This window comes from Pararhodospirillum oryzae, assembly GCF_007992075.1.
Classification (GTDB): domain Bacteria; phylum Pseudomonadota; class Alphaproteobacteria; order Rhodospirillales; family Rhodospirillaceae; genus Pararhodospirillum; species Pararhodospirillum oryzae.
The window spans coordinates 1-46,553 of sequence record NZ_BJZO01000032.1 but is presented as its reverse complement, the minus strand read 5'-3'; the positions used below and the strand labels follow the sequence as shown (position 1 = coordinate 46,553).

35 protein-coding genes are annotated in these 46,553 nt (G+C 66.6%); 28 read left to right on the top strand and 7 right to left on the bottom strand.

The window, feature by feature from the left end; translation table 11 throughout:
• Positions 1-101 precede the first annotated feature (101 nt).
• The 20 genes from ROR02_RS07170 (at position 102) to ROR02_RS07075 (ending at position 24,902) form a co-directional block, all read left to right on the top strand.
• A complete protein-coding gene (locus ROR02_RS07170; protein ID WP_147163338.1) occupies positions 102-2,327 on the top strand; it encodes an esterase-like activity of phytase family protein in 2,226 nt (741 codons plus the stop codon).
• Positions 2,328-2,526: 199 nt separating this feature from the next.
• On the top strand, positions 2,527-3,624 hold the full coding sequence (locus ROR02_RS07165; protein ID WP_147163337.1) for a glycerol dehydrogenase: 1,098 nt from the start codon (positions 2,527-2,529) through the stop codon (positions 3,622-3,624).
• A 663-nt stretch (positions 3,625-4,287) separates the two neighbouring features.
• Positions 4,288-5,115 carry a type 1 glutamine amidotransferase domain-containing protein gene (locus tag ROR02_RS07160; protein WP_147163336.1) on the top strand — a complete coding sequence of 276 codons (828 nt, stop codon included), beginning with the start codon at positions 4,288-4,290 and terminating at the stop codon, positions 5,113-5,115.
• A gap of 85 nt (positions 5,116-5,200) precedes the next feature.
• Positions 5,201-6,397, top strand: coding sequence for an ankyrin repeat domain-containing protein (locus tag ROR02_RS07155; RefSeq protein WP_170245009.1), 1,197 nt, complete (start codon positions 5,201-5,203; stop codon positions 6,395-6,397).
• A 37-nt stretch (positions 6,398-6,434) separates the two neighbouring features.
• Positions 6,435-7,220 (top strand): HpcH/HpaI aldolase family protein, encoded by a 786-nt coding sequence (locus tag ROR02_RS07150; protein ID WP_147163334.1) that lies wholly within the window; start codon positions 6,435-6,437, stop codon positions 7,218-7,220.
• A gap of 100 nt (positions 7,221-7,320) precedes the next feature.
• A complete protein-coding gene (locus tag ROR02_RS07145; protein ID WP_147163333.1) occupies positions 7,321-7,881 on the top strand; it encodes a DJ-1/PfpI family protein in 561 nt (186 codons plus the stop codon).
• An 11-nt stretch (positions 7,882-7,892) separates the two neighbouring features.
• Positions 7,893-8,438 carry an NAD(P)H-dependent oxidoreductase gene (locus ROR02_RS07140; protein ID WP_147163332.1) on the top strand — a complete coding sequence of 182 codons (546 nt, stop codon included), beginning with the start codon at positions 7,893-7,895 and terminating at the stop codon, positions 8,436-8,438.
• The gene (locus tag ROR02_RS07135) at positions 8,435-10,309 is read left to right on the top strand and encodes a monovalent cation:proton antiporter-2 (CPA2) family protein (protein ID WP_147163331.1); all 1,875 of its coding nucleotides are present in this window, start codon (positions 8,435-8,437) and stop codon (positions 10,307-10,309) included. Before ROR02_RS07140 ends, ROR02_RS07135 begins: the two co-directional genes overlap by 4 nt.
• A complete protein-coding gene (locus tag ROR02_RS07130) occupies positions 10,306-11,082 on the top strand; it encodes a hypothetical protein (RefSeq protein WP_147163330.1) in 777 nt (258 codons plus the stop codon). Before ROR02_RS07135 ends, ROR02_RS07130 begins: the two co-directional genes overlap by 4 nt.
• A gap of 36 nt (positions 11,083-11,118) precedes the next feature.
• Positions 11,119-13,308 (top strand): MFS transporter, encoded by a 2,190-nt coding sequence (locus ROR02_RS07125; RefSeq protein WP_147163329.1) that lies wholly within the window; start codon positions 11,119-11,121, stop codon positions 13,306-13,308.
• Positions 13,305-14,333 carry an ABC transporter substrate-binding protein gene (locus ROR02_RS07120; RefSeq protein ID WP_147163328.1) on the top strand — a complete coding sequence of 343 codons (1,029 nt, stop codon included), beginning with the start codon at positions 13,305-13,307 and terminating at the stop codon, positions 14,331-14,333. Before ROR02_RS07125 ends, ROR02_RS07120 begins: the two co-directional genes overlap by 4 nt.
• The gene (locus ROR02_RS07115; RefSeq protein ID WP_147163327.1) at positions 14,330-15,085 is read left to right on the top strand and encodes a hypothetical protein; all 756 of its coding nucleotides are present in this window, start codon (positions 14,330-14,332) and stop codon (positions 15,083-15,085) included. The genes ROR02_RS07120 and ROR02_RS07115 overlap by 4 nt, the downstream gene beginning before the upstream one ends.
• Entirely contained in the window at positions 15,082-16,977 is a 1,896-nt protein-coding gene (locus ROR02_RS07110) for a PP2C family protein-serine/threonine phosphatase (protein ID WP_147163326.1), read from the top strand. Before ROR02_RS07115 ends, ROR02_RS07110 begins: the two co-directional genes overlap by 4 nt.
• Positions 16,977-18,278 (top strand): aspartate aminotransferase family protein, encoded by a 1,302-nt coding sequence (locus tag ROR02_RS07105; protein ID WP_246135443.1) that lies wholly within the window; start codon positions 16,977-16,979, stop codon positions 18,276-18,278. Before ROR02_RS07110 ends, ROR02_RS07105 begins: the two co-directional genes overlap by 1 nt.
• A complete protein-coding gene (locus ROR02_RS07100; protein ID WP_147163324.1) occupies positions 18,275-19,504 on the top strand; it encodes a diaminopropionate ammonia-lyase in 1,230 nt (409 codons plus the stop codon). The genes ROR02_RS07105 and ROR02_RS07100 overlap by 4 nt, the downstream gene beginning before the upstream one ends.
• Positions 19,505-19,708: 204 nt before the next feature.
• A complete protein-coding gene (locus ROR02_RS07095; RefSeq protein ID WP_174823017.1) occupies positions 19,709-21,553 on the top strand; it encodes an AGE family epimerase/isomerase in 1,845 nt (614 codons plus the stop codon).
• A 33-nt stretch (positions 21,554-21,586) separates the two neighbouring features.
• The gene (locus ROR02_RS07090) at positions 21,587-21,928 is read left to right on the top strand and encodes an STAS domain-containing protein (RefSeq protein WP_147163323.1); all 342 of its coding nucleotides are present in this window, start codon (positions 21,587-21,589) and stop codon (positions 21,926-21,928) included.
• A complete protein-coding gene (glgX, locus tag ROR02_RS07085; RefSeq protein ID WP_147163322.1) occupies positions 21,925-24,042 on the top strand; it encodes a glycogen debranching protein GlgX in 2,118 nt (705 codons plus the stop codon). The genes ROR02_RS07090 and glgX overlap by 4 nt, the downstream gene beginning before the upstream one ends.
• 86 nt (positions 24,043-24,128) lie before the next feature.
• Complete coding sequence (locus ROR02_RS07080) at positions 24,129-24,449, top strand: STAS domain-containing protein (protein WP_147163321.1); 321 nt, start codon at positions 24,129-24,131, stop codon at positions 24,447-24,449.
• Positions 24,450-24,476: 27 nt separating this feature from the next.
• Positions 24,477-24,902 carry an ATP-binding protein gene (locus tag ROR02_RS07075; protein WP_170245008.1) on the top strand — a complete coding sequence of 142 codons (426 nt, stop codon included), beginning with the start codon at positions 24,477-24,479 and terminating at the stop codon, positions 24,900-24,902.
• A gap of 117 nt (positions 24,903-25,019) precedes the next feature.
• Here the strand turns inward: ROR02_RS07075 and ROR02_RS17550 are convergent, their stop codons facing one another.
• From ROR02_RS17550 to ROR02_RS07055, 4 genes are all read right to left on the bottom strand, one after another.
• Complete coding sequence (locus tag ROR02_RS17550; RefSeq protein WP_147163319.1) at positions 25,020-26,816, bottom strand: methyl-accepting chemotaxis protein; 1,797 nt, start codon at positions 26,814-26,816, stop codon at positions 25,020-25,022.
• Positions 26,817-27,250: 434 nt separating this feature from the next.
• Positions 27,251-29,752 carry an FAD-dependent oxidoreductase gene (locus tag ROR02_RS07065; RefSeq protein WP_170245007.1) on the bottom strand — a complete coding sequence of 834 codons (2,502 nt, stop codon included), beginning with the start codon at positions 29,750-29,752 and terminating at the stop codon, positions 27,251-27,253.
• A 2-nt stretch (positions 29,753-29,754) separates the two neighbouring features.
• Complete coding sequence (locus ROR02_RS07060; RefSeq protein WP_147163317.1) at positions 29,755-31,713, bottom strand: glutamate synthase-related protein; 1,959 nt, start codon at positions 31,711-31,713, stop codon at positions 29,755-29,757.
• A complete protein-coding gene (locus ROR02_RS07055; RefSeq protein ID WP_147163316.1) occupies positions 31,695-32,597 on the bottom strand; it encodes a class II glutamine amidotransferase in 903 nt (300 codons plus the stop codon). Before ROR02_RS07055 ends, ROR02_RS07060 begins: the two co-directional genes overlap by 19 nt.
• A 467-nt stretch (positions 32,598-33,064) precedes the next feature.
• On the opposite strand from ROR02_RS07055, the gene glnT reads away from it, so the two are divergent.
• The 4 genes from glnT (at position 33,065) to ROR02_RS07035 (ending at position 40,592) form a co-directional block, all read left to right on the top strand.
• Positions 33,065-34,366, top strand: coding sequence for a type III glutamate--ammonia ligase (gene glnT / locus ROR02_RS07050; protein ID WP_147163315.1), 1,302 nt, complete (start codon positions 33,065-33,067; stop codon positions 34,364-34,366).
• Positions 34,367-34,485: 119 nt separating this feature from the next.
• On the top strand, positions 34,486-35,355 hold the full coding sequence (gene purU, locus ROR02_RS07045; RefSeq protein ID WP_147163314.1) for a formyltetrahydrofolate deformylase: 870 nt from the start codon (positions 34,486-34,488) through the stop codon (positions 35,353-35,355).
• A complete protein-coding gene (gene folD / locus ROR02_RS07040) occupies positions 35,352-36,239 on the top strand; it encodes a bifunctional methylenetetrahydrofolate dehydrogenase/methenyltetrahydrofolate cyclohydrolase FolD (protein WP_147163313.1) in 888 nt (295 codons plus the stop codon). Before purU ends, folD begins: the two co-directional genes overlap by 4 nt.
• 201 nt (positions 36,240-36,440) lie before the next feature.
• A complete protein-coding gene (locus ROR02_RS07035; RefSeq protein ID WP_147163312.1) occupies positions 36,441-40,592 on the top strand; it encodes a wHTH domain-containing protein in 4,152 nt (1,383 codons plus the stop codon).
• A 365-nt stretch (positions 40,593-40,957) separates the two neighbouring features.
• On the opposite strand, the gene ROR02_RS07030 is transcribed toward ROR02_RS07035, so the two are convergent.
• On the bottom strand, positions 40,958-41,302 hold the full coding sequence (locus ROR02_RS07030) for a zinc ribbon domain-containing protein YjdM (protein WP_147163311.1): 345 nt from the start codon (positions 41,300-41,302) through the stop codon (positions 40,958-40,960).
• 292 nt (positions 41,303-41,594) lie between these two features.
• Between ROR02_RS07030 and ROR02_RS07025 the strand changes: the two genes are divergently transcribed.
• The 3 genes from ROR02_RS07025 to ROR02_RS07015 all read left to right on the top strand — a co-directional run bounded on the left by ROR02_RS07025 (position 41,595) and on the right by ROR02_RS07015 (position 44,393).
• Positions 41,595-42,329 (top strand): Abi family protein, encoded by a 735-nt coding sequence (locus ROR02_RS07025; RefSeq protein ID WP_246135441.1) that lies wholly within the window; start codon positions 41,595-41,597, stop codon positions 42,327-42,329.
• Between the two features lie 86 nt (positions 42,330-42,415).
• The gene (locus ROR02_RS07020) at positions 42,416-43,042 is read left to right on the top strand and encodes a LysE family translocator (protein WP_147163310.1); all 627 of its coding nucleotides are present in this window, start codon (positions 42,416-42,418) and stop codon (positions 43,040-43,042) included.
• A gap of 163 nt (positions 43,043-43,205) precedes the next feature.
• The gene (locus tag ROR02_RS07015; protein ID WP_147163309.1) at positions 43,206-44,393 is read left to right on the top strand and encodes a DNA adenine methylase; all 1,188 of its coding nucleotides are present in this window, start codon (positions 43,206-43,208) and stop codon (positions 44,391-44,393) included.
• A gap of 6 nt (positions 44,394-44,399) precedes the next feature.
• Here ROR02_RS07015 and ROR02_RS07010 read toward each other — a convergent pair whose 3' ends face one another.
• Positions 44,400-44,636, bottom strand: a complete 237-nt coding sequence (locus ROR02_RS07010) for a hypothetical protein (protein WP_147163308.1) — start codon at positions 44,634-44,636, stop codon at positions 44,400-44,402.
• Between the two features lie 118 nt (positions 44,637-44,754).
• On the bottom strand, positions 44,755-45,678 hold the full coding sequence (locus ROR02_RS07005) for an exopolyphosphatase (protein ID WP_147163307.1): 924 nt from the start codon (positions 45,676-45,678) through the stop codon (positions 44,755-44,757).
• Positions 45,679-46,063: 385 nt separating this feature from the next.
• Between ROR02_RS07005 and ROR02_RS07000 the strand changes: the two genes are divergently transcribed.
• The gene (locus ROR02_RS07000; RefSeq protein WP_174823016.1) at positions 46,064-46,372 is read left to right on the top strand and encodes a hypothetical protein; all 309 of its coding nucleotides are present in this window, start codon (positions 46,064-46,066) and stop codon (positions 46,370-46,372) included.
• Positions 46,373-46,553: the final 181 nt, after the last annotated feature.

The window sequence follows — 46,553 nt, the reverse complement described above, 5'->3', positions numbered from 1 at the left end:
TTGGTATGAAGGCGGGCCAAGGGGCGTCAAGAAACGATCACAGGCCATCGGGAGCGCGTCCCCTTAGGGTAAAATCCTTTGCACGGAAGGGAGAGACCCCGATGCGAGCCTCTTTGCTGGCGTCCGCCGCCCTGCTTGCCGTCTGCGGGGCAGGGCAGGCCGCGGTGGCCGCCGATGCCCCGCGTTTCTTTGTGCGCGTGGCCACGGTCCCGGTTTTCGAAACCCTGCCCGCCGGCCTGGATCCGGCCCAGAAAACAGCGGCCGAAATCCTGGCGGCCACCGCCGACGGCCTGACCGCCGTTTTCACCGACAGCCCCGGCACGTCGCTGGGCGTGATTGATCTCACCGATCCGGCCCAGCCGGGGTCCAGGGGCCGGGTTGCCCTGGGGGGCGAGCCTACCAGCGTGAGCGTGGTGGGGGGCTATGCCCTGGTCGGGGTCAATACCTCGGAAAGCTACACCCATCCCTCGGGCCATATCGCGGTGGTCAGCCTCAAGGATCTGGCGATCCAGGCGCGATGCGACGTGGGTGGCCAGCCCGATAGCCTGGCGGTGGATCCCAAGAACCGCTTCCTGGCCGTGGCCGTCGAGAACGAACGCGACGAGGAAACCAACAACGGAGCCCTGCCGCAACTGCCCCCCGGGCATCTGGCCTTGTTCGACCTGGGGCCGGACGGGACGCCCACGAACTGCCAGGCGATGCGCAAGGTGGACGTGACCGGGCTGGCCACGATCGCGCCCGAGGACCCCGAGCCCGAGTTCGTGGACCTGAACGCCGAGGGCCGGGTGATCCTGAGTCTTCAGGAAAACAACCACCTGGTGATCGTGGACGCCGCCACCGGCAAGATCGTGAACCACTTTTCGGCCGGCACGGTGTCGCTGGACACGATCGATACCCGGAAGGACGGGATCATCCAGGGCACGGGCAGCCTGAAGGACATCGCGCGCGAGCCCGACGCCGTGGCCTGGCTCGATGCCCATCGTTTCGTGAGCGCCAACGAGGGTGACTACAAGGGCGGCAGCCGGGGCTTCACCGTGTGGACCGACGATGGCACGGTGGCCTACGACAGCGGCCCCTTGATGGAACACCTGGCCATGCGCATCGGGCACTTCCCCGAAAAGCGCGCGGGCAAGAAGGGCTCGGAGCCCGAGGGCGCCGAGATGGGCGTGTTCGACGGCGAACGCCTGTTCTTCATCAATGCCGAGCGCGCCAACATGGTCGCCGTGTTCCGCGACATGGGGCCGGGCCAGGCGCCCGCGTTCGTGCAGGTGCTGCCCACCGGCGTGGGTCCGGAAGGCGTGCTCGCCTTGCCCGAGCGCGGCCTGCTTCTGGTCGCGGCCGAGGAGGACAGCGCCAAGGACAATGTGCGCGCCTCGGTCAGCGTGTACGCGCGCACGGCCACCCGGCCGGCCTATCCCACCCTTGAATCAGCGGATGACCCCAAGACCGGGGCCCCGATCGGCTGGGGCGCGCTGTCGGGCCTCGCGGCCGATCCCAAGGACCCCGCGCGCCTTTACACCCTCAGCGACAGCGCCTATGCCTCGGCGCGGATCTACACCCTGGATGCCAGCCAGACGCCGGCCCGTCTGAGCGGCTTCGTCGAGGTCACCGGCGCCCCCCAGGAGAAGCTGGACCTGGAAGGCATCGCCACCCGCCCGAACGGCGGCTTCTGGGTGGTGAGCGAAGGCAATCCCGACAAGGGCCTCGCCAACCTGCTGCTGGCTGTTGGCGCCGATGGCACGGTGGAACGCACCGTGACCCTGCCCGACGAGGTGGCCCGGCAGGCCGGGCGCTTTGGCTTTGAAGGCGTGGCGGTGTATGGCGACAAGGACCACGAAAAGGTGGCCGTGGCCTTCCAACGGCCGTGGCAGGACGACCCCAAGGACCAGGCACGGATCGGCCTGTTCGATCCCCAGGCCGATACCTGGACCTGGGTGCGCTATCCCCTGTCGGCACCGACCAGCCCGGCCGGCGGCTGGGTGGGGCTATCGGAAATCGTTTCCCTGGGCGACCAGCGCTTCGCGGTGATCGAGCGCGACAACCAGCCGGGCCCGGCGGCGGCCTTGAAACAGATCGCGGTGTTTGATCTGGCCGGCGTGACCCCGGCGGCCACGGGGGCCGACATTCCCGTGGTCGGGAAGACGGTGGTCAAGGACCTGCTTCCCGTCCTCAAGGCGACCAACGGCTGGACCCTTGATAAGGTCGAGGGCCTGTGCGTTGCCGCCAACGGCGGGGTGTACATGCTCACCGACAACGATGGCGTGGACGACGCCACCGGCGAAACCCTGTTCGCGCGCCTGGGATCGCGCGACGAGCTGTTCAAATAGGGAGGCTGAGCGGGGCGTCCTTTGCACGAAGGGCGCCCCGTGTCTTTCCAAGCCGTCGTGCTTTTTTCCGCGAGAGGAACCGGGGCGGTCTTCCCTGGCGGCATCGCTGCCGTTGAGCCAATGGCGCTGGTCGGGGGGCGGTACCCTTGCTAGCCTCTGTTCCACGCTCAACCAGGATCAACCAGGAAGGGACGGCTCGATGGCCAGTGTGCTGCTGGCGCCCAGGCGCTATGTTCAAGGGGATGGGGCGGTTCATCAGATTGGTACCCACGCGGCCCGGCTGGGGCGGCGGGCGCTGCTGATCGGGGGCGGGCGGGCGCTCGCGGCCTGCGAAACGGCGGTGGCGGACTCGCTGGGCGCGGTCGGGCTCTCCCTTCATGTCGAGCGGTTCGCCGGCGAGTGCTGTGATCGCGAAATCGAGCGTCTGGCGGCGGTGGGGCGCCAGGAACAGGCCGATCTGGTGATCGCGGCCGGGGGCGGCAAGGTGATCGATACCGGCAAGGCGGTGGCCCTTGCCCTGGCCTTGCCCATCGTGGTGGTGCCAACCATCGCGGCCACCGATGCCCCGTGTTCCACCGTCGTGGTGGTCTATGCCGAGAACGGCATCTTCGATCGCTACGTGCAGGTCCCGCACAACCCGGATTGCGTTCTGGTCGATACCGGGGTGATCGCCCGCGCCCCGGTGCGCACGCTGGTGGCGGGCATGGGCGATGCTCTTTCCACCTTCTGGGAAGCCGATACCTGCGCGCGCAGCGGCCGGACCAACCCGCTGACCGGCTCGCAGGCGCCCTTGCGCACCGCCCTGGCGCTGGCCCGCTTGTGCTACGACACCTTGCTGGAATACGGGGTTCAGGCCAAGAGGGCGGCCGAAACCGGCGGAGTCACCCCCGCCCTGGACGCGATCGTCGAGGCAAATACCTTGCTCAGCGGCCTGGGCTTCGAAAGCGGCGGCCTGGCCGGGGCCCACGCCATCCACAACGGCCTGACCCGGCTGCCCGCCTGTCACGACCGGCTGCACGGCGAAAAGGTGGCCTTCGGGACCCTGGTCCAGCTGGTGATGGAAGGCCGCCCCGATGCCCAGGTCCGCGAGGTGCTGGGGTTCTGCCGCTCGGTCGGCCTGCCGGTGTGTCTCGCCGATCTTGGCCTGGCGCGAGCCAGCCGCGCCGACATCCGCGCGGTGGCCGAAGCCGCCACCGCGCCGGGCGAGTCGATCCATGCCGCCTGGTTCACGGTCACGCCCGAGCGGGTGGAGGCGGCGGTCTGGGCCGCCGATGCCCTGGCCCGGGGAACGGCCTGAACGGATCGGGTCAAAGGCCCATCCCGCTCCCGGGGCGGGCGTGCGATCGTGTTCCCATCGGGAAAAGGGCAAACGGCGGGAACCCTCCGCCGTTTGCCGTCCCGGTGCCTTGGGAACCCAGGGTCAAGTCAGCCTCGGGACCGGAACACCTTGTATCAATGACAATCTGAAGAATCAACCCCCGGTGCGCCGCCTTCCCTTTGACGGCGAGTCTCTGTTGAGGGGCGGGCAATTCTCGTTTTGATGGAAAAACAGGCAAGAGGGGGCAGGGCGGGGGCGCCGGGCTTGGGGAAAAAGGGCGCCGGAAGCCAGGGAAAAGCAAAAAACAAAAGTGCATTTCCTGGGCGACCGGCAAGCAAAGGTGGATTGTGTCCCAATTGCAAATTGATCCACCTCGCATTGAGTGTTTGAAAGGCGTTTTTAACACGGTGAAGGGTTGACGGTCGGTCTGGTTTTGGAAATAGTCTTATTTCATGAAGACGAGGGGTGTTCTCCGAAATCCCGAAGGGCCCTTGTCCCTCACGAAGGGGCGTGTCGGCCTGGGGGCCTGAACTCTATACCCGTGGCAAGAGCGGCTTGATTCATGGCTTTTTAATCAAAATCAAGGGATGCGCGCGCCACGCATGAAGGGTGGAGGGCGCGATCCGGGAAGGGGCTGGAAGGATGGGGAAGAAAAAGGTTCTGACCGTCTTGTCCGAACATGGCTACTGGGGGGAGGAACTCCTGGGGCCCCTGGAATGCCTGGAGGCCGCCGGCCACGAGCTGGAGATGATGACGCCCAAGGGCAGGCGCCCCCGGGCCTTGCCGGTGAGCATGGATCCCGGCTTCGTCGATCCCCCGCTGGGCATGCCGGTCACCTCGGCGGAAACCGCCACCAAGGTCCGCGCCCTGGACGAGTCCAGCCGCCTGGCCTCCTGCCGGAACCTCTCCGCCTGGTTCCCCGAGCGCCCCTATTTCAGCGCGCCTCACTTTTTGCGCGCCCTGGAAGCCTACAACGAAAACCTGGCCCAGGCCCGCCGCGATCTGGAGGCCTTCGACGCCTTGCTGCTGGTGGGTGGCAGTGGCCCGATCGTCGACATGGTCAACAATCAGCGCCTGCACGATGTCATCCTGGCCTTTTATCAGGCCGACAAGCCGATTTGCGCCATTTGCTACGGCGTGGCCTGTCTCGCGTTCGCCCGCGACCTCAACGAACGCAAAAGCATCCTGTGGGGCCGCCATGTCACCGGCCACACGGTGGAATACGACTATCACGACGGCACCGGGTTCCTGGGCTCGGACCTGAACATGGGCCCGCCCCCCTATACCCTGGAATACATCTTGCGCGACACCGTGGGCCCCGAGGGGGCCTATCATGGCAACTTCGGCAAGAAAACATCGGTGATCGTGGACTACCCGTTCATCACCGCCCGATCCAATCAGTGTTCCTATGAAGCCGGGGCCGCCCTGGTGGCCGTGCTGGACAAGGGGTTGCGCCGCAAGGGGTGGTAACCCCGAGAAGCCAGCCCCCCCACTGCTTGGCATGCCCGGGTCGCGTCGCTTGTCCGTTCCCCCCAACGTCGACAAGGAACCCAAGATGTCCCCAACCCCTTCCGTTTCCCTGGCCCTGGCCGCCGCGCGCGAGGGAGACGTGCCCTCCCTTCAGGCATGGTGCGCCGGGGGGGGCGATCCCAACGCCTTTGACGGCGAGGGCTGGACGCCCCTGTTGTGGGCCGCCGCCCGGGGCCAGCCCGCAACCACCCGTTTCCTGCTCGATCAGGGGGCCGATGCCGGCCTCGCCCATGCCCGATCGGGGGCGCTGCCCTTGCACCTGGCCGGGCAGTCGGGCAGCGTCGAGTGCGCCCGGATGCTGCTGGCGGCACGGCCCGACCTGATCGACGCCGTGTACAGGATCAATGCCCACACGATTTTGCTGCAAGCCGTGTTTTACGGGCACCTGGATCTGGCCCGCTACGTGCTGGAACAAGGGGCCAGCACCGCCTTGACCACCGCGCGCGGCCTGGGGCCCCTGGAACTGGCGGCCCAGTTCCAAAACGAGGCCATGGTGGCCGTGATCCGGCCCTACGATAGCCCGGCCGAGGCCAAGGCCGCCGCCTACCGGGCCTACCTGGACCAGATCCGCGTGCCCGTGGCCCCGGGCGAGGAACCGCTTCAGGCCCTGGCCGACCAGATGGTCGGCGCCATCGAAGGGGGCCTGAAGGCCGCCGCCACCGACCCGGGCGCCGTGGACGCCACCTTGGCCACGCTGCGCCGGCTGATCGAAACCGAGGGGGCGCCGGTCAACCGCCTGGGGGGTGCCCTGGGCCAGCCGCCGCTGGTGGTGGCCGTGACCGGTCCCAACGGCTTCCCCGCCAACCCCAATCTGGCCCGGCTGCGCCTCGCGGTGGCCGAACTGCTCTTGGATCACGGCGCCGACCCCACCGTGCACGAAAACCATCCCATGGGGGCGCAGACCGTGATCCGCGCCGCCGTGTTCAACCACCTGGATATCCTGAAGATCTGCGCCCGCGCGGTCAGCCCCCAGGCCTACACCGACGCCATCAACGAAATTCCCCTGGTCAATGGCCTGACCGCCATGCACGACACGGTGTTGCGGGCCACCATGGCCGCGCCCGACCGGGTGGACGGCTACCTCGATCAGGTCCGTTGGTTCGTGTCCCACGGCGGGCGGGTGGATATCGAGGATTTCGCCGGCCTGACCCAGCGCGCCGTGGCCGAACAAGCCGCCGATCCCGACCGGCGGGCCCGCCTGCTGGAAGCCATGGGCGAGTGACGCGCCCCGTTCCTTCTTCCTCAAACGGAGTTTGGTTATGGACGCCAACGGCCTTCGTCCCGTCAACCGCCTGAAGCGCAAGCTCGCCGCCGGCGAGGTCTGCCTGGGCGCGACCTTGACCATGAACAGCCCGGTCACCGCCGAGCTGTTTTCCCGCCTGGGCTTCGACTGGCTGTGGCTGGAAATGGAACACACCACCATGGCCGACACCGACGTGTTGACCATGCTGCAAGCCACCAACGGCTCGGAAACCAGCACGGTGGTGCGGGTGCCCTGGAACGACAAGACCATGATCAAGCGGGTGCTCGACACCGGGCCCGACGGAATCTTGATCCCGCTCGTCAACTCGGCCGAGGAAGCCAGGGTGGCCGTGCGCGCCATCAAGTATCCGCCGGTGGGCGAACGGGGCGCCGGCCTGGCCCGCGCCCAGTGCTATGGCCTGCGCATGGGCGAATACCTGCAAAGCGCCAACGAGGAGGTCATGACCATTGTCATGATCGAGCACATCGACGCCGTGAACAACATCGAGTCCATTCTGGCCGTCCCGGGCATCGATTCCGTGATGGTGGGGGCGCTCGACCTGTCGGGCAGCATGGGTATCCTGGGCCAGACCGGGGATCCGCGCGTCGAGGAGGCCATTACCCGCGTGCTCAAGGCCGCCCAGGCCGCCGGCAAGCCCTGCGGCATCATCACCACCAGCGCCGAACAGGCCAACCGCCGCATCAAGGAGGGCTTTACCCACCTGATCGTGGGCATCGACATTTTGTTCCTGCTGGGGGGCGCCAGCACCGTCTTGTCGCAGATCGAGCGCGCGCCAGCCTAGGGGCACCCGGGGGAGGGGGCCGGGCCCGCCGGTCCCCTTTTTCTTTTTGTCACGCCGCGTGTTTCCGATCCCGTTCACCGCCAGCAGGGGAGGGCCGGTCATGGCCGGGCGCAAGATCGCCATCTTGATCGAAAGCGACTTTTACGAGCATGAAATCTGGTACTACCACTACCGCTTCGCCGAGGAAGGCCTGGAAGCCTGCTTCGTCAGCCGGTTGTGGGGGCAGTCTTCCATCACGTTCAAGGGACACGAATACCACGCGCCGTTCGAGTGCCACCTGAGCTTCGAGGACATCGACGACGCGGCGCTTGACGATTACGCCGCCGTGATCGTGCCCTCGGGGATGGTGTCGGATCGCCTGCGCTACACCGAGGACCTGAACGCCCTGCCGCCGGCCTGCCGGTTCTTGCAGCGCGCGTTCGCCCGGCCCGGCCTGCTCAAGGGCATCATCTGCCATGGCCTGTGGCTGTGCGCGCCGGTGCCCGAGGTGCTCCGGGGGCGCCGCCTGACCTGCCACCCCAACCTGCTGGGCGACGCACGGGCCTATGGCGCCACCTTCGTGGACGAAGACGTGGTGGAAGATGCAGACTTGATCACCGGCCGCACCGGTAATCATGCCCACTTGTTCGCCCGCGCGCTGATCAAGCGGATCGCGGGCTGAAGGAAACACGGATGACCCCCGTTCTGGTTTTGTTTGTTCATCCGGCCTTGCGCCGGTCACGGGTTAATCGCACCTTGCGCGCCGCCCTGGCCGACCTGGACGGGGTACGGGTTCACGACCTGTACGAAACCTATCCTGATTTTTTCATCGACGCCGCCGCCGAACAGGCCTTGTTGTCGGACTGCGGGGCCTTGGTGGTGCAGCATCCGATCTACTGGTACTCGGGCCCGGCCCTGCTCAAGGAGTGGTTCGATCTGGTCTTGGAACGGGGGTTCGCCTATGGCCCCGGCGGGCGCGCCCTGGCCGGCAAGCCGTGGTTGAGCGCGGTCAGCGCCGGCGGCGGCGCCGACAGCTACCAGCCCGAGGGGCTCAACCATTTCACCATGGATGAAATCCTGCGGCCGTTCCAGGCCACCGCCGCCTTGTGCGGCATGCCCTGGCAAGCGCCCTTCGTGACCCACGACGCCGTGGGCCTGGGCGCCCCCGCCTTGCAGCAGGCGGCCCAGGCCTACCGTCGGCGCGTGGAAGCCCTGCGCGGGCAGGTCGGGGGAGAATGACCATGCCGCTGGCCGATGCCGTGATCTACCTTGCCGCCGCCGTGCTGTCGGTGCCCATCGCCCGGCAACTGGGCCTGGGCTCGGTCCTGGGCTACCTGATCGCCGGGGTGGTCATTGGGCCCGGGGTGCTGGGGCTGGTGGGCGAAGCCCAGTCCGTGCGTCATGTCGCCGAGTTTGGCGTGGTCATGATGCTGTTCCTGGTCGGCCTGGAACTGCGCCCGGCCCGCCTGTGGAGCCTGAAGGGCACCGTGTTCGGCCTGGGTGGTGCCCAGGTCCTGGGCTGCGCCGCCGCCCTCGGGCTGGGGTTGCTGGCCTGGGGGGTGCCGTGGCCGGCCGCCGTGTTCGGAGGGCTGGCGGGCGCCATGTCGTCAACCGCCATCGTGTTGCAGGCCCTGGCCGAAAAGGGGCTGCTGCGCACGCGCGCGGGCGAGGTCAGTTTTTCGGTTTTGTTGTTCCAGGATCTGGCGGTGATCCCGATCATGGCGCTTTTGCCCCTGCTGGCGGGGGGCGCGGGCGCCGAGGCGTCCGCCCATCCCAGTGCCCTGGCCGGGCTGCCCGGGTGGGTCCAGGCCCTGGCCACGCTGGCCGCCGTGGCGGCGATCGGGATCGGCGGGCGTTTGTTGACCCGTCCGGCCTTCCGCTTCATCGCCCGCACCCGGCTGCGCGAGATTTTCACCGCCTTTGCCCTGCTTCTGGTGCTCGCCACCGCCCTTTTGATGTCGGCGGTGGGGTTGTCGGCGGCCTTGGGCACCTTCCTGGCCGGCGTGGTGCTGGCCGACAGCGAGTTCCGCCACGAGCTTGAAAGCGACATCGAGCCCTTCAAGGGCCTGCTGCTGGGGCTGTTCTTCCTGTCGGTGGGCGCGGGCATCGACTTGCACCTGCTGACCGACCAGGTGGCCACGGTCGCGGCCCTGGTCGGCGCGATCGTGGGGATCAAGATCGTGGTCCTGGGCGCGGTGCTGCGCGCCATGCGCCTGACCGGGCGCGACGCCCTGCTGAGCGCGCTTGCCTTGTCGCAGGTGGGCGAGTTTGCCTTCGTCCTGATTGGCCTGGCCGGCCAGGCGGGCTTGTTCGATGCCCGGCTGGGCGGCCTGATGACCCTGGCCGTGGCCCTCTCGATGGTGACCACGCCCTTGCTGCTGCTGGCCTTCGATCACTTCGCCACCGACAAGGAGCAAGAGCGCCCCCAAGGCGAGCTGCCTTCGATCCCGGCCGGCGGGCGGGTGATCCTGGCCGGCTTTGGCCGGGTGGGGCAGATCGGCGGGCGCCTGCTCATGGCGCGCGGCGTCAACGTCACCGTTTTGGAACACGACGCCGACCAGCTGGAATCCCTGCGCCCGTTCGGCTTCTCCTTGCACTATGGCGATGCCCGGCGGGCCGACCTGCTGGCCAGCGCCGGCGCGGCCGAGGCCGATTTGCTGATGGTCGCCACCGACGACAAGGAAACCACCCTGACCATCGTGGAAACGGCGCGGCGCCATTTCCCGGGCCTCAAGATCGCGGCGCGGGCCTTCGACCGCGTCCACGCCTATGCCCTGGAGGATGCAGGGGCCAACTTGGTGGTGCGCGAAACCTTCGCCGGTGCCCTCGACCTGGGGGTGGGGGCCTTGCGCCTGCTGGGCGTGCCCGCCTACGAGGCCCGGCGCGCCGGCCACCTGTTCGCCCGCCACGACCAGGAAATCTACGATTCCTTGCGGACCATGACCGGCGATAGCGCGTCGTGGGGCCTAGCCTTCCGCGCCAAGCGCGAGCACCTGGAGCGCATCTTGAAGCAAGAAGCGGGCGAGCACGACACCTTGGGGGATGACGGCTGGGAGACCGCGACAGCGGCCCAGCCCTGCGTCCCTCCCGGAAAAGGGGGTGATGCATGAAACTCTCGCTTCTGGGCCTGATCGGCCTTGGCATCCTGGGCAGCGTCGTGCTGGCGGTGGGGCTGGTGATCGCGCTGACCACCTTGAAGGCCAACGACAACCTGCTGGCCCTGTCGGAAAGCCGCTGGGCCTTCGTGGCCCGGCAGGTGGAAGCCCAGATCCAGACCGGCTTCAGCCTGGGCCTGGACCTGGACAGCCAGACCAACATCGGCCAGGTGCTGAACACGGTGGCCGAACGCAATCAACGCCTGGAATCCATCGAGGTCTTCGACGAAACCGGCAAGGTCCTGTTCGCCGCCGGCCCCCACCCCGTCCGGCCGCGCGTTCCGGAAAGCGTGCGCGCGACGATCCTGGCCCAGCCGGCGGGAACGATCTGGAACGCGCGCGACCGCGATGGCCTGCACAGCGGCCTCGCCCTGGTCAACAGCTTTGGCCAGACCGACGGCGGCCTGGTGCTGGTCAGCTCGCGCGGGGCCCTGGACGCGATCGCGGGACGGATCTTCGCCGACATCCTGCGGGGGTGCCTGCCGATCGCGGCCGTGGCCGCCGCCATTGCATTGATGGCCGTGTGGGTGGTGTTCGCCGGCTCCCGGCACAGCTTCAACCGCGCCTGCGCCGGTCTGGAAGGCCTGGAGCAGCGCCAGACCCCGGCCTTCGATCCCGATCCCGACAGTCCCGTCGAACAGGCCGTCGGTGCGTTTCGCGATCACGTGGGCGTGGGATGGCAGGCCCTGGACGCGGCCCGCCAGCGCCTGGACGACCTGGAAAAGTAGGCCCGAACCGTGGCAGGCAAGGAAGGAGAGCGGGGGATGGGCGAAAGAGCCAGAAATCCGGTGTTGCGCCTGTTTGCGTTCACCACGCTTTTGTTGACACTCACCATGGGGCTGGCCGGATTCTACGCTTTTGGCGTTTCCCAGCGCTATTTGTTGCCGGAACTCGACTTGAAGGCCCGCACCGTGGGCGTGGCCATCGCCGACAAGGTCGCCCTGGCCCAGGCCCAGGCCATTCCGTTCGACCGCTTCGTGGGCATGGACGAGTACCTGGACTCGGTGCGCCAGGCCCAGCCCGACATCGACTACCTGGGCATCACCGACACACGCGGCGTCTTGCTCTATCACGCCGGCCTTGATCAAGACGACCTGCGCACGCTGTTCGGCGAGGAGAACGCCCGGGGAGCCCCGGCCTGGGAGGACGACGACCCCGACGACGAAGGGGGCTGGGCCCTGTGGCTCAGCCAGGCCAGCCTTGCCCTGTCCGGGCCGCCCGTGCGCGAAACCCCGCCCCGGGGCGGCTATTACGATACCCAGGTGCCCCTGGTCAGCCAGGGCCAGATGGTGGGCACGCTGCACATCGGGGTCTCGGTCGGGTTCTACAAGGAAGAAATCGCCCGCCAGGCCACCGACATGATCATTGCCGTGGTCATTGCCCTGCTGATCACCTTTGAACTGCTGCTGGCCACCACCACGCTGGCCTTGAGCGGGCCCCTGGATACCCTGGTTTCCACCTTGCGCCTGTCGACCCAGGGCGTCTTTTCGCGCCCGCTGGCGGGATCGGCGCGCGAGATCGACCGGCTGGCCCATCGGGCCGGGGTGGTGGTCGATGCCCTGCTTGACGCCCTGGCCACCCTGAAGGCGCGGCTGATCGCCTTGCAGGAGCGCCATCCGGAACGCCAGGCCCGGTTGCTGGCCATCGATCAGGGGCTGGACGAGGCCGTGCGCCCCGTCGACCCCGACAAGCGCCCCGTTGATCTGGCCTCGGTGTTCATTGGCGCGCGCCTGGGCGCCTTTCTCTTCGTGCTGGCCGAGGAAATCACCCGGCCCTTCATGCCCGTGTTCATCCGAGGAGTGGCCGAGAGCAGCGGCTGGGGGCAATCCGACCTGATCATGGGCCTGCCCATGTCGATGTTTCTGCTGGTCGTGGCCCTGTCGATGCCGGGCGTCGCCAGCGCGTCCGAACGCCTTGGCCGGCGGCGGACCTTCATCGCGGGCGCCGTGCTCTCCAGCGTGGGGCTGGTGGGGGCGGCGCTGGGCGGCGGCTTCGTGGCCCTGTTGCTGTGGCGGGCCCTGTCCGGGCTTGGCTACGCCATGACCTTCGTGGCCTGCCAGGGCCATGTCCTGGATCACGCCGACCCCCAGCAGCGGGCGCGGGGGGTGGCCCTGTTCGTGGGGGGGATCACGGCGGCCGACATCTGCGGGCCCGCCATCGGCGGCATGCTGGCCACCCGCCTGGGCTTCGAGGCGGTGCTGGGCATCGGCGGCGCCCTGGCCGCCGGGGCCGCCTTGCTGGGGGTGTGGGCCCTGCGCGGGCAAGGGGCCTTGCGTCCCGCGCCCAAGGCGCCCCGGGGGACCATGTTCAAGCTGCTGGGCAACGGGCGCTTCGTTGTCTTGCTGCTGTGCACGGCGGTGCCGGCCAAGCTGCTGCTGTCGGGCGCGTTGTTCTTCCTGGTGCCGCTGATCGCCACCCAGGAAGGCGCGAGCGCGGGCGAGGTGGGCCGGCTGGTCATGGTCTATGGCCTTGCCAGTTTCCTTCTTGCCACCCCCTTTGCCCGCCAGGCCGACCGCTGGGGCCTGCATGGCCTGGCGGTGGGCGTGGGCGCCCTGATCGCCGGGCTGGGCCTGATCCCCATGGTGTTCGATGCCGGCATGCCCGGGGTCATCCTGGCCGTGGTCGGGCTGGGCGTGGGGCAGGCGCTTTCGATCTCGCCCCAGCTGGCCCTGGTCATGCGGGTGTGCGAAGACGAGGTCACCCGGTATGGGCAAGCGCCGGTGGTGGGTCTTTACCGGCTGGCCGAGCGCCTGGGCGGCGCCCTGGGGCCGGTCGGCGCATCCGCCCTGGCCGCGGTCCTGGGCTATGGCGGCGCCATGGCGACCCTGGGCGCCGGCGCGGTCGTGGCGGCGGTGGTCTTTTGCGTGGTCTTTCTGATCCTGGGCGCCCGGCCCCATCCCGACGACCAGATCGACGACGAAGAGCCCCTTATTCGCCCGGAGGCGTCGTCATGAGCCGGAAAATTCTGCATGGCGTGATCGGAGTCCTGGCCCTGCTGGGGGGAATGCTCGGGCTGGCGCTGGCGGACGCGCGCGGGGCCCGGGCGGCCGAGGGCGCCCCTTACCGTATCTTCATGATCCTGTTTCGCGGGGAAACCGAGGCTGAACGGGGGTTTCGCGATTATCTGGCCGATCACGCCATGCCGGCCGTGATCACGGTGCGCGATCTCGACCACGATCTTTCCCGGCTGCCCGCAGTGATCGCCGAGGCCAAGGCCTTGAAACCCGACCTGATCTACACCTGGGGCACCGGCATCGCCCAAGGCGTGATCGGCGCCTATGACCAGACCGACACCAGCGCCACCATTGGCGATATTCCCGTGCTGTTCGACATGGTGACCTCGCCGGTGGACGCGCGGCTGGTGCGCGAGATGGGACCCTCGGGGCGCAACATCACCGGGGTGTCGCATATCCCGCCGCTGGAAAGCCAGATCCGCGCCATGCAGGTGTATCGCACCTTGACGCGGCTGGGGATTATCTACAATCCAATCGAGCAAAACTCGGCCAGCATGGTCACGAAACTGCGCACCCTGTGCGACGCCCAGGGGATCGACCTGGTCGCCGAGCCGGTGCCCCTGGATGCCACCGGCCATCCGAGGGCCGATGTCCTGCCCGATCTGGTCGCCAAGGTCGCGGCCCGCGAGCCCCAGTTCCTCTACATCGGCCCCGATACCTTCATCGGGGAGAACCGCGACGTCCTGACCCGGGAGGCCATGCGCCACCAGATCCCGGTGTTTACCGGCACCGAGCTGGAAATCCGGGAGTCCAACGCGATGGTCGGGCTGGTCGCGACCTACTATGCCCTGGGCAAGCTCGCGGGCTACAAGGCCGAGCAGATCCTGGTGGACAAGGTTCCGGTGGGCACCATCCCGGTCGAAACCCTGAAGCGCTTCAGCTACATCGTGAAAATGAGCGTCGCGCGGCAGTTGGAACTGTATCCGCCCATGGCGCTGCTCGACTACGCGGAGCTGATCCCATGAGCGGGGCGGGGACCGGGGGGGCGTGTGCGGTCCGCGAGGGCGAGGCCGGCCCGTGGCGCGAACGGGTGGGGGCCGCCTGGCTGGACGGGCGCGTGCTGGGCCCGGGCGACCTGGGGCGGGTGATCGCCTTGCACCACGCGGTGCTGGCCGGGCTGCCGCCGGGGGTGCTCAATCCCGAAACCGACACCTTTTTCGCCGACCATCTGGGGGAGGCGGGCAGGATCCTGGGGTTGTTCGACGCCGGGGGCGCCCTGGTCGCCTATGGCGTTCTCGGGCTGCCGGCCGCCGGCAGTCCCTACAATTTCGGCCGCGATCTGGGCCTGGCCCCGCAATGGCTGGGCACCGTTGCCCACCTGGATGGCGCGACGGTGGCCGAGCCGTGGCGGGGCGCGGGGATTCACCGGATCTTGAGCCAGCACCGCCTTGCCCTGGCCCGCGCGGCGAAGCGCCGCCACGTTCTGGCCACCGTCGCCCCCCTGAACGTGCCCAGCTTGCGAACCGTGCTGGCGGCCGGGCTTCGCGCGCGGGCCCTGAAGCCCATGTTCGCCGGCCGGTTGCCGCGTTTTCTCCTGTGCCGGGACCTCAAGGGCGATCCGGAGCTCGACCCGGCCACCGGGATCGCCGTGCCGCTCGCCGCCGCCGATCGACTGGGGCACGCGCTGGCGCAAGGGCGCCAGGGTTACGCCCTGACCCAGGGACCGGAAGGCCCGGCCCTGCGCCTCGCCTTTCCCGGGGGGGACCTCACGCCATGATGCTGCGCACCCGCCTGACCTTGGGGGTTTCCCTGTGCTTCATCGCCGTGACCGCGATCGTGGTGCTGGAAGGCCGCCTGCGCCTCGCCGAGGCCGAACGCCGCTTTGAACAGGCCGAAATCGCCGGCCATCGCAACGCCTGGACCGGCGCCTTCAATGCCGAGATGCGCGGCCTGAAGGACGAAATTGCCGCGCTGCCCAACAACGATCTGGTGGTTCGGGCCCTGGCCGAGCCGGCGTCGGGCGCCCTTCCTGCTCCCGGTTCCAGCCCCTCTTCCGTGTCGTCCGATCCCTTTTTCGCCGATCTTCTGGCGCGGGTGCGCGCGCGCCTGCCCGGCGCGGACCTGGAGGTCGTCCGCGCCGACGGCACGGTGGTGAGCGCGTCGCACCCGGGGCCGGCGCGCTTCCTGACCGGGGCGCGTCTCGCGGGACTGCTGGGCGCGACCCGGGGCATGCAAGGACTGGTGGCCGTCCCCGATCCCCAGGCCGGCCATCCGCCCCGGGTGCTGATCGCCGTGGGCGCGCCCGTTTTCACCCGCTTTGGCGCGGCCGGGGCGGTGGCGTTGCTGGTTGATGCCAGCGCGCTGTTGCCCGAGCTGGAGGCCACCACCGGCACCCCGGTATTCCTGCTGGCCCCCGACGGCCGCACCGTGGTGGCCGAGGGCGCCCCCCAGTGGCCGGGCAACCCGCTTGTGGCCCAGAACGCGCCCGCCAACGGCAGGCTGGTCCGGGTGTCGGTGGACGGCCGGGTGATCGAAAGCACCCTGCTGCCCTTGCAGGGCATGGAGGGCGATCGGGCCGCCGTGTTCGCGGTGTCGCGCGACATCACCGGACCGTGGCGCCAGGCCCTGCTGCTGTCGACCTTGAGCTATGGCGTGGTCGGGACCGAGCTGGCCTTGTTCCTGGCCGCCTTGCACTGGTATTTGCGCATTTCGTTTCGTCCTCTCAATGCCGCCATTCGCGTGCTCAATGCCCTGTCGCGGGGCGATACCTCGGTGGCGGGGCCGTCCACGACCGGGCGCGATGAAATCGGGCGCCTGGCCCGCACCATGGAAAACTTCCGGCGCGATCAGAAGCTGCTGGCCGAAACCTCGGCGGCCAAGGAACGCATCGAAAGCGAGCTGTCGGTGGCGCGCGATATCCAAAGCCATATCGTACCCACCGATTTCGCCTTTCCCGATCACCCCGAATTCGAGTTGCACGCGGTCATGGAGCCGGCCAAGGCGGTGGGGGGCGATCTCTACGACTTCTTCATGCTGGACGATCGCCGCTTGTTCTTCCTGATCGGCGACGTGTCCGACAAGGGGGTGCCGGCGGCCCTGTTCATGGCCATTGCCAAGGCCTTGTTCAAAAACGTGGCGCTCGCCACCGATCTGCCGCTCGACCAGATCATGGCCCGGGTCAACCGCCAGTTGACGACCGACAACCCGTCCGAAATGTTTGTCACCGTGTTTGCCTGTGTCCTGGATCTGGAAACCGGGGTCGTGACCTACTGCGACGGGGGGCATGAGCTGCCCGGGCGCCTGACCCCCGATGGCAAGGCCGAGATTCTCAAGAAGGAAGGCGGTCTCGCCCTGGGCTTCATCGCCGAGTACGCCTACCAGACGGCGCGGATCGATCTGCAACCCGGCGATGCCGTGCTGCTGTACACCGATGGCGTCAACGAGGCGATGAACCCCACCCACGAGATGTTCAAGGTGGAGCGCATCACCACCACCTTGCAAGGCGACCTGGCCGCGCGAGGGTCCCCGGCGGACGTGACCCGGACCTTGCTGGGCGCCGTGCACGGCTTTGCCAACGGGGCCGCGCAAAGCGATGACATCACCATCTTGATGGTGCGCTGGAAGGGACCGCGTTCGGCCTTCGTGCCCGCCCCGGGGGAGGTGGCGTGATGGAGGGTGTCTCCGACGACGCCGGTTTCGCGTCTCCGGTCGCGGCCTCCAGCGCCTGGGAATCCTCGGCCCGCAGCTATGCCGGACGCTTTCCCCGGGTGTTCGTGGCCGCGCAAGGGCCGTGGCTGATCGACCAGGACGGACGCCGTTTCCTGGATTTCCTGGGGGGGGCCGGCGTCTTGCTGCTGGGCCACAACCACCCCGACGTGCAAGCCGCCCTGGCGGCCCAGGCCCGGCCGGTGGGCAACAGCCTGGATCTGCTGACCGATGCCAAGCTCTCGTTCGTCGAGACCTTGCACGGCGTCTTGCCCGGGGACCTGGCCCGAACCCACAAGATCCATTTCTGTGGCCCCACCGGCTCCGACGCGGTGGAAGCGGCGCTCAAGCTGGCGGCGCGGGCCACCGGGCGGCGGGGGGTGATCGCCTTTCACGGCGGCTATCATGGCATGGGCCAGGGCGCGCTCGCGGTGTCGTCGTCGCGGCGCCTGCGCGAGGCCGGGCTTTTGATGGCCGGGCAGGTCGCCTTTTGCCCCTATCCCTACCCCTTGCGCTTTCCCGAGCCCTTTCGTACCCCCGAGGCGGCGGCCGGGTTCTGCCTTGCCCAGTTGCGGCTGATGATCGAGGACGACCACGCCGGCCAGGAGCTGCCCGGACTGGTGCTTCTGGAAGCCGTGCAGGGCGAGGGGGGAACCATCGTGCCGCCGCCGGGCTTCCTGCGCGAGGTCGAGGCCTTGTGCCGGCGCCACGGGATCTTGCTGGGCCTGGATGAAATCCAGTCGGGCCTGGGGCGGGCCGGGCGCTGGTTCGCCTATGAGGATGATGGCATCCAGCCCGATCTGATCTGCGTGTCCAAGGGGATCGGCGGCGGCTATCCGCTGTCGCTCCTGTTGTTCGATCGCCGCTTGGATGTGTGGCGCCCGGGCGATCACATCGGCACGTTCCGGGGGCAGTCCATCGCCCTGGTGGCCGGCAAGGCAACCTTGGAAGTGATCGCCCGCGACGCCTTGCCCGACAACGCCGCCCGGGTGGGGGCGCGCCTGAAGGAAGACCTGGCCCGGCGAACGGCCGGCCATCCGAAAATTCGCGAGGTGCGCGGGCTGGGCCTGATGCTGGGGATCGAAACCGATTCCGGGGCCACCGCCGACGCGCTGCAAGCGGCGTTGTTCCAGGCCGGGGTGATCGTGGAAACCGGGGGGCGCGAGGGCGCCGTGCTGCGTTTGCTGCCGCCGCTTACCATCGGCGCGGCCGAGGTTGAAGCCTGCCTGGAGGCCTTCGCCGGTGCCTTGGAGTGTGTGTCATGACCGGGCTCACGGAATTTCCCGTCAGCACGGATGCCCGCCTGCTGGCCGGTCCCGGCTGGTCCCCCGACTGGCCCCGCCATCAGGTCGGGTGCGTCGGGCTGACGCCGGACGCCTGCGGGCAGGCCGCGCGGGTGATCCGGGCCTGCCCGGCCTACGCGCCCACGCCGCTCCGGGCCCTGCCGGCGCTGGCGCGGGCCCTGGGCGTGGCGCGGGTCGATGTGAAGGACGAGGGCAAACGCCTGGGTGTCGGCAGTTTCAAGGCCCTGGGGGCGCCCTATGCCCTGGCCCTCGCCCTGGCCGACCGCCTGGGGGTCACGCCCGAGGCCCTGCTGGCCGGGAAGGAGCGTGCCTCGTGCGCCTCGTTCACCGCCGCCGCCGCCACCGATGGCAACCACGGCCGCGCCGTGGCCTGGGGGGCGCGCCAGATCGGATGCAAGGCCGAGATCTTCGTGCCCGCCGCCATCAGCCTGGGCCGGGTGCGGGCCCTGGAGGCCCTGGGGGCGCAAGTGGTGCGGGGCAGGGGATCCTATGACCAGGCGGTGGCGGATTGCGCCTGGCAATGCATGGAACAGGGCTGGCTGGAAATCACCGATACCCTGAGCCCCGGGCGCGTGGACCCCTGCATTGAGGTAACCGTGGGGCGGATCATGGCCGGCTACAGCCTGATCGCGGACGAGGTGCTGGCGGATCTGCCCCAGCCCCCCACCCACGTCCTGGCTCAAGGGGGCGTGGGCGGGCTCGCCGCCGCCCTGATCACCCGCCTGGGGCAGCGTCTGGGCCTGGACGCGCCCCGGCTGATCGTCGTGGAGCCCGAACGCGCCGCGTGCCTGTACGCCAGCGCCGTCGCCGGACATCCCGCCCCGGCCGACGGGGACCTGGAAACACTGATCGCCGGCCTGGCCTGTGGCGAGGTTTCCGTGCCGGCCTGGGAAATCCTGCGCACGGCCGCGTGCGCCTTCGTGCGCCTTCCCGACGCGGCCGCCATCGAGGCCATGCGCCGCCTGGCCCGGCCCCTGGCCGGCGACCCGGCCATGGTGGCGGGCGAAACCGGGGCGGCGGGGATGGCCGGCCTGCTGGCCGTGGCCACCAACCCCGCCGCGCGGACCGTGCTGGCACTAGACGAGTCCAGCCGCGTGCTGGTGGTCGCGACCGAGGAAGCGAGTGATCCGGATCTTTATACGATTTTGACGGGCATTCCCCTTCCCCTCAAAAAAGAAGAGGTGTAATCAGGAAAAACAGCAAAAATATTAAGCGTATTGCGACCGTCACTCCATTGTATGGAGGGAGGTGTGTTTTTATGTTGTCGCGATGCACGTAATGGGTATTACTTTATTTTTCATTGACCGCTAGGGGAGCTGTCTTTATCTTTTCAATGGAATTGTGGGTGGGAGTTGGGCGTTGCCCGACGTCTCGCATGATCGATACGGAGAATGATCGCCATGGGCCTGGATTTCACGTTTTCCGATACGATCGCCGGCTATGTCACCAATTACGATCGGGATGAACGCCGGTTCGGGCTGCGCACGTCGGACGGCCGGCTGTTCACCGTTCATCTGACGCCGACGACCTATGCCCGCTTCACCTTCAACCTGGAAGAAGACTACCGCGACGCCACGGGCGCGCTGGACCGCCTGCTGGCCTTGCACCGGCAGATGGTTTACGTTTACGGCACCTTCTACCCGACCGAGGACGAGGAGGTGATTTTTGAAGCGCAGTGGATGGTTTTCCCCGGCGATGGCCCGGGCCGCGTGCGCCACGAGGAACCGGACTGGTGGATTCACCAGATCGAGTCCATCGCCCATTCCTATCTGAAGTGGCAGTTCGGCTGGCCCAACCAGCCGATCGATTTCACCAATTACCGCACCATCTTGCACCTGGCCGGCACCAAGAAGGGCGACTTCCTGCAAGAAACCGATACCATTTCCCGCCTGGTGTATGGCTTTGCCTCGGCCTACATGCTGACCGGCAAGGACGAGTTCCTGGAAGGGGCCGAGCGGGGCACCGAATACCTGCGCGAGCACATGCGCTTCTTCGATCAGGATGAAAATCTGATCTACTGGTACCATGGCATCAAGGTGGAAGGGGCCCGCGAAACCAAGCTGCTCAGTTCGCAATTCGGCGACGACTACGACGCCATTCCGATGTACGAGCAGATCTACGCCCTGGCCGGCCCCACCCAGACCTACCGCCTGACCGGCGACCCGCGCATCCGCTTCGACATCGATCACACCATTGATCTGTTCGAAAAGTACTACAAGGATCACTCCGAGCACGGCGGCTACTTCTCGCACATCGACCCCGTGACCCTGGATCCCCGCGCCGAGTCGCTGGCCCATAACAAGGCACGCAAGAACTGGAACTCGGTGGGCGACCACGCCCCGGCCTATCTGATCAACCTGTGGCTGGCCACCGGCGAGCAGGCCCACGCCGATTTCCTGGAATACACCTTCGACACCATCACCCGGCGCTTCCCGGACTACGAGAACAGCCCCTTCGTGCAGGAACGCTTCTTCGAGGACTGGAGCCATGATCAGTCCTGGGGCTGGCAGCAGAACCGGGCGGTCGTGGGCCATAACCTGAAGATCGCCTGGAACCTGATGCGGATGCATTCGCTGAAGCCCAAGCAGGAATACGTGGACTTCGCGCGCAAGATCGCCGAGGTCATGCCCGAAGCCGGCTCCGACCAGCAGCGCGGCGGCTGGTACGACGTGGTCGAGCGGGTCCAGAAGCCGGGCGGGCGCCATCACCGCTTCGTATGGCACGACCGCAAGGCGTGGTGGCAGCAAGAACAGGCCATCTTGTGCTATCTGATCATGCACGGCGTGCTGCGCGACGATGAATACCTGCGCCATTCGCGCGAGGCGGCGGCGTATTACAACGCGTTCTTCCTCGATCACGACGACGGCGCCGTTTACTTCAACACCTTGTGCAATGGCCTGCCGTACCTGCTGGGCAACGAGCGCTTCAAGGGCAGCCACTCCATGAGCGGCTATCACTCGACCGAGCTGTGCTTGCTGTCGGCGACCTACATCAACCTTCTGATCGCCCGCGAACCGCTGTGGCTGCACTTCAAGCCCCAGCCCGGCGCCTTTGGCGGCACCTTGCGCGTCGCCCCCGACATCCTGCCGCCCGGCTCGATCACCATCACCGAATGCCTGATCGACGACGCGCCCTACACGGCCTTCGATCCCAAGGCCCTGACCGTGACCTTGCCCAAGACCGACCACCCGGTGCGGGTCAAGGTCAAGGTCAGCCCGGTGAGCTGGCTGGGCTGATCGGAAATCCGCTGGACTGAAGGAGTGGGGAGCATGGCCATCAACGTGAGCGAATGCCAGGCCGTGAAGGTCATCGCGGTGGACGGCAGCATCGACGGCAAGACGGCCCCCGAGGTGCAAGGGGAAATCCTGCCGGCCGTCGCGGGCATCGACCGGGTGATCTTGGACCTGAGCCAGGTTGATTACATGTCGAGCGCCGGCTTGCGCATGCTCCTTACCTTGTATCGCCAGTTCCAGGCCCGCAAGGGACGGATCGCGCTGGTGGGCGTGAGCGAGGAAATCCAGGACGTGATGAGCCACACCGGGTTCATCGGCTTTTTCGCCCTGGCCGACACCTTGGAAGAAGCGGTGGCCTTGCTGGAGGGCACGTCATGATCGAAGGCACGGACCGCATCGACTATTATCCGACCCACGAACTGGGAGGATACCGCGCCCGCGCCGGACGGCCCATTCCCTTCGGGGCCACCTTGGTCCCGGGCGGGGTCAACTTCTCGATCTACTCGACCCACGCCACCGCCTGCACCCTGGTTCTGTTTGAAAAGCGCGCCTCGGAGCCGATGGCGGAAATTCCCATTCCGTCCGCCTTTCGCATGGGCAACACGTGGTCGATCATGGTTTTCGGCCTTGAGTACGAGGAAATCGAATACGGCTATCGCTTCGAAGGCCCCTGGGACCCCGAGGCCGGACAGCGCTTCGACCCCCGGGTCATCGTCTGCGACCCGTATGCCAAGGTGATCGGCGGACGCGATACCTGGATGGGCGATCCGGAATGGGACCGGCCCTATCCCCACCGCTCGCGCCTGGCGTTCGAGGATTTCGACTGGGAGGACGACAAGCCCCTGGAGATCCCGACCGAGGATCTGGTGATCTACGAAACCCATGTGCGCAGTTTCACCCGCCATCCGTCATCGGGGGTCAAGGCGCCCGGGACCTTCGCGGGTCTGCGCGAAAAGATCCCCTATCTGCTCGACCTCGGAATCAACTGCGTTGAACTGATGCCTATTTTCGAGTTCGACGAGTGGGAAAACAGCCGGCGCAATCCGGAAACCGGCGAAACCCTGGTCAATTACTGGGGATATTCCACCTTGGGATTTTTCGCGCCCAAGGCGGGGTTCGCCGCCACCGGCAAGTACGGCATGCAGGTGGACGAGGTCAAGGCCCTGGTCAAGGACCTGCACCGCCACGGCATCGAGGTGATGCTGGACGTGGTGTTCAACCACACCGCCGAGGGCGACCATCGCGGCCCCACCATTTCCTTCCGGGGCATCGACAACAAAACCTATTACATGCTGACCCCGGAGGGCTGGTACTACAACTTCTCGGGGACCGGCAATACGCTGAACTGCAATCACCCCGTGGTTCGGGGCATGGTGATCGACTGCCTGCGCTACTGGGCCTCGGAATACCACATCGACGGTTTCCGCTTCGATCTGGCGGCCATCCTGGGGCGCGACCAGAACGGGGCGCCGCTGGCCAATCCGCCCCTGATCGAAAGCCTGGCCCATGATCCCATCCTGGCCCGCTGCAAGCTGGTGGCCGAGGCCTGGGACGCGGGCGGGCTCTATCAGGTGGGGTCGTTCCCCAACTATGGCCGCTGGGCCGAGTGGAACGGCAAGTACCGCGACGATCTGCGCAAATTCCTGGTCGGCGCCGAAGGCGGCGTGGGCGCGCTGGCGCAGCGTCTCCAGGGGTCGCCGGATCTTTACTGGTACCGGGGCGCCTCGGCCAGCGTGAACTTCGTCACCTGTCACGACGGCTTTACCTTGTGCGATCTGGTCTCGTACAACGGAAAGCACAACGAGAGCAACGGCGAGAACAACAACGACGGCGCCAACGACAACAACAGCTGGAACTGTGGCGCCGAGGGCCCGACCAATAACGAGGAAGTCAACGCCCTGCGCTCGCGCCAGATGCGCAACGCCCTGGCCTTGCTCCTGTTCAGCCAGGGTGTCCCCATGCTGCTGGCCGGCGACGAGGTGGCCCGCAGTCAGGGCGGCAACAACAACGCCTATTGCCATGACAGCGAGATCTCCTGGTTCGACTGGACCTTGGTGGATGCCAATGCCGGCCTGCTGGCCTTCACCAAACGCCTGATCGCCTTTCGCAAGGCGCATCCCGTGCTGCGGCGGAGCCATCACTTCGTGCACCGCGACGACGCCCAGGTCGGCCTGCCCGACATCAGCTTTCACGGCACCCAGGCCTGGCGGCCCGAATGGGCGGGCTGGAGCAAGGCGCTTGGGGTGATGCTGTGCGGGGCCTACGCGCCGGGTGGCGCCGACGACGATGTGTACCTCGCGACCAACACCTATTGGGAAGGGCTGTGGTTCGACCTGCCCCGGCCCCGCGCCGGGCGGCGCTGGCACGTGGTGGCCAACACCGGCATGGCCGCGCCCGAGGATGCCTTTGACCTGGGCCAGGAGCCGCTCCTGGAGGATCAGGACCGGGTGTTGCTGGGGCCGCGTTCGGTTCTCATCCTGGTGGCCCGCTGACGGGAAATCCGGTCCACGGAGAGGGGCACCCCTGAAGCCGTCTCCTGAAACCGCCCCCTGAAATCGCCTATAAAAAGGAAACAACCATGACCCTTGAAATTTCCGGTGGCGTCGAAAACGCCGTCGCGACCCTGGTTCTGAAGGGCGAGCTGGACGCCAGTTCCGCGCCGCTCTTCAAGACGGAGATCGAAGCCCTCGCCGCCCAGCACCCCACCCGTCTGGTGCTGGAGGTGGCCGACCTGACGTTCATGGCCTCGGCCGGGCTGCGGGTTTTGATTTTCGCCAAGCAGAAGCTGGGAACCGGGGTTGATATCTACGTGGTCGCGCCCCAGCCGGCGATCGTGGATACGCTGGAAAAAACCGGCTTCCATCACAGCGTGTACATCGTCGATCAGGCGCCGGCCTGAAGGCTTCTGGAAGGGGAGGGCGGTCTTGTGTCTGCAACCCGATTCCCCGCCGATCTGGCGGCGCTGGCTCCCTTGCGCGATCTGGTCAAGCAGCGTGCCGACGCCGCCGGTCTTTCGACCTCAAGGGGCTACCGCCTGATGCTGGCCGTCGACGAGGTGGCAACCAACATCGTCTTGCACGGCTACCAGGAGAACGGCCTGGAAGGGCATCTGGACGTCAGCGTGGAGGTGACCGAAGACAACGAACTGGTCGTGTGCCTGGAAGACGACGCCGTGGCGTTCGATCCCCGATCCCTGGAAGGGCCCGACGCCGAGGACCTTTCCATCCCCCTGGAGGAACGGGACGAAGGGGGCCTGGGGATCATGCTCGCCATGGACGGCGTGGACCGGTTCGACTACGAGCGCGTGGGCGAGCGCAACCGCAATACCTTCGCCGTGCGGCTGAAGGAATAACGCCGCTTTTCCGGCGGGTGGCGGAAGGGGGGCGCCGGCTTTCCCGGGCGCCCCCGGCGCGGGAAGGGAGGAGGGCTGGCGCGTGCGGGCGTGCGAAAAACCAGAAAAAACCGGGCATCACACCATGCCCACCCGCTCGGCCAGCCGCTGGAGGGCCTCTTCGCCCATCAGGTCGCCGCTTTCGTCGCGGTAGCTGATCGTGCCGGGCCAGGCCTGCCCCTGCCAGCGCCGTTCCAGCGCCTCGCGCTCGGGCTTGTGGTGGAACTCGGCCAGGAAGGCATTGATGGCCTTCAAAAGCGGATAGCTGGCCGCGTCGGCGCACACGCCCACCGCGTAATAATAGGGCTGGGCGGCCAGATTGCCGGGCAGGATTTCCAGGCGTCCGTGCCAGGGGCTATCCGGGGCGGTGCAGGCCCAGTGATAAATGGGCAGATCAACGCAAAAGGCATCGACGATGCCATTGGCGAGGCAGTCATGGATGCGCCCCTGGTCGGAATACGCCACCAGGTTGGCCAGCCGGACGCGCCCGCCCGCCTTGTGCGCGTTGGCCTGCCAGCGCACGCCCGCCGCTTCCAGGACCGCGAAGGCCGCCGGATCGTTGATCAGGCCCACCACCTTGCCTTCCAGGCTGGCCAGATCGGCGATGCGCTTGTCTCCCTTGCGCCGGGCCAGGACGAACGGCAGCCAGGTATAGGTTTCCGAATAGGCCACGGCCCCATAGCTGGCGCTGGGCGGCAGCGCGCTCCAGACCACGTCCGCCGGGGCCTCGCCCGGGTGGCGGCCCGCGACCAGCAGTTCCGTCAACTGGTCCCAGGGGTGTTCCATGAAGGTGCACTCCACGCCAAGCCAGCGGGCGAAGGCGCGGGCGTATTCGATATCCAGGCCTTCCAGGGCCCCGTCCGGCTGGCGGCGGAAGGAAAGCCCCACGAACCGGGGCTCGACCGCGACGCGCAGTTCCCCCCGCGCCCGGATCGCGGCCAGACGGTCGTGGTGGGGATCGGTGGCCAGGTGATGGTGGTGGGCGATCGCCTTCAGGGCCTGCACCCGCCGCTGGGGCGCTTCGGCCAGGGCGCCGGTCAGGGCGTCGAGCTCCTCGCCCATCCAGTTCATTTTGTCCAAGGTGCGGGTGCGGGTGGCGTTGCCCAGGTCGATCATCTCGCGGATGACCCCGTTGTGGCTGGCGATTTCGGTCACGTCGTCGTGCAGGTCGGTGCGCAGGGTTTCCAGGTCGCCCAGCGAGCCTTCGGTGAGACGGCGCAACTGGGCGAGTCGGGTGGAAACGTCTTCCACGGTTTGTTCCAAGGTGACGAACACTTCGGCGAAATCCAGGGCCCGGGCCGCCTCTTCCACCTGCTTCAAGGTGTGCCCGGCGAGGGCGCCCACTTCGCCGGCCACGACCGCGAACCCCTGGCCATGCTCGCCGGCGCGGGCCGCCTCGATGCGGGCATTGAGCGCCAGCATGCGCACGCTCTGGCCGATCGCGCCGATCGAGGTCAGGACCTTTTGCGCCGCCGCGCCCTTTTCGTGCAGGTGGCGGGCACTGGCGTCCAGGCGGTCGCGGATGGCCTGGGCAATGGTCGCGATCTGCTCTTGCGTGGCCGCGCGCACCGCCGCACCCCGGGTATTCGAGATTTCCAGGGTTTTTTCCGTGCTTTCAAGGGCCCGGGTCAAATGGCCGGTGCGCGCCGCGATCTCGTCGAATGCCTGGGCCTGGGTGGTGGCGGCGGTGATGCCATGGCGGGTGAGGGCGCGGGCATGGCCGATCAAGGCCACGATCAAGGCCAGATCCTCGGCCGTCAGGGTGTCGGGGGCCTGGTTGGCATTGGCGACGGCGAGTGGCCGGGGGGAGGCATCAGGGTGTGGAGCACGGGAGCGCTCCGCGCTTTCCGTCAGGACCAGGTGAGCCTGTGCCATGTTCGCCCCTCCGCGTTAACGCCCATGCCCGCCTTGACCCGGTCGAGAGGAAAAATACGAATGGGACGGGAAAGATCCCATGTCATCCCTCGAACCAGTGAGATCGGGGTGCCGTTCAATCGGGCAAGCCTGAGGCACTGGCGCGATTTTGTCCAGGCCACAGGCGAGGCGGGGCATGGAAAACCCACGTTCAACGCGTTGAATGCTAAAAATTTAGCAAAAAATATTCGGGTTGGTCAAAAAAGAGGCGGGCCCTTTTGTCCGGGACCCGCCTGTTTCTTGTTTGATTTGTTTTAAAACCGGTCGTCGGCATGGATGAAAGTTTTTATATGTTTTTGTATGGATTGCGGGGGGCGGGAGTCATCCGGGCCTGATTTCCTGGTCGCGGGCCCGAGGGGGGAGCATGTGCGCCTCGCTTCCCCCTCGGCGCGACCTCACGCCGGGGCGCGCACGCCGGCCATGGGCAGCCCGGTCACGGCCTGGGCCGCCAGCGACAAGGTCCGCAGGTCCTCGGGCTCCAGGTTGTGGATGTCGGTCTTGCCGGTGCACCGGGCCATCATCGAGCCTTCCGACACCGCCGCCTTCAGGAACTGTTCCAGGCCCTGTCGCGCGGCCTGGAGGTCCAGATCCGGCGGGAAGGCCAGCCCCTGATCCGCCGGGGCGCCCCCCAGGGCAAGACCGGCGGCCATGCTGACCACGCCCGCCGTGGCGCCGAGGGCCAGGGCCTTGGCCAGATCCGACCCCGAGCGCAGGCCTCCGAACCACACGATCGGGAACGCTTCCTCGGCCCGGTGGGCGCGCAAGGTGTCGATCACCCGGGGGAGCAAGCCCAGGTCGGGCGCCTGGGCGCGGTCGGCCCAGTCGGCGGGCAGGGTCCCGCACCCGTCCACCAGCAGCAGGTCGGGCCGGGCCTCGATGGCCAGCGCCAGCACCGCGCCGGCGGTTTCGGGGGTGGCGCGCAGTCCCCACAACTGTCCCGGCCGGGCAAGCGTGGGCCGGGTGGCCGGGGCGTGGGGTCCCCCCAGGGCCAGGACCAGAACGGCGGACGCGTCGGCGCTGTCGCCGGGAGCCAGGGCCTGGATCCAGGGAAGACCGGCCTGGGGCGGGCGCGTGCGCCCCAGCCAGGCCCCGCCCGACGCCGCCAGCGCGGCGGCCGCCGCCTCGCGCACCGGCCCGGGCGCGCCATCGAGCCCGCCCACCAGCAGCGGATGGGCCAGATCCAGCCCCTCGCCCAAAGGCGTGGCCGTGCGGCAGGACTCGCGGTAGGGATCGATGACCAGGCGGGTCAGGTTGGCGGGCAGGAACACCAGCTGGTCGAAGGTCGGCGCCGGCTGGGCCGGAGCGGGGGTGCGGGCGTTCAGCCGCTCGGTGGTCCGCCGGGCGATCGCAGCCGTGTCGCGATCCGGACGTGCCAGGGCGAAAATGGCTTCGCGCATCTTGACCGTGTAATCGGTCGAGCCGGTTTCGGTGTCGCAGCGATAGCAGCGCGCGGCCTGGCGCCGGGCGGCCTCGGCATCGAAGCCGGCTTCCGCCTCCGCCCAGGGATCATCCCCCAGGCCCAGGAAGCGGGGGTCCTCGCGGCCCAGTTTTTCCCATTCGGGATCTTGCGCCACGGGCGCGAAGCGCGAGCGGTAGGGCGGGTGATAGGGGGCCGGATGCTCCTCGCCTTCAAGGGCCGCCAGGATCATGTAGGCGGCCTTGTGCCCTTGCGCCATCGCCTGGACAATCGTCGATGGCCCGCTGGCCGCGTCGCCGGCGGCGTACACCCGGGGGAGCGGCGTGGCCAGGGTGACGGGATCGGCCTTGAGGCGCCCGCCAGCCAGCAGGCCGTGGCGCTCCAGTTCCTCGCCCAGGGTGGTCTGGCCCACGGCGGCCACGATCAGCCCCGCGTTCAGGCCGAAATCGGATTCCGGGATTTCGCGGAAGGACCGCCGTCCATCGGCGCCCACCGGCCCCGCCTCGGTCCGGCGCAAGCGAAGTTCGACCTCGCCGTTGGGGCGGGGCACGATCGCGGTCGGCTGGGCGTGGGAGAGGATTTCGATCCCTTCGGCCAGGGCCGCCGACAGTTCATGCGCGCGGGCCGGCATGTCTTCTTGCCCCCGCCGGTACACCACCGTGACCTTGTTCACCCCGGGCAGGCGCCGGGCCGCGCGGCAGGCGTCCATGGCCACGTCGCCGCCGCCCACGATCACCACGTGGGAGGGCAGGGTCGGGCGCTCGCCCCCGTTGATCCGGGCCAGGAACGACAGGCCATCCACCACCTGGTCCAGCCCGTCGCCGGAGACGCCCAGCCTGCGCCCGGCGTTGGCGCCAAGGGCCAGCAGCACCGCGTCGTGGTCGGCCCGCAGGGCATCCAGAAACACCTTCTCGCCCAGCGGCGCCGACAGGTGCAGGCTGATCCCCGGACACCGTTCTAGAACGCGATTTATGTCCTGTTCAACGATCTCGGCGGGCAGGCGGAAATCGGGAATGCCCCAGGCCAGGGCCCCGCCCGGACGGTTTTTGGCGTCGTAGACATCCACCAGATAGCCGGCGGCGGCGATGTCCTGGGCGGCGGTCAGGCCGGCCGGCCCGGCCCCGATGATCGCGACCCGCTGGGTTTTGTCGGGGGTGATGGCGGGCAGGTGGAACGACGGCCCCAGAGCCTCCATGACGTAGCGCTTGAGGGCGCGGATCGCGACCGGGCCATCCCCGCTCGCGCGGCGGCAGGCGGGTTCGCAGGGGGCATCGCACACCAGGCCGCACACGCTGGAAAACGGATTGGTGGCGGTGATCGCCTCCAGCGCGCCCGGCAGGTCGCCTTGCCAGATCAGCCCGACATAGGATCCCACGTCGGTTCCAACCGGGCAGGCCACCTGGCACGGCGGCGGCTCGTAGTGGGGCAGGCCGCTTTGATCGGCGGCAAGATCAACGGGGAAGGGCTTGCACGCGCTCATGATCAGGCCACCTGCGACTGGAGTTGCTCGTGGACCGCCCGGTAGGCGGGATCAAAAGGCAGGCCGGTGATCGCGGCCGCCTCCGGGGTCAGGGCCACCAGGTCGGCGCGCGACAGCTGGCGAACGTCGGTGTGCCCCAGGGCCTGGGTCAGGGCCGCGATCTGCCAGCGCACCGCCTCGAAGAAACGGTGCATGGCCTGGGCCTGGACCTCGGTCTTGTAGCGGGCCTCGTGCTCGGGATCCTGGGTCGCGATGCCGACCACGCAGTTGCCCACGTGGCACTGCATGCAGCTGATGCAGCCGCCGGCGATCAGGGCGGCGGTGCCCATGGCCACCGCGCTCGCGCCCAGCGCCAGGGCCTTGACCGCGTCCACTCCGTCCTTGATGCCGCCCATCAGCACGATGGGCATGTCGCCCTTGTGGTCGATCTCGGCCAGGCCATCCAGGGCTTCTTGCAAGGCCGCCAGGGTGGGGATGCCCATGTTTTCCAGCACCTCGGTCGAGGCCGCGCCGGTCGAGCCCTGCATGCCGTCAAGCTGGACGAAATCGAAGCCGTCCTTGTAGGCAATCTTGATGTCGTCGCGCACCCGGCCCGCGCCCATCTTGACCGAAATCGGCTTGGCGTAGCCGGTGGCCTCGCGGAATTCCTCGATTTTGATCACCAGATCGTCGGCGCCCATGATGTCGGGGTGGCGCGAGGGCGAGCGCAGGTCGATGCCTTCGGGAATGCCGCGAATGGCGGCCAGCTCGCGCGTGACCTTCTTCGCCATCAACTGTCCGCCCAGGCCCGGCTTGGCGCCCTGGCTGATGTAGATCTCCAGCGCGTCGGCCTTCAGCATGTCGTGGATGTTCCAGCCCAGGCGGCCGGAAAGGCACTGATAGATCAACTGCCGGGCCTCGGCCCGTTCCTCGGGCAGCATGCCGCCCTCGCCGGTGTTCTCCACGATGTCGGACAGGCGGGAAGCCCGGGCCAGCGCGATCTTGGTGGATTTCGACAAGGCGCCGTAGCTCATGGGCGCGATCATCACCGGCATGGACAAGCGCAGCGGCGCGGCCCCGAAGCGATCGCCCAGCGTGGTCGCCAGGGTCACGGCGGCCAGCGGATCGCCGGCGGCCCCCACCCGGGCCGGATCCACCTTGATCGCGATGTCCGAGAAATGCGGCACCGCCTTGGACGCGCCATAGCCCCGGATGCGATAGCGCCCGATCAGGCTTTTCGCGCGGATGTCCTCCACGACCTTGGCGTTCCAGTAACTGGCGCCTTCCGAGAACACGGTGTGGGGCTGGGGGCGGCCGATGGGTTCGGAAACCCCGTAGCGCAGCTTGGTGCCGGCGTTGACAACCTTGGTGAACGAGCCGTCGAACGCGATGCCATGCCGGGCCAGGAACGCCTTCACGTCGGCTTCCTCGTCGGGGCTCGGGGTTTCCACCTTGGCGTCGGAGCCCAGGGACTGCACGCGGCCGCCCACGTAAATGGCGCCCGCCGACATGTCTTCGCCCACCCGTTCGCCCGAATCGCCCAGGATGATGATCCGGCCTCCGTACATCATGTAGCCGGCCAGGAAGCTCGCGTTGCCGCAGCACAGCAAGGTGCCGTCCTTCATCACCTGGCCGGCGCGGCTGCCCACGTTGCCCTTGACCACCACCTCGCCGCCCCGCAGGGCCACCCCGGCGATGGCCCCGGCGTTGCCGCCCACCACCACCGTGCCCGCGTACAGGGAATCCCCCACGCCCCAGCCGACGTTGGACTCCACCTCGAAGCGGGCGCCATGCGACAGACCGGCGCAGAAATAGCCGGCCGAGCCATGCACGCGCACCGTGACCGGATGAACCAGGCCAACCCCGATATGGTGGCGGGCATCGGGGTTGATGACGTCAATGTCCTCTCCCCGGGCGGCGGCGGCGCGCAGGGCGTCGTTGGCCTCGCGCACGCTCAGGCTGCTTAGATCGATCGTGACCATGTGCGATAGGTTCCCGGTGCAGGTTCGGTGGTGGAAAGGGGCTGACCCGGAAACAGGCGGTTCAGCGAAACTTCCTCGGACGCGATGGCCACCAGGCTGTCGTCCTCGTACATGACCATCGGCTTGGCGGCCAGGCGGTCCTTGGCGAAGCCGATGCCGTCGCGGGTCGAGACCAGGAACGAAAACGTTCCGTCGAGGTCGTCCACCGACTGGGCCAGCGCCGTTTCCAGGGGCGTGCCCTGGGCCAGCTTGTCGGCCAGGTACACCGCGATCAGTTCGGAATCGTTGTCGGTGCGAAACTCGAAATCGCGCGCTTCCAGCCGCCGGCGCATCTTCCAGTAGTTGGTGATCTGGCCGTTGTGGACGATGGCAATGTCGGCGAACCCGGTGGCCCAGAAGGGATGCGCCGCCTCGGGCTTGACCTCGGATTCGGTTGCCAGGCGCACGTGGCCCAGGCCATGGCTGCCTTGAATGGCGCTGACGTTGTAAATGTCATCGAGATCGCGGGCGGTGCCCACGTCCTTGATGATGTCGAGCGCGGCCCCGATCGACACCAGCTTGGCCGCATGCTCCATGGCATAGGCAAAGGGGCGGATCTCGCCGGCATGGGCGACCTCGACCACCACGCTGGCGCCTTCGCGCCGCTCGCTTTTGAGCGTGGCGCCCTGTTCGGCCAGGGCCTTTCGGATGCGCGCGAGCGCCGCCTGATCGTTTTCCTCGACCAGGAACCGCAGGCGCAGCCCTTCGGCCGGGGTCTCGTACAACGCAAACCCGGTGGAATCGGGTCCGCGATGCTGACAGCCATCCAGCATGGTGGCCAGCGCGTGGCCCAGCACATGGTTGGCCGTCGGGGTTTTAAAGAGAAGTCCAGCTATTCCGCACATCGCCATCTCTCCCTTGTGCGACCCCCAAACCGTAGCAACCGTGCCCGCGCCCGGTCAACGGCTTTATGCAAAAAAGTTTCCTGCTGGGAAAATCCCTCCGGACTTCAAGGAAGGGAGGGGCGCGGGGAGGCCGCGCCTCCCCGCCCTTTTCCTCCCTTGGCGTTGGGGAGGAGCCTTCGGCCCGGGCTGCCGCCCGGACCCGCCTGGAGGCGGGGCCTCCAGGCCTCCCCTCTTTCTTTCGTGTCCGAAGGGGAGCCCGGGCCCCCGGGGCTTCAAGGAAAGGAGGGGCACGGGGAGGCCTTGCCTCCCCGTCCTTTTTCCTTTTTGCACCCGGCCGTGCGCCATGAGCGGAAAAAAATTTTCTTCCCAGTTGAAAGCGAAAAGGAGTTGGCCTAGGGTGCGTTTGCCGATTTTGAGGGCATGGGCCGATGGTGCCGGTATTTTAGGCAGAGTGACAGGGGACGACAATGGTTGAAAACCTCGCCGAGATCGCCAAGGAACGCGGTATCCAGTATTTTTTGATATCTTACGTCGATCTGTTTGGTGTTTTGCGCGCTAAACTCGTTCCGGCGGCGGCGATCACCAAAATGCAGCGGGACGGAGCGGGCTTCGCGGGCTTCGCGACCCACCTGGATCAGACCCCGGCCCATCCCGACACGCTGGCGGTTCCCGATCCGGCGAGCCTCATTCAATTGCCCTGGAAGCCCGAGGTGGGCTGGCTGGCCTCGGATCTGTATTGCGACGGGGAACTGGTCGAGGACGCGCCGCGCAATGTGCTCAAGCGCCTGATCGCGAAGGCCAGGGCCCAGGGCTTGCAGATGAAGACCGGGGTGGAATGCGAGTTCTTCTTGCTGAACCAGGAAGGAACCGCGATCGGGGATGGCCTCGATACCTATCCCAAGCCCTGCTACGACCAGCTGGCCTTGATGCGCCAGTTCGACCTGATCAAGGCCCTGTGCGACGGGATGCTGACCCTGGGCTGGGGCCCGTACCAGAACGACCACGAGGACGCCAACGGTCAGTTCGAAATGAACTGGGAATACGACGATGTCCTGGTGACCGCCGACCGTCATGTGTTCTTCAAGTACATGACCAAGACCCTGGCCGAGCAGGCCGGGATGCGGGCCACCTTCATGCCCAAGCCGTTCAATGGCCTGACCGGCAGTGGCTGCCACATGCACGTCAGCGTGTGGGACGGGGCGCGCAACCTCTTCGAGGACGCGGACGGCGAGCTGGGCATGAGCGCGCTTTCGTACAAGTTCCTGGGCGGGGTCATGCACTCGGCCGCCGACCTGTGCGCGCTGTTCAATCCGTCGGTCAACAGCTTCAAGCGCATCAACGCCCCGGTCACGGCGTCGGGGGCCACGTGGTCGCCCAACACCATCACCTACACGGGCAACAACCGCACCCACATGGTGCGCATTCCCGAGGCCGGGCGATTCGAGTTCCGCCTGATGGACGGGGCGACCAACCCCTACCTGGCCCCGGCGGCGATTCTGGTGGCCGGCCTGGACGGCATCGCCAACGACCGCGATCCCGGCGAACGCCTGGACATCAACATGTACACCGACGGCCACACCTTGAAGAACGTGCGCAAGCTGCCGCTTAATCTTCTGGACGCGCTGCGCCTGATGGAGCGCTCGGAGGTGGTGCGCGAGGGCTTCGGCTCTGCCTTCGTGGACAGCTACATCAAGCTCAAGATGGCCGAATGGAACGCCTTCATGAGCCATGCCAGCGCTTGGGAACGGCTGCACACCATGGACTGCTAGCCTTCGTCCGCCCGGGAACCGGGGAAGGCGCCAGGCTTCGAGCGCCTTTCTCCCCCTCCCGGTCCGGGCGCCGTGCCCTTGTTTTCCGTCATGATCCGCCGCTTTCGGGATGTCGAGCGATGCCAACGATCGCCGCCAAGCACTTCGTGCTGACCATTACCTGCCCCGACACCATCGGCATTGTTGCCGCCGTCTCGGGATTCCTGTCCGGTCAGGACCTGTTCATCACCAAGTCCGAGCATTTCGGCGATTCGATCGGCGGGCGCTTTTTCATGCGCACCGTGTTCGTGGAGCGCCCGGGCATGCCGGCGCTCGATGATCTGCGCGCCGCCTTCGAGCCACTCGCCGAACGCTTTCAAATGGATTGGGCGATCCATGATGGCTCGGTCAAGCCACGCCTTTTGATCCTGGTCTCCAAGTTCGATCACTGCTTGAACGACTTGCTGTACCGCTACCGCAATGGGGCGCTGCCGGTCGAAATTCCGGCCGTGGTTTCCAATCATCCCGATTTCCAGCGGGTGGTGGAATGGCACGGGATTCCCTATCACCACCTGCCGGTGACCCGTGAAACCAAGGCCAGCCAGGAAGCGGCCATCCTGGAGATGGTCGATCGCCTGAACATCGATCTGGTGGTGCTGGCGCGCTACATGCAGGTTCTTAGTCCCGAGTTGTGCGCGGCCCTGTCGTGGCGGTGCATCAACATCCACCACTCGTTCCTGCCCAGCTTCAAGGGGGCCAAGCCCTACCACCAGGCCCACGCCCGGGGGGTGAAGCTGATCGGCGCCACGGCCCATTACGTGACCACCGACCTCGACGAAGGTCCGATCATCGAGCAGGCGGTTGAACGGGTCGATCACGCCCACACCCCCGACGATCTGGTCGCGCTGGGTCGCGATATTGAAAGCGTGGTGCTGGCCCGCGCGGTGCAAGATCACGTGGAGCACCGGGTGCTGCCCAATGGCACCCGCACCGTGGTGTTCCGGCGATGAGCGCGGGGGCGTCGGGCGCGCGCCGGATCGACGGCAAGGCCTTTGCCGCCGGCCTGCGCGCGCGGGTGGCCGGGCAGGTGGCGGCGTTTCACCAGCAGGCGGGGCGGGTGCCCGGGCTTGCCGTGGTGCTGGTGGGCGAGGACCCGGCCAGCCAGGTGTACGTGCGCAACAAGGGGCGCGAAACCGTGGCCGCCGGCATGGCCTCGTTCGAGCATCGCCTGTCCGCCGACACGCCGACCGCCACGCTTCTGGACCTGATCGCGCGCTTGAACGCCGACGACCGGGTGGACGGCATTTTGGTGCAGCTGCCCTTGCCCAAGGGCGTGGACGAGGCCCTGGTGCTCGCGGCCATCGATCCCGCCAAGGACGTGGACGGCTTCCACGTGGTCAACGCCGGACGCCTGGCCCTGGGCCAGCCCGGGCTGGTGCCGTGCACGCCTTTGGGCTGCCTGATGCTACTGGAAGATACCCTGGGCGATCTGGCGGGGTTGGAAGCGGTGGTGATCGGGCGTTCGGCCATTGTTGGCAAGCCCATGGCGCAGTTGCTTTTGTCGCGTCACTGCACGGTGACCCTGGCCCACTCGCGCACCCGCGACCTGCCGGCGGTCTGCCGGCGGGCCGATATCGTGGTGGCGGCGGTGGGGCGCCCGGAACTGGTGCGCGCGGACTGGATCAAGCCCGGGGCCACGGTGATCGACGTGGGCATCAACCGGGTGAGCACTCCCGACGGCAAGACGCGTCTGGTCGGCGACGTGGCCTTCGACGACGTGGAGGCGGTGGCCGGGGCCCTCACCCCGGTGCCGGGTGGCGTGGGCCCCATGACCATTGCCTGCCTGCTGGCCAACACCATGCAGGCGGCCGAGGCACGCGCGCGGACTCCGTGATCCGATCCCCGCCCCCTGGCCGAGCCGCTGCCAGGGGGCGGCACGCTTGTGCCGGTACCCAGGTCCGGCGCGATGTTGCTGCCCTTGGGTCACATAAGAAAAATCCTGGTTATCACCCTCCTGGGGAGGGTGAAAGGAGTTGCAGGGCCGCGTTTGCAAGTCTTTCCTTGTCGAAAGGCAGGCAAGACACCAAAGGGTCCGATGATCGAGGAAGCCTATCGTCTTTGGGACGGCGCGGAGTGGGAAACCTTCGCGGTGGCCCTGTTGACCATCAAGCATGGGGCCACCAACCTCGTCGTCATCCCGGATGCCGGGGGCGATGGCGGGATCGATGCCTGGGCCAGGGATGGGACGGTCTATCAATGCTATGCGGCTGAAGGGCAGCCGAGTACGGGGGATCTCGCCCGGAAACAAAAGGCCAAGATCTCAACGGATGTTGATAAATTTGTTAAAAATCACGATAAATTAAAAGACCTGATCCACGGCCGGATAAAGTATTGGGTTTTGTTTGTGCCGCGAGTGGCAAGCAGTGATGTTCTTGTCTTCGCCAATAAAAAAGCCGAGGAATTACGAAAGGAAATCGCTGTAAATCCAATTCCCTATGCGGATCCAGGGATTGAAATTCTGGTGCATGGGCTGGAGGTCTATCAGGACGAACTGAAGCGCTGTTCCTGTCGTCCGCCGGCGCCGACACGCTATGCGGCACCGTGGGCGCAAGCGGTGGCCGATTGCGGTTTGTGGGACAAGGCCAACGGTCCACATAAAGACGCGGCGCGCGCCGCCGCCATCGCCCAGGCTGCGGAATGCTGGTCGATCGCCACCGCCCCGATCGGCACCGATGGCCCGGGCGCGCCGGGCGATCCGCCGCACAGCGATTGGGTTGACCTGGACGTTCCGATCAGGGCGCTGGAGGCGCTGGTTGATCTGGTTGGGAATGCAGGGCTTGCCCCATGCCTGAATACGGTTGAAACGGCGCTGGCGGTGGCGGCGCCGTTTTTGCGGGCCGCCGCCGTGGCGCAGGCCGAAGCGTGGGCGTTTCAAGACGGCGGCCCTTCGCCCCTGGAGCCCGACCCGAACGGGGAGGCGGCAACGCCGATGCGGCGGGCGTTGCGGGTTCGCTGGCAAAAGCAGCCGCACATCACCCGGCGGGTCGCGGCCCTGCGCGCCCGGAACAAACCGCAAGCGGCGCGGGACGTGGCCTGGTGGTTGCTGCGCCGGGCCGTGTGCGGTGACCCGGGCCTGTGGCGGAAGCGCGAGAAGCAGGGATTCCTGGACGATTCAGCGGTGGACCGCCTGAAGAACGCCCTGTTCGCCTCCCTGCCGGACCTGCAACAGGTTCCCCTGGTCAAGGACGACCCGTTCTGTTTTGCCCGGTTTATCGGGGCGGATGACGAGCGCCTGCGGGCTGCCTGGGAAAATTCTCGCTACCCTTTGACCACCCCGTTGCCGTCTGCCCTGCGCGGGGAGGGGGGAGGGGGGATTCGTTCGCGTTTGCTGGCGGCCTTGTTGGCCCTGGCCGGGAAACAGGCGCTGGAGGCCTTGGAACTGGGGGCCGTGGTGGTGGACCACATCGGGCTGGGCGAGCCGGTGACGGCGGCAGAGGCGACGGAGCAGGCCCAAGCGACCCGGGCGGGGTGGGATTTTCAGGGTGGGACCGTCACCCTAAACGTCGAGTGCCGCCATCCCGCCCTTGATTTTGCCCTGTGTGAGCAGGTTCGGGCGCTGGACGCGCTGGGGCACTGGTTGATGGCGCGGAAAGCGGACTGGAGTCCCTCCGAAACGTCCCTTGCGGTATCTCGCTATGGCGAGGCGGTCACCCCGGCACCGGACAACGAGATCGCGGGGAGATGGGGGGACACCCCGCCGCTCTACGAGCGGACCTCGGTACGCTTTACCATGGAGGCCGAGCAGATCAAGGAATTGCTGATGGGGGCGCAGTTGTACGGCGACCCGGAACTGGCCATCCGCGAGCTTTACCAGAACGCCCTGGACGCCTGTCGCTATCGCCGGGCGCGGGAACTGTATCTGGACAAGACAACACCCGGCCGTCGCTCCGCCTGGGAAGGCCAGATCACCATCGAACAAGGCGTGGACGACACGGGGCGGCCGTTTATCGAATGCCGGGACAACGGTGTTGGCATGGACGAGCATGTGTTGCTGTCGTGTTTCGCCCGCGCCGGCAAGCGCTTTACCGATACCGATGAGTATCTGGAAGAACGGGCCGATTGGGACGCGGTTGCCGGCGAGGCTATCAAGCTTTGGCCGAACAGCCGCTTTGGCATCGGCGTATTCAGTTATTTTATGCTGGCCGATGAAATCCGTATCGTCACCTGCCGCTTCGAGCGTGCCGGCCGGCCCGGCGCTGTCCTCAGCGTTTCCATCTCCGGCAGCGGCAGCTTGTTTCGCATCCGCCGCGATATTGAGGCGCGGGATTCCGGAACAACGCTGCGCCTGTATCTTTCGCAACCGAGCGTCACGGTGGACGGTGAGAAGAAAGACATCTCGGTGGCCCGGTTTCTGGACGAGCACCTTGTTGTCGCCGAATTTCCGGTCGTGGTCCACGAGGGAAAGCGGACGGTGGCGTGGCCTGGAAACTGGGAGCCGCGGACGGAGTATCAAGAGGGGACATTGGTTCGCTCGTCTGATCAGCCAACCGTGTATTGGTGGGGGCCTGACGAATTTCATTTGGAGGAAAGTGTTGAGAAAGTTTTAACGCTCAATGACGGTCTGATGGTTGAGGTGGAATCCCTTCCTCCGCATCGCTTCAATTGGTTTCGTCCTATCTGCAATTTGTATGGCGGTGATGCGCCTTTGTTAACGGCGGATCGGCAAAATTTCTTGGAAGAAAACCATCCTTTCGTATCCTCTCGCGTACAAAAATCTGACTGTCCGTTGGTCGAGCGTGATGATTTCCCGTTCCTTGTTCTAGCCAGTCTTGCGGAAAACTTTCCACGAGTGGCTCAGAAGGCTGCGGAATTTCGTATTAGCCAAGGAAGACCCCTGCTTCCGGTGCCAGTTTATTCTGAAAAGGCTGGGCGGGGTGTTGGACACATCGATCTTGCTGGGATTGGCGTATGTGGCGCGGATGGTAAATTGTATGATGCCCTTCGTCATCTTTGGAACGATAGCCGTAGACTCAGATTAATATCCGAGCAAGAAAATTGCGATCGAAAGTTCAATGCAATCAGAGATATAGAGGAGGCTTATCCAAGGAGCGTAAGAAATGGGAGGATACGTTATTTATTGATTTTATCTGATCCATCCGGGTATTTTTTTGAAAAAATCGCCATCATCCCAAGGGCAGGAGGGGATTTTTGCCCTCTATTTCCCGTAGAGGCGGCCTTGTTATCTCGTGATCTTAACGGCTCGGCGCCTTGGTTCGAAGGAACCATTCCCCCCGCCCATATCCTTGGGGCGGCCATAGCATTCGGAGAGCCGGTCTGCGCTATCATTGAGCGGCTGCAGCATCTCACGCCTTTGTTAGGGGAGATCATACCGGAGATCGACGTTGCGGCGCTGACCGACCTGAGCGTTAACCAGGATGAGCTCAAGCTGGTGTCCCGTGATCTTGACGGCAGGGCGCCTTGGCTCGAAGGGACCATTCCCCCCGTCCACATCCTCGCGGCGGCCGTGGAATTCGAAGGGCCGATCACCACCATTGTTGGGCGGTTGCGGCGTCTGGCGCCGGTGTTGGGGTTGACCATGCTTGAGATTGATGTCGTGACGCTGACCGACCTGAGCGTTAACCTGGATGATCTCAGGCTGTTGTCCCGTGATCTTGAAGGCAGGGCGCCATGGCTCGAAGGAACCATTCCCCCCGCCCACATCGTTAGGGGGGCCAAAGCAATCGGGGAGCCAGTCCGCGCTGTCCTGGAGCGCTTGCGGCATCTGGCGCCGGTGTTGGGCTTGACCATACCGGAGATCGACGTTGCGGCGCTGACCGACCTTAGTAGCGTTAACCAGGGTGATCTCTGGCTGGCGTCCCGTGATCTTGACGGCAGGGCGCCCTGGCTCGAAGGGACCATACCCCCCGTCCATATCCTCGCGGCGGCCGTGAGATCGGAAAAACCGATCAGCACCATCCTCGGGCGGTTGCAGTGTCTGGCGCCGGTATTGGGGTTGACCATGCTTGAGGTTGATGTCGTGACGCTGACCGACCTGAGCGTTAACCAGGATGATCTCAGGTTGCTGTCCCGTCATCTTGACTGCAGGGTACCTTGGCTCGAAGGGACCATTCCCTTTGATCACATCCGCAAGGCGGCCGTGGGATTCGAAGAACCGATCAGCACCATCGTCGAGCGATTGCAGCGTTTGGCGCCGGTGTTGGGGTTGAGCGTGCCGGATGCAGAATAACGCGGGCCGTGACCCGGTGGTTGCGCCTTGTGACAGCACGATCCCCCGGGTCCTTTGACGTCCTGCCCCAGGAAGGGGAGCGGTTGTTTTGGGGCAAGGCGGAACCGGCGCGTTGAAACGCCGGGTCCCCATGGGTTCCGGAGCAGGACGCCCCTGGTCTCCCTTTCGTTGGTGGATCCGCCAGCAGGGGGGGGGCGGGGCACGAAAGGGGAGGGCGATGCCCTTCCGTTCCGGGAAGGGGGCGCATCCATGCGTGGCGGTAAAACCAATGGTGCAGGTCCATCCCCTGCATGCGCACGCCCGATTCCGTTGGTGTCGTCCGGTCTTCTTCAGGGGAAGCCGGTCCCGCCTCCTTCCGGCGCCCTTCACGCCTTTTTGACGAATTCCGACTTCAGGGCCATGGCGCCCACGCCGTCGATCTTGCACGAAATGTTGTGCCCGTCGCTGCTTTCCACCAGGCGGATGTTCTTTACCTTGGTGCCGCCCTTGACGACCAGGGACGAGCCCTTGACCTTCAGATCCTTGATCACGCTCACGCTGTCGCCATCGGCCAGAACGGTGCCGTTCGCATCGCGGATGGTTGCGTCGTCGGCGGGGGCCTCGCTGGTCTCCGGGTTCCATTCATGGCCGCATTCCGGGCACACCCACAGATTTCCGTCGTGATAGGCGTGTTCCGAATGGCACTCGGGGCAGGTCAAGGGGGCTTCCATGGTCTTCCTTTCCGTTTTGAACGGTCGGGATCCTACCGTGGTTCACGCCGGGGTCGAGAAGAAAACATACTCTTATGAGGATACCCTGTGGAAAGTAACGCCTTATAGGGGATATTCTTCGCTCTTAAGGGGGGCTTTGCGCGCGCCCTGGGTTTTCATCTCCCCTTGGGGAGGGAAGGCAGTCCCGCGGCTTGCCCGCCGCTTGGCGGGTTTCCTTCAAGTCCGGTGCCGTTGAGGAAGGCCTGAAAAAACTGAACCCCGGTCGCATGCCAGAGGCAGAGGCGGGTCCGGGGTGTACAGGGAATATATCGGTGGGGTTGCGATGAGTGTCAATGGCTTTTTGCGCGAACACGCGGATCGTGAAACCTTGCTGATGTCGTTATCACCCGAGCGCGTGGCAACGTATCTTGCCGAAACGAACGACGATCTGGACGAAGCCTTGCACCTGTACACCTGGAACACGGCGCTTTGTGCCGCGTTCTATGGCCCGCTTCAAGGGCTGGAAGTGAGCTTGCGTAACGCCTTGCACCGAGAACTTGTTTCGAGGTATGGGCCGCACTGGTACGATGATCCGGATTGTCCCCTTGATAGGGGCGCGAGATCACGGGTTGCAAACGCCAGGGAAAACCTGAACAGGAACCGCTATCCCGTTGATCCGCCGCACATGGTCGCAGCCTTGTCTTTCGGTTTCTGGGTGTCCTTGCTGGGAAAGGGCGGCAAGCAGGCTGGTTCTTCGGTTTCCGCGAATTACGAGATGGCCTTCTGGCGTCCGGCTCTTCATCGCGCCTTTCCCAAGGTGAAGGCGAAGCGGGGCGATGTTCACGAGCCCTTGGATTACTTAAGAACACTACGCAATCGAATTGCTCATCATGAGCCCATTTTCAAGCGTGATCTTGCCGCCGATCACACCTCCATTCTCATGGTCGCGGGGTGGATTTGTCCCGTGACCCGCGACTGGATCGCGTATCATAGCCGGGTGCCCGAGATTCTCGCGTTGCCCAAGGAAGCCCGATCCTCCCGTTTTTAGTCGGCTTGGGGGCGGCACCAAGGGCCACAAAAAAGCGATGATTGGGCCTTACGGGAAGGATCTCCGTTTCCCTCAGGACGTCCGCCATGGATCCGCAAACGCTTGTTCTGTTCGCCGTGACCAGTGCCTCGGTTTCGCTGATTCCGGGCCCCAACATGCTGTATGCCATGAGCCTGGGCCTGCGTCATGGGCCACGGCGTTCCATGGCCGGGGGAGCGGGCATGGCGCTGGCGCTGGGGCTGATGGCCTTGGTGTCGGCGCTGGGCCTGGGGGCGCTGGTCAGCACGTCGGTGGTGGCGTTTTCGGTGCTGAAGTGGCTGGGGGTCGCCTATCTGATCTGGCTGGGGATCAGCGCCTGGCGGGCCCCCGTGGGCGCGATCGCTCCGGGGGCGCCCGGAAGCGACGAGGCCCGGCCCGGACGCTTGTTCCGGCGCGGGTTGCTGGTCACCTTCAGCAACCCGAAGGCCATGGTGTTCCTGACCGCCTTGTTTCCCCAGTTCCTGGATCCGCACCGCCCGCTGGTGGCGCAGCTCACCGCCTTGGTGCTGGTGATGATGGTGCTGGAGTTCGCTTCCATCATGCTCTACGCCAGCGGCGGCGCCCGCCTGTCCTCCGCGCTCGCCCGCGCGGGCACCGCGCGCCTGGTCAATCGCGTGACGGGAGGCCTGATGATCGGGGCCGGGGGCCTCCTGGCCCTCGCCCGGCGGGTGTAGCCGCCCTTTATCGATCCCTCCTCTCGTCCGCCTGCTGTCTCCTGGCTACAAAAGCGCTATACTCCCGTCCGGCGGGCAAGGACGGGAAAATCCTGGGGGACGGCGGGGGCGCCGGTCCGACCGGGGCGTTCCTGGCATCGGTGGGGCACCGGCGGGAGCGGTCATGGACAAGGCGCCCGACGACACGCGAGAGGCGATTGAAGGCGAGGGGGCCCGGGACCCCGACGCCGGGCTTGAGGCCGACCGGGCCGAGGATCCCGCCTTCCTGAGCGAGCAACTGATCACCTACATCGGCAACAAGCGGCGCTTGCTGCCGATGATCGAGGCCGCCTTGCTGTCGTGCGTGCCGGCCCTGGGCGGGCGGCTGGTGTCGTTCGCCGATGTGTTCGCGGGCACCGGCATCGTGTCCCGGATGGCCCGGCGCCATGCGCGGCGCTTGTACATCAACGATGCCGAGGCCTACAGCGCCCTGTCCAACCGCGCCTATCACGCCAACCGCGCCGACGTGCCCATGGCCGAGGTCGAGGCCTGGCGCCAGGCGATCAACCGGCGCGCCGCCGCCAACCAGACCCCCGGGGTGATCACCTCGCTGTACGCGCCCGCCCGCGAAGACCGGATCACGCCCCAGGACCGGGTGTTTTATACCCGGCGCAACGCGCTGTTCATCGACGCGGCGCGCCAGGGCATCGACCAGGCCCCCGCGCCGGTTCGCCCCTTCTTGCTGGCGCCCTTGATTCAACGGGCCTCGGTCCACGTCAACACGCCCGGCGTGTTCAAGGGGTTTTACAAGAATGCCCAGGGGGTTGGGCAGTTCGGGGGCACGCAGGGCCATGCGCTTGGGCGCATCCAGGCCCCGATCGACATCCCGTTTCCGGTGCTGTCGCGGTTTTCGCGCGAGGTCGTGGTGAGCCAGCTCGACGCCGAGGCCTTCGTGGCCGCCTTGCCTCCGGTGGACGTGGCCTATCTTGACCCGCCCTATAATCAACACCCCTATGGGTCGAATTATTTCATGCTGAATCTGATCGTGGAATACCAGCAGCCCGGCGCGATCAGCCAGGTTTCAGGGATTCCGCGCGACTGGCGGCGTTCGCCCTACAACGTGCGCGCACTGGCGGCGCCCACGCTGGCCCGGCTGCTGGCCTTGTGTCCGGCCCGGACCCTTCTGGTTTCCTACAACTCGGAAGGATTCATCGCGCCCGGGACCATGCACGCCCTGCTGGCTTCCCTGGGGCGGGTCAGCCGGTATGACCAGACCTACAACACCTTTCGCGGCTGCCGGAATCTGGCCAACCGGCCCACCCATGTCACGGAATGGTTGTTCAAGGTGGAACGGGCCGGCCCGGGAGGCTGAAGGCGTTCAGTCGCCGTCGGGCCGGGGGCCGCCCCGGCGGCCATAGCCGCAATCGCAGCGCTCCGACGCCTTGACCAGGCGCATGACCCAGCCACCGCCCGAGGAAGCGCGCTCCCACTGGAAGGCGGCGCCGCAGCGCTGACAGGCCTGATCGCCGGGGCGCGGGGTGGCGGGGCGTCCCTGGCGTTCAAGGCCGGCTCGGGCCACGGCCACGGCCGTGCGCGGATCAACGGAAGAGGACATGGCCCCGGGGCTCCCACAACACGTCCGGCCCCCGTCGTTCGGGGGGCGGAAAAGGCACAAAGGGCACCGGGGCAGGGCGGTCGGGCCAGGAGGTGGCGTTGCCTTCCGGTGCGTCGGGTCAGGGGCTCAGGCGCGCGATCAGTTCGCCCAGGACCCGTTCGGCGTTGGCGTTGTCCACCTGGCAGGTGCCGGCGGCTTCGTGTCCCCCGCCGCCGTATTCCAGGGCCAGGGCCCCCACATTGACAGGCGAGGCGCGGTTGAGGATCGACTTGCCGATGGCGAAGACGGTGTTGGTCTTGCCCCGCCCATCCAGCACGTGAAGGGAGACGGTGGCTTCGGGAAACAAGGCGTAGATCATGAAGCGATTGCTGGCGTAGATCGGGTCCTCGCCGCGCAGGTCCAGGACCACCAGATCTCCGTGGACCACGCTGTTGCGCATGATCTGGTGCTCGGCTTTTTCCCGCTGGTCGAGGTACAGGTGCACCCGTTCCTCGACATCGGGCAGGGCCAGGATTTCCTCGATCGAATGGTGGCGGCAGTAGACGATGAGGTCCATCATCAACTGGTAGTTCGAGATCGTGAAGTTCCGGAACCGTCCCAGGCCCGTGCGGGGATCCATGATGAAATTAAGCAAGGTCCAGCGGTCGGGCGCCAGAATGTCTTCCTCGGTGTATTGGGCCGAGTCGGCCTTGTCGACCGCTTCCATCAGTTCATCGGAAATGCCCGCGAAGCGTTCCTTTCCCCCATAATAGTTATACACCACCCGGGCCGCCGAAGGGGCTTGCGGATCGATCACATGGTTATCGTGCTGCCCCACGCGCACCGTTTCCGAAAGGTGGTGGTCAAAGCACAAATGAACCCCTTCCACGTAAGGAAGGTTGGTGGTGATGTCGCGGTTTGTGATGTCGATTTTGCCGTCTTGCATGTCCTTCGGATGCACGAAGGTAATGCCATCGATCATGTCGAGCTCACGCAGCAGAATAGCCGCGACCAGACCATCGAAATCCGACCGGGTGACCAAGCGAAACTTGGGCTCGTTCATGCCCCATTGCCCCCTATTTTGCCGGCGGCCGTGATGTGGGAAAGGACGCCCTGGCGGGTGTCCCGTGCCCCGCGCGCCGGACCCCATGCCCGAACACTCCAGGCCCCTCGCCCCTTGAGGGGTGACCTGTCCCTGGGTCGCCCAGGGTATCGCGGCCACCGCCCGACCACAACGGTCGATCATCGTCCGGACGTTTCAAGCTCAGGGAAATCCCCGGCGGGAAGGGGACCCGCCCTTGCGGGAGTATCTTGGTAATTTGGCAAGACTTTCGTGCAAGCCTGCGAAAGGCAGGTCTTGGCGTGGGCGCTCCCTTGGGAGGGCAACCCTTTGACCGACTCAAAAAATCGGCCGCGTCGGCGGAACCGCAAACAGGGGAGAACGCACCGTGTGGATTTTCGATCTTGGCACCACCGCTTCCCGTTTCCGTGATATCAAACCCCTTGACCGATTCGCCAAGTCCGATGGCGAAAACGGGGCTGTCTGGATCGTCGACAGTGTCATCAAGGTGCGCGGCATGCCGCCCCACGCCCGCCTGGTGCGCCAGGGCGACAGCGGGGGCGGCTACCGGACCATTTCCCTGTCGGCCCTGGCGGACCGCACCATGTACCGCCGCCTTTCGCCCCTGTCCGCCCCGCCCTCGACGCCGTCGAGGAGAGGGGGGGATGGCCTCTCCCCGGAAGGGTTTTCCTTGTAAAAGGCCCGGGAGAGCCGGGCCGGTCGCGCCCGGAGTCCGTCCGCTTCGGATGGAAGCAGGCGGATTCCGGATGCCCTTGCCTGAGTCTGTCTGTTCGGGAAAAGTGGTATCCCCTTTTCCCTGTCTGTTCGGGAAAAGTGGTATCCCCTTTTCCCTGTCTGTTCGGGAAAAGTGGTATCCC

What these genes read in the sequence shown, in the direction of transcription:
- ROR02_RS07170 (WP_147163338.1), top strand. Translation starts at nt 102, where the DNA reads ATGCGAGCCTCTTTGCTGGCGTCCGCCGCCCTGCTTGCCGTCTGCGGG.
- ROR02_RS07165 (WP_147163337.1), top strand. Translation starts at nt 2,527, where the DNA reads ATGGCCAGTGTGCTGCTGGCGCCCAGGCGCTATGTTCAAGGGGATGGG.
- ROR02_RS07160 (WP_147163336.1), top strand. Translation starts at nt 4,288, where the DNA reads ATGGGGAAGAAAAAGGTTCTGACCGTCTTGTCCGAACATGGCTACTGG.
- ROR02_RS07155 (WP_170245009.1), top strand. Translation starts at nt 5,201, where the DNA reads ATGTCCCCAACCCCTTCCGTTTCCCTGGCCCTGGCCGCCGCGCGCGAG.
- ROR02_RS07150 (WP_147163334.1), top strand. Translation starts at nt 6,435, where the DNA reads ATGGACGCCAACGGCCTTCGTCCCGTCAACCGCCTGAAGCGCAAGCTC.
- ROR02_RS07145 (WP_147163333.1), top strand. Translation starts at nt 7,321, where the DNA reads ATGGCCGGGCGCAAGATCGCCATCTTGATCGAAAGCGACTTTTACGAG.
- ROR02_RS07140 (WP_147163332.1), top strand. Translation starts at nt 7,893, where the DNA reads ATGACCCCCGTTCTGGTTTTGTTTGTTCATCCGGCCTTGCGCCGGTCA.
- ROR02_RS07135 (WP_147163331.1), top strand. Translation starts at nt 8,435, where the DNA reads ATGACCATGCCGCTGGCCGATGCCGTGATCTACCTTGCCGCCGCCGTG.
- ROR02_RS07130 (WP_147163330.1), top strand. Translation starts at nt 10,306, where the DNA reads ATGAAACTCTCGCTTCTGGGCCTGATCGGCCTTGGCATCCTGGGCAGC.
- ROR02_RS07125 (WP_147163329.1), top strand. Translation starts at nt 11,119, where the DNA reads ATGGGCGAAAGAGCCAGAAATCCGGTGTTGCGCCTGTTTGCGTTCACC.
- ROR02_RS07120 (WP_147163328.1), top strand. Translation starts at nt 13,305, where the DNA reads ATGAGCCGGAAAATTCTGCATGGCGTGATCGGAGTCCTGGCCCTGCTG.
- ROR02_RS07115 (WP_147163327.1), top strand. Translation starts at nt 14,330, where the DNA reads ATGAGCGGGGCGGGGACCGGGGGGGCGTGTGCGGTCCGCGAGGGCGAG.
- ROR02_RS07110 (WP_147163326.1), top strand. Translation starts at nt 15,082, where the DNA reads ATGATGCTGCGCACCCGCCTGACCTTGGGGGTTTCCCTGTGCTTCATC.
- ROR02_RS07105 (WP_246135443.1), top strand. Translation starts at nt 16,977, where the DNA reads ATGGAGGGTGTCTCCGACGACGCCGGTTTCGCGTCTCCGGTCGCGGCC.
- ROR02_RS07100 (WP_147163324.1), top strand. Translation starts at nt 18,275, where the DNA reads ATGACCGGGCTCACGGAATTTCCCGTCAGCACGGATGCCCGCCTGCTG.
- ROR02_RS07095 (WP_174823017.1), top strand. Translation starts at nt 19,709, where the DNA reads ATGATCGCCATGGGCCTGGATTTCACGTTTTCCGATACGATCGCCGGC.
- ROR02_RS07090 (WP_147163323.1), top strand. Translation starts at nt 21,587, where the DNA reads ATGGCCATCAACGTGAGCGAATGCCAGGCCGTGAAGGTCATCGCGGTG.
- glgX (WP_147163322.1), top strand. Translation starts at nt 21,925, where the DNA reads ATGATCGAAGGCACGGACCGCATCGACTATTATCCGACCCACGAACTG.
- ROR02_RS07080 (WP_147163321.1), top strand. Translation starts at nt 24,129, where the DNA reads ATGACCCTTGAAATTTCCGGTGGCGTCGAAAACGCCGTCGCGACCCTG.
- ROR02_RS17550 (WP_147163319.1), bottom strand. Translation starts at nt 26,816, where the DNA reads ATGGCACAGGCTCACCTGGTCCTGACGGAAAGCGCGGAGCGCTCCCGT.
- ROR02_RS07065 (WP_170245007.1), bottom strand. Translation starts at nt 29,752, where the DNA reads ATGAGCGCGTGCAAGCCCTTCCCCGTTGATCTTGCCGCCGATCAAAGC.
- ROR02_RS07060 (WP_147163317.1), bottom strand. Translation starts at nt 31,713, where the DNA reads ATGGTCACGATCGATCTAAGCAGCCTGAGCGTGCGCGAGGCCAACGAC.
- ROR02_RS07055 (WP_147163316.1), bottom strand. Translation starts at nt 32,597, where the DNA reads ATGTGCGGAATAGCTGGACTTCTCTTTAAAACCCCGACGGCCAACCAT.
- glnT (WP_147163315.1), top strand. Translation starts at nt 33,065, where the DNA reads ATGGTTGAAAACCTCGCCGAGATCGCCAAGGAACGCGGTATCCAGTAT.
- purU (WP_147163314.1), top strand. Translation starts at nt 34,486, where the DNA reads ATGCCAACGATCGCCGCCAAGCACTTCGTGCTGACCATTACCTGCCCC.
- folD (WP_147163313.1), top strand. Translation starts at nt 35,352, where the DNA reads ATGAGCGCGGGGGCGTCGGGCGCGCGCCGGATCGACGGCAAGGCCTTT.
- ROR02_RS07035 (WP_147163312.1), top strand. Translation starts at nt 36,441, where the DNA reads ATGATCGAGGAAGCCTATCGTCTTTGGGACGGCGCGGAGTGGGAAACC.
- ROR02_RS07030 (WP_147163311.1), bottom strand. Translation starts at nt 41,302, where the DNA reads ATGGAAGCCCCCTTGACCTGCCCCGAGTGCCATTCGGAACACGCCTAT.
- ROR02_RS07020 (WP_147163310.1), top strand. Translation starts at nt 42,416, where the DNA reads ATGGATCCGCAAACGCTTGTTCTGTTCGCCGTGACCAGTGCCTCGGTT.
- ROR02_RS07015 (WP_147163309.1), top strand. Translation starts at nt 43,206, where the DNA reads ATGGACAAGGCGCCCGACGACACGCGAGAGGCGATTGAAGGCGAGGGG.
- ROR02_RS07010 (WP_147163308.1), bottom strand. Translation starts at nt 44,636, where the DNA reads ATGTCCTCTTCCGTTGATCCGCGCACGGCCGTGGCCGTGGCCCGAGCC.
- ROR02_RS07005 (WP_147163307.1), bottom strand. Translation starts at nt 45,678, where the DNA reads ATGAACGAGCCCAAGTTTCGCTTGGTCACCCGGTCGGATTTCGATGGT.